Annotated in this window: 42 protein-coding genes (2 of these 42 cut by a window edge); 30 read left to right on the top strand and 12 right to left on the bottom strand. The window is 70.0% G+C overall.

The window, feature by feature from the left end; genetic code table 11:
• The 6 genes from H504_RS0109740 to H504_RS34210 all read left to right on the top strand — a co-directional run.
• On the top strand, positions 1-2,773 hold the 3' portion of the coding sequence (locus tag H504_RS0109740; RefSeq protein WP_026422627.1) for an AAA family ATPase. It extends 218 nt beyond the left edge of the window; 2,773 of the gene's 2,991 nt are visible here — the last part of the coding sequence; its start codon lies beyond the left edge, outside the window; its stop codon occupies positions 2,771-2,773.
• Positions 2,774-2,969: 196 nt separating this feature from the next.
• A complete protein-coding gene (locus H504_RS34195; RefSeq protein WP_051385675.1) occupies positions 2,970-4,058 on the top strand; it encodes a tryptophan dimethylallyltransferase family protein in 1,089 nt (362 codons plus the stop codon).
• Entirely contained in the window at positions 4,055-4,471 is a 417-nt protein-coding gene (locus H504_RS0109750; protein WP_051385676.1) for a cupin domain-containing protein, read from the top strand. The genes H504_RS34195 and H504_RS0109750 overlap by 4 nt, the downstream gene beginning before the upstream one ends.
• 10 nt (positions 4,472-4,481) lie before the next feature.
• Positions 4,482-5,966 carry an aldehyde dehydrogenase family protein gene (locus H504_RS34200; protein ID WP_245614157.1) on the top strand — a complete coding sequence of 495 codons (1,485 nt, stop codon included), beginning with the start codon at positions 4,482-4,484 and terminating at the stop codon, positions 5,964-5,966.
• A 7-nt stretch (positions 5,967-5,973) separates the two neighbouring features.
• Complete coding sequence (idi, locus tag H504_RS34205; RefSeq protein WP_051385678.1) at positions 5,974-6,534, top strand: isopentenyl-diphosphate Delta-isomerase; 561 nt, start codon at positions 5,974-5,976, stop codon at positions 6,532-6,534.
• Between the two features lie 56 nt (positions 6,535-6,590).
• On the top strand, positions 6,591-7,679 hold the full coding sequence (locus H504_RS34210) for a hypothetical protein (RefSeq protein WP_157440314.1): 1,089 nt from the start codon (positions 6,591-6,593) through the stop codon (positions 7,677-7,679).
• Here the strand turns inward: H504_RS34210 and H504_RS34215 are convergent.
• From H504_RS34215 to H504_RS0109780, 3 genes are all read right to left on the bottom strand, one after another.
• Positions 7,676-8,128 carry a GyrI-like domain-containing protein gene (locus tag H504_RS34215; protein ID WP_157440315.1) on the bottom strand — a complete coding sequence of 151 codons (453 nt, stop codon included), beginning with the start codon at positions 8,126-8,128 and terminating at the stop codon, positions 7,676-7,678. The two genes, H504_RS34210 and H504_RS34215, sit on opposite strands and share 4 nt — an antisense overlap.
• 102 nt (positions 8,129-8,230) lie before the next feature.
• Positions 8,231-9,007, bottom strand: a complete 777-nt coding sequence (locus H504_RS34220; protein ID WP_035303843.1) for a hypothetical protein — start codon at positions 9,005-9,007, stop codon at positions 8,231-8,233.
• 26 nt (positions 9,008-9,033) lie between these two features.
• Positions 9,034-10,098: a PA2928 family protein gene (locus H504_RS0109780; protein WP_026422629.1), complete on the bottom strand. Its 1,065-nt coding sequence runs from the start codon at positions 10,096-10,098 to the stop codon at positions 9,034-9,036.
• A gap of 247 nt (positions 10,099-10,345) precedes the next feature.
• Here H504_RS0109780 and H504_RS0109785 point away from each other — a divergent pair, with 247 nt between their 5' ends.
• The 6 genes from H504_RS0109785 (at position 10,346) to H504_RS0109810 (ending at position 15,828) form a co-directional block, all read left to right on the top strand.
• Complete coding sequence (locus H504_RS0109785) at positions 10,346-11,602, top strand: hypothetical protein (RefSeq protein WP_157440316.1); 1,257 nt, start codon at positions 10,346-10,348, stop codon at positions 11,600-11,602.
• 137 nt (positions 11,603-11,739) lie between these two features.
• Complete coding sequence (locus H504_RS0109790; RefSeq protein ID WP_157440317.1) at positions 11,740-12,588, top strand: hypothetical protein; 849 nt, start codon at positions 11,740-11,742, stop codon at positions 12,586-12,588.
• Between the two features lie 122 nt (positions 12,589-12,710).
• On the top strand, positions 12,711-12,905 hold the full coding sequence (locus H504_RS0109795) for a hypothetical protein (protein ID WP_026422632.1): 195 nt from the start codon (positions 12,711-12,713) through the stop codon (positions 12,903-12,905).
• A gap of 191 nt (positions 12,906-13,096) precedes the next feature.
• Positions 13,097-14,050 carry a hypothetical protein gene (locus H504_RS41910; protein ID WP_169735364.1) on the top strand — a complete coding sequence of 318 codons (954 nt, stop codon included), beginning with the start codon at positions 13,097-13,099 and terminating at the stop codon, positions 14,048-14,050.
• Positions 14,047-15,246, top strand: coding sequence for a CHAT domain-containing protein (locus tag H504_RS0109805; protein WP_026422634.1), 1,200 nt, complete (start codon positions 14,047-14,049; stop codon positions 15,244-15,246). Before H504_RS41910 ends, H504_RS0109805 begins: the two co-directional genes overlap by 4 nt.
• Positions 15,247-15,255: 9 nt before the next feature.
• A complete protein-coding gene (locus H504_RS0109810; RefSeq protein ID WP_211239293.1) occupies positions 15,256-15,828 on the top strand; it encodes a cadmium resistance transporter in 573 nt (190 codons plus the stop codon).
• A 799-nt stretch (positions 15,829-16,627) separates the two neighbouring features.
• Here H504_RS0109810 and H504_RS0109815 read toward each other — a convergent pair.
• A complete protein-coding gene (locus H504_RS0109815; RefSeq protein WP_157440318.1) occupies positions 16,628-17,098 on the bottom strand; it encodes a hypothetical protein in 471 nt (156 codons plus the stop codon).
• A gap of 152 nt (positions 17,099-17,250) precedes the next feature.
• On the opposite strand from H504_RS0109815, the gene H504_RS42380 reads away from it, so the two are divergent.
• A complete protein-coding gene (locus tag H504_RS42380; protein WP_035303844.1) occupies positions 17,251-19,464 on the top strand; it encodes a hypothetical protein in 2,214 nt (737 codons plus the stop codon).
• Between the two features lie 182 nt (positions 19,465-19,646).
• Entirely contained in the window at positions 19,647-21,194 is a 1,548-nt protein-coding gene (locus H504_RS0109825; RefSeq protein ID WP_169735365.1) for an FAD-dependent oxidoreductase, read from the top strand.
• A 703-nt stretch (positions 21,195-21,897) separates the two neighbouring features.
• On the opposite strand, the gene H504_RS0109830 is transcribed toward H504_RS0109825, so the two are convergent.
• Complete coding sequence (locus H504_RS0109830) at positions 21,898-25,251, bottom strand: ATP-binding protein (protein WP_026422638.1); 3,354 nt, start codon at positions 25,249-25,251, stop codon at positions 21,898-21,900.
• Positions 25,252-25,416: 165 nt separating this feature from the next.
• On the opposite strand from H504_RS0109830, the gene H504_RS34230 reads away from it, so the two are divergent.
• Both H504_RS34230 and H504_RS0109840 read left to right on the top strand, forming a co-directional pair.
• Entirely contained in the window at positions 25,417-26,136 is a 720-nt protein-coding gene (locus H504_RS34230) for a hypothetical protein (protein WP_051385683.1), read from the top strand.
• 58 nt (positions 26,137-26,194) lie between these two features.
• Positions 26,195-26,977, top strand: coding sequence for an endonuclease/exonuclease/phosphatase family protein (locus H504_RS0109840; RefSeq protein ID WP_026422639.1), 783 nt, complete (start codon positions 26,195-26,197; stop codon positions 26,975-26,977).
• Here H504_RS0109840 and H504_RS0109845 read toward each other — a convergent pair.
• The gene (locus tag H504_RS0109845; protein ID WP_026422640.1) at positions 26,974-28,143 is read right to left on the bottom strand and encodes an FAD-dependent oxidoreductase; all 1,170 of its coding nucleotides are present in this window, start codon (positions 28,141-28,143) and stop codon (positions 26,974-26,976) included. The genes H504_RS0109840 and H504_RS0109845 overlap by 4 nt on opposite strands.
• Before the next feature lie 109 nt (positions 28,144-28,252).
• On the opposite strand from H504_RS0109845, the gene H504_RS0109850 reads away from it, so the two are divergent.
• On the top strand, positions 28,253-28,840 hold the full coding sequence (locus H504_RS0109850) for a TetR/AcrR family transcriptional regulator (RefSeq protein ID WP_026422641.1): 588 nt from the start codon (positions 28,253-28,255) through the stop codon (positions 28,838-28,840).
• A 228-nt stretch (positions 28,841-29,068) separates the two neighbouring features.
• Positions 29,069-29,440: a DUF6188 family protein gene (locus tag H504_RS0109855; RefSeq protein WP_026422642.1), complete on the top strand. Its 372-nt coding sequence runs from the start codon at positions 29,069-29,071 to the stop codon at positions 29,438-29,440.
• A 251-nt stretch (positions 29,441-29,691) separates the two neighbouring features.
• Here H504_RS0109855 and H504_RS0109860 read toward each other — a convergent pair whose 3' ends face one another.
• Positions 29,692-32,406: an ATP-binding protein gene (locus H504_RS0109860; RefSeq protein ID WP_245614158.1), complete on the bottom strand. Its 2,715-nt coding sequence runs from the start codon at positions 32,404-32,406 to the stop codon at positions 29,692-29,694.
• A gap of 223 nt (positions 32,407-32,629) precedes the next feature.
• Here H504_RS0109860 and H504_RS0109865 point away from each other — a divergent pair, with 223 nt between their 5' ends.
• The gene (locus H504_RS0109865; protein ID WP_051385684.1) at positions 32,630-34,180 is read left to right on the top strand and encodes a S8 family peptidase; all 1,551 of its coding nucleotides are present in this window, start codon (positions 32,630-32,632) and stop codon (positions 34,178-34,180) included.
• A 35-nt stretch (positions 34,181-34,215) separates the two neighbouring features.
• Positions 34,216-35,682, top strand: a complete 1,467-nt coding sequence (locus H504_RS0109870; protein ID WP_026422645.1) for a trypsin-like serine protease — start codon at positions 34,216-34,218, stop codon at positions 35,680-35,682.
• A gap of 174 nt (positions 35,683-35,856) precedes the next feature.
• Here H504_RS0109870 and H504_RS0109875 read toward each other — a convergent pair whose 3' ends face one another.
• Positions 35,857-37,026: a S8 family peptidase gene (locus H504_RS0109875; protein WP_026422646.1), complete on the bottom strand. Its 1,170-nt coding sequence runs from the start codon at positions 37,024-37,026 to the stop codon at positions 35,857-35,859.
• Between the two features lie 383 nt (positions 37,027-37,409).
• Here H504_RS0109875 and H504_RS0109880 point away from each other — a divergent pair, with 383 nt between their 5' ends.
• From H504_RS0109880 to H504_RS0109920, 9 genes are all read left to right on the top strand, one after another.
• Entirely contained in the window at positions 37,410-38,516 is a 1,107-nt protein-coding gene (locus H504_RS0109880; protein ID WP_026422647.1) for an inorganic phosphate transporter, read from the top strand.
• 10 nt (positions 38,517-38,526) lie between these two features.
• A complete protein-coding gene (locus H504_RS0109885) occupies positions 38,527-38,751 on the top strand; it encodes a hypothetical protein (RefSeq protein ID WP_026422648.1) in 225 nt (74 codons plus the stop codon).
• Positions 38,752-39,075: 324 nt separating this feature from the next.
• Positions 39,076-39,483, top strand: a complete 408-nt coding sequence (locus H504_RS0109890) for a hypothetical protein (protein ID WP_026422649.1) — start codon at positions 39,076-39,078, stop codon at positions 39,481-39,483.
• Positions 39,484-39,592: 109 nt separating this feature from the next.
• Positions 39,593-41,641: an AAA family ATPase gene (locus H504_RS0109895; protein ID WP_157440319.1), complete on the top strand. Its 2,049-nt coding sequence runs from the start codon at positions 39,593-39,595 to the stop codon at positions 41,639-41,641.
• Between the two features lie 241 nt (positions 41,642-41,882).
• On the top strand, positions 41,883-44,468 hold the full coding sequence (gene lanKC, locus H504_RS34235) for a class III lanthionine synthetase LanKC (RefSeq protein ID WP_051385685.1): 2,586 nt from the start codon (positions 41,883-41,885) through the stop codon (positions 44,466-44,468).
• 338 nt (positions 44,469-44,806) lie between these two features.
• Positions 44,807-46,846 (top strand): M6 family metalloprotease domain-containing protein, encoded by a 2,040-nt coding sequence (locus H504_RS0109905; protein ID WP_425394045.1) that lies wholly within the window; start codon positions 44,807-44,809, stop codon positions 46,844-46,846.
• A gap of 154 nt (positions 46,847-47,000) precedes the next feature.
• Positions 47,001-51,155 (top strand): caspase, EACC1-associated type, encoded by a 4,155-nt coding sequence (locus H504_RS0109910; RefSeq protein ID WP_157440320.1) that lies wholly within the window; start codon positions 47,001-47,003, stop codon positions 51,153-51,155.
• A 14-nt stretch (positions 51,156-51,169) separates the two neighbouring features.
• Positions 51,170-52,096, top strand: a complete 927-nt coding sequence (locus tag H504_RS0109915) for a phosphate/phosphite/phosphonate ABC transporter substrate-binding protein (protein ID WP_051385686.1) — start codon at positions 51,170-51,172, stop codon at positions 52,094-52,096.
• A gap of 114 nt (positions 52,097-52,210) precedes the next feature.
• Positions 52,211-53,485 (top strand): amidohydrolase family protein, encoded by a 1,275-nt coding sequence (locus H504_RS0109920; protein WP_026422654.1) that lies wholly within the window; start codon positions 52,211-52,213, stop codon positions 53,483-53,485.
• An 821-nt stretch (positions 53,486-54,306) separates the two neighbouring features.
• Here the strand turns inward: H504_RS0109920 and H504_RS0109925 are convergent.
• From H504_RS0109925 to H504_RS0109940, 4 genes are read right to left on the bottom strand one after another with little or no spacing between them, the layout of a single operon-like run.
• Positions 54,307-54,639 carry a hypothetical protein gene (locus tag H504_RS0109925; RefSeq protein WP_026422655.1) on the bottom strand — a complete coding sequence of 111 codons (333 nt, stop codon included), beginning with the start codon at positions 54,637-54,639 and terminating at the stop codon, positions 54,307-54,309.
• 20 nt (positions 54,640-54,659) lie between these two features.
• Positions 54,660-55,265 (bottom strand): SRPBCC family protein, encoded by a 606-nt coding sequence (locus H504_RS0109930; RefSeq protein ID WP_026422656.1) that lies wholly within the window; start codon positions 55,263-55,265, stop codon positions 54,660-54,662.
• 10 nt (positions 55,266-55,275) lie between these two features.
• On the bottom strand, positions 55,276-55,908 hold the full coding sequence (locus H504_RS34240; RefSeq protein ID WP_051385687.1) for a DUF2306 domain-containing protein: 633 nt from the start codon (positions 55,906-55,908) through the stop codon (positions 55,276-55,278).
• The gene (locus H504_RS0109940) at positions 55,905-56,339 is read right to left on the bottom strand and encodes an ester cyclase (protein ID WP_026422657.1); all 435 of its coding nucleotides are present in this window, start codon (positions 56,337-56,339) and stop codon (positions 55,905-55,907) included. Before H504_RS0109940 ends, H504_RS34240 begins: the two co-directional genes overlap by 4 nt.
• 66 nt (positions 56,340-56,405) lie before the next feature.
• Between H504_RS0109940 and H504_RS0109945 the strand changes: the two genes are divergently transcribed.
• Positions 56,406-57,671: the start of an ATP-binding protein gene (locus H504_RS0109945; protein WP_026422658.1), read on the top strand. Its footprint extends 1,338 nt past the window's final position; 1,266 of the gene's 2,604 nt are visible here — the first part of the coding sequence; the start codon lies at positions 56,406-56,408; its stop codon lies beyond the right edge, outside the window.

Genomic DNA, 57,671 nt, shown 5'->3' on the forward strand with positions numbered 1-57,671 from the left:
CCCGGCGCTGCGGTTGACCGCGGAACAGGCGGCGGTGTCCGGGATCGTGCTGGCCCACCGCGAGGGGGAGGCGGCGGTGGACCTGCGGGTGGGCACGCTGCGCCTGGACGAGTGCACCGTGGCGGCCGAGTCCGGGGTGGCGGTCGCCGTGCGCGGCGGGACCGCGCTGACCACCCGCGAGTGCGCCGTGACCAACCCGGGTGGCGCCGGGGTGCTGGTGTTCGACGGCGGCGCGGCGGAACTGCGACTGACCACCCTGCGCGGCATCGCGACGACCGCGGTGGTGAGCCGCACCGGCGGCACGCCACGGCTGGTCGACTGCGAGATCGGCGACTCCGGCGGCGCGGTGCTGGCCGCCGACGGCGGGCGCGGGGCGCTGCGGGACTGCTGGATCCACGCGATCAGCGGGCCGGGGATCGTGGTGGAGGAGCAGAGCGAGCTCACCGTCACCGGCAGCACACTGTCTGATGTGGAGGGTGCGGCGCTGCTCGTCGGCGCGGGCTCGCACCCGGTGGTCACCGACTGCGTGATCGAGCGCGCGGGGACCCAGGCCATCGCGGTGGTGCGGGGCGGCGGCCTGGTGCTGGAGCGGACCACGGTGCGCGCCAGCCGCGGCCCCGGCCTGCACGTGCTCGACGACTCCACCGCCGAACTGATCGACTGCGGGTTCGCCGACGGCGGCCAGGACGCGGTGCTCGTCCGCGGCTCGGCGTCGGTGCGGGCCACCCGGCTGCGCGTCACCGGCGGCGCGGGCACGGCCGTGACCGCCGAGGACTCCGCCGACGTCGTGCTCACCGAACCGCACATCGAGGGGACCCGCGGCACCGCCCTGTCCGCGTCGGGCACCGCGCGGCTGCGGGTCGACGGCGGCGCCATCCGCGACTGCGCGGCGGGGGCGATGTGGACGGGTGACGCGGCGGGCGAACTGCTCGACTGCCTGGTGGAGGGCAACCACGGCGACGGCGTCGTGCTGCGCACCAATGAACCGGTCGAGGTCCGCGGCAGCCGGGTCCAGCGCAACCAGGGCCGCGACCTCCACGACGAATCGGGAGTCGCCGTGCTCGACACCCCACCGGCCGCCACCCGGACACCGCCCACCGCCGGGGCCGACGACGTGGCCGCCCTGCTGGAGGAACTGGGCGCGCTGGTGGGCCTGGACGGGGTGAAACGCGAGGTGGAGACGCTGGTCCGGCTGCACCAGATGGCCGAGCGGCGGGCCGCGGCGGGGCTGCCCGCGCCGCCGGTCGGGCGGCACCTGGTCTTCACCGGCTCCCCCGGCACCGGCAAGACCACCATCGCCCGGCTGTACGGGCGAATCCTGGCCGGTCTCGGTGTGCTGCGCACCGGTCAACTGGTCGAGGTGGCTCGGGCCGACCTGGTCGCCGCGGTGGTCGGCGGGACCGCGATCAAGACCGCGGAGCGGTTCGCCGAGGCGCTGGGCGGGGTGCTGTTCGTCGACGAGGCGTACACGCTGTCCGCCGCGACCGGCGGGACCGGGCCGGACTTCGGCCGGGAGGCGATCGACACCCTGGTCAAGCTGATGGAGGACCACCGCGACGACGTGGTGGTGATCGTCGCGGGCTACACCAACGACATGCGCGCGTTCCTCGCCGCGAACCCCGGCCTGTCCTCCCGGTTCACCAGGACCATCGAGTTCGCCGACTACTCGGCGCCGGAGCTGGTGACCATTGTGGAGGGTCTGTGCCGGGCCCACCACTACAGCCTGGAGTTCGAGACGCGAGCGGCGGTGCACGCGTACTTCACCAAGCTGCCCAGGGACGCGGCGTTCGGCAACGGCCGCACCGCGCGCAAGGTCTTCGAGGAGATGGTCGGCCGCCAGGCGTACCGGCTGGCCGAGGACGTCGAGGCGCCCGCGGTCGCGTTGACCCGGCTGCTGCCCGCGGACCTGGGTCCGTTGCCGGGCAGCGGGATCGGCGCGGGCGCGGGCCGGGTCGACGACGAACAGGTGGAGCGGCTGCTCGACGAGTTGCGCGGCCTGGTCGGGCTGGAGGAGGTCAAGCGGGAGGTGGCCAGCATGGTCGACCTGCTCGCCTCGGCCAGGCAGCGCCGCGAGGCGAACCTCCCGGTGCCCTCGCTGAGCAGGCACCTGGTGTTCGCGGGCCCGCCCGGCACCGGCAAGACCACGGTCGCCCGCCTCTACGGGTCGGTGCTCGCCGCGATGGGCGTGTTGGCGCAGGGGCAGGTCGTCGAGGTCAGCCGGGCCGACCTGGTCGGCGAGTACGTCGGCCACACCGCCCGGCGCACCACCGAGTGCTTCGACCGCGCCCGCGGCGGCGTGCTGTTCGTCGACGAGGCGTACACGCTCTCCGGCGGTGACGGCCGGGACTTCGGCCGGGAGGCGATCGACACCCTGGTGAAGCTGATGGAGGACCACCGCGACGAGGTCGTCGTCATCGCCGCGGGCTACGCCGACGAGATGGCCGGTTTCCTCGACGCCAACCCCGGCATGGCGTCCCGCTTCTCCCACCACGTCAACTTCGCCGACTACACCGCCGACGAACTGGTCACCATCGTTGACCAGCACGCGACGACCATCGGCTACGAGTGCACGGCGCCCGCCGTGACCGCGCTGCGTGCCCACTTCCTCACCGCGCCGCGCGGCACCTCCTTCGGCAACGGCCGCTACGCCCGGCGCGTCCTGGACGAGGCGGTCACCCGGCACGCCCGCCGGATGCGTTCCATCCCGAACCCCACCATCACCGATCTCTGCCTGCTGCTGCCAGAGGACATCCCCAGGCACGGCGGCAAGTAGTCCTCATCGGACACAAAGTAATCCTTTGTGGACAAACGATTTCCGGTCCGATTCGCAGGCGGGAACTTATTGGGCCACATAGTGGAACCGCTATCCCCCGTCAGGCCGAGATGTTAACCTGAAGTCCATTGACGACTGTCTTTTATGGACGCAGGATTCAAACGTCCCCATCGGTCCGACAGGCGGGTAGCCCCTGATGACACAGTGCACGGATTTCGCCGTCTCGTACACCCGCGTCGGGTGCGGCAAACTGGGCCGGGCCCTGACCGCGCTCGCGTTCGACCCGGCCAAGCGGGCCACCATGGTCGAGGAGCTGCGCACGCTGCTGTCCCCCTGGGACGGTGGTCCGGTCACCGACCCTACCCGCCACTGGTCGTACGCGTCCAGTGACGGCGCCCCGTTGGAACTCTCGGTGGCGTGGTCGCGGCGCGGGATCGAGGTCCGGGTCTACTTCGAACCACTGGGCAACCCACCCACCCCGGAGGCCTGCCGGGACGCGGGCGCCGCCGCGACCAGGGACCTGGCCCGGTACGGCGATGTCGCGCTGGCCGACTACCTCGCCGTCGAGGACCTGTTCCTGGTGCCGCGGCCACGACCGCCGTTCAGCGTGCTCGACGCCGTGATGTGGGGGCAGGACGGCAAACCGTGGTTCAAGGCCTACCTCAACCCGCTGGCCCAGGGCGCCGAGCGCGCCGGGGACGTGCTGACCGAGGCCATGGGTCGGCTCGGCATGGGTCCCGCGTGGACGGTGGCCGCCGACCGGTACGCCGAGGACCACGCCGACCAGGCGCCCACCCTGTTCGCCCTCGACCTGATGCGCGGCGCGCGGACCAAGGTCTACTTCCCGCACCACGGCGTCGACGCGGCGCGGATCGAGCGGTTCGCGTCCTGCGCCCGCGACCACGAGCCCGGTAGCGCTGCCTGGTTGTGCCAGGAGATCGCCGGAACCGACCAACCGGGCAAACCGCCGATCACGTCGCTGGTCTTCCACCGGGGCGACCCCGTTCCCGTGTCGACGGTGTCCTACGTCCCGTTGTGCCCCAACGTGGACAACGACGGCATCGCCGCCGCCCGGGTCGCGGACCTGATGCGGGCGGTCGACCTCAACCCGGAGCCGTACCTCGCCACGCTGGACGCGCTCGCCGTCGGCCCGCTCGCCACGTCGCGGGTGCAGACCTACGTCGGCTACCGGGGCGGCGCGGACCCCCGGGTCTCGGTGTACTTCGCGACCGGCGCGTTCGGACCGGTCACCGATCTCCCAGCAGCGGAAGGGAAAACAGCATGACAACCTCTGAACAGTCTGAGCAGAACGAGCTCGTGGTGGTGCACACCGGGCAGACCTACGACGGCAAGCAGGGGCACGCGTTCTTCGCGGGCATCTCCCAGGAGACCGCCGGGTCGCGCGGCCTGTGCATGCACCTGGTGCGCATTCCACCGGGCGCCCGGGACAACCCGCACCGGCACGACGAGCACGAGTCGGCGATCTACGTCATCTCCGGCAACGCCGAGGGCCGCTACGGCGCGGACCTCGCCAAGCGGATCACCGCCGGGCCGGGCGACTTCATCTACATCCCGGCCGGTGTGCCGCACCAGGCCATCAACCCCAGCGCGACCGAGCACCTGGTCGCCATCATCGCCCGCACCGACCCCCACGAGCAGGAGAGCACCGTGCTGCTCGCCGACCCCGACCATGTCTGAGGAGCCGACCGTGTCGAACGACCCGCTGACCAGGAACCACCTGTGGATCGACGGCGAGTGGCGTGAGCCAGCCGGAGCCGACCGGTTCGAGGTGATCGACCCCAGCACCGAGCAAGTCGTCGGGTCCGTGCCCGCGGGCACGGACGCCGACGTCGACCGGGCCGTCGCCGCGGCGTCGGCGGCGTTCCCGATCTGGTCGGCCACCCCGCTGCCCCGGCGGATCGACGCCCTGCAGAAGCTGCTCGACGGCCTGCAGGAGCGGGCGGGCCTGTTCACCGACACGCTGTCGCTGGAGGTCGGTGCGCCGCTGACGGTCGCCCGGTTCCTGCAGTTCGGGTTCGCCGTGGACACCGTGCGCTCGTACCTCGACGTGCTGCCGGAGTACCGCTTCGAGGAGCGGCTCGGCTCGTCGCTCGTGCTGCGCGAGCCGACCGGCGTGGTCGCCTGCATCACCCCGTGGAACCTGCCGCTGGCCCTGATCCTGCAGAAGGTCGTGCCCGCGCTGGCCGCCGGGTGCACGGTGATCCTCAAGCCCAGCGAGATCACCCCGCTCAACGCGTTCCTGCTCGCCGACGTGCTCGCCGAGTGCGACCTGCCGCCCGGTGTGTTCAACCTGGTCAGCGGGGACGGCCCGACGGTCGGCGAGGCGCTGGCCGCGCACCCGGGGGTGGACATGGTCACCATCACCGGGTCGACCAGGGCCGGGCGCCGGGTCGCCGAGCTCGCCGCGCACTCGGTCAAGCGGGTGCACCTCGAACTGGGCGGCAAGAGCGCCAACATCATCCTCGACGACGCCGACCTCGAGGAGTGCGTGCGGATCGGGGTCGACCAACTGTGCCTCAACTCCGGGCAGACCTGCCTGGCGTGGAGCCGGATGCTCGTCCACCGCGACCGGCACGACGAGGCCGCCGAGCTGGCCGCGAAGTTCGCCGACGCCTACCGGGTCGGCGACCCGCGCGACCCGGCGACCGCCGTCGGCCCGCTCGTGTCCGCCGCCGCGCTCGCCCGGGTGCGGCACTACATCGAACTGGGCAGCGCCGAGGGCGCCACCCTGGTCGCGGGTGGTCCGGACCGCCCGAGCGACCTGGACCAGGGCTACTACGTCCGGCCGACCGTGTTCGCCAACGTGCGCAACGACATGACCATCGCCCAGGAGGAGATCTTCGGCCCGGTCCTGTCGATCATCGCCTACGAGGACGACGCCGACGCCGTGCGGCTGGCCAACGAGTCCAACTACGGCCTGCAAGGCGCCGTCTGGTCGGAGAGCAACGCTCGGGCGCTGTCGGTGGCCCGGCAGGTGCGCACCGGGCAGGTCGACGTCAACGGCGCCCCGCTGAACTTCGCCGCCCCGTTCGGCGGGTTCAAGCAGTCCGGGTACGGCCGCCAGTGCGGCCCGCACGGCCTCGACGAGTACCTGGAGCTCAAGTCCATCCAGTTGCCCGCCGACGTGGAGACCAACGAGATCAAGAGCGCCATCCGACTCACCGAGCACTGAGGTCCCCATGAGTCACCCGGAACTGGTGGTCCTGCTCGACGACCACCTCACCCCGATCGGCACCGCCGCCAAGGCGACCGTGCACACCGCGAACACCCCGCTGCACCTGGCGTTCTCGTGCTACGTGTTCGACCGGCACGGCCGCGTCCTGCTCACCCGCCGCGCGCTGGACAAGAAGACCTGGCCCGGCGTGTGGACCAACTCCTTCTGCGGTCACCCCGCCCCCGGCGAACCAGCCGAGGACGCGGTGCACCGGCGGGGCGAGCAGGAGCTCGGCATCACCGTCACCGGCCCCCGACTGTCCATCCCGGACTTCCGGTACACGGCGGTGGACGCGAGCGGGATCGTCGAGAACGAGTTCTGTCCGGTGTGGACGGCCCTCGCCGACACGGACCCGGTTCCCGAACCGACCGAGGTCTGCGAATGGCGCTGGGCCGACTGGTCGGACGTGGTGGCCGCGGTCAACCACACCCCGTTCCTGTTCAGCCCCTGGGCCCAACTGCAGATCCCCCGGCTGCACCAACCCCTGATCGACCACGTCATGGTGCCCCTCGCCCCCAGCGTGTAACCCCGGCCCGTATGACCAACCGAGTCGGGGTGACAAAGCAGAGGGGTGCGACTGTCATGTCAAGGTTGGTCATGGGGGCCGGGCGGCTGGCGTTCGTCGGGGCGGTGGTGTTGTCGGTCACCGGCGGTGGCCTGGCGGTCGTGCCGCCCGCGCACGCCGCCACGCCCCGCTACACGTTGTCGGTCGGACCCGACGCGGTGCAGCGGTACCTGGGGGTCAACGGCAACGGTGACATCATCGGGACCGGGCAGCAAGTCGGGGCGCAGAACGGGGAAGGGTTCGTCATCAAGGCGGGCACGAACACCCCGGTGTTCCTGTCCACCGCGGGCGATCCCGGCAACACCGCGCAGTTCACCACACCGCATTCGATCAGCGACGACGGTGTGGTCGTCGGGGACATCTTCCCCTTCAACACGTCGATCCACCGTGCCGCGAGGTGGTCCGTGGCGGGCGCGACCGGCGTCGACCTGGGCGTGGACCCGAGTCAGCCGTTCTTCGACGTCGAGGCCACCGCGGTCAACGGCGGGGGCCTGGTCGCGGGCCGGACGGTGGACCCGGCGAGCAAGGTCACCGCGTGGACGGTGACCGGCACGACGATCACCAAGCTGCCCTTCCTGCCGGGCGGCGCGCAGGGCCGGGCACTCGCGGTCAACGGCACGGGCCTGGCGGTCGGCTCATCGGCGATCTCGACGACTGTGGTGTCGGCGGCCGCGTGGCAGAACGGCCAGGTCCGGGACCTGGGCCTGCTGCCCGGCGGCGACTTCGCCGAGGCCGACGCCGTCAACTCCGCGGGCGTGGCGGTGGGCGTGTCCAACACCGCGCCGGGCGGGGACGGCGCCGGGCTGCACGCGGTCAAGTTCTCCGGCGGCACGGTGACCGACCTGAACATCCCCGGCACCACCGCCCTGGCCAACGCGACCGCGACCGGCATCAACGACAGCGGTGTGATCATCGGCTCGCTGCCCAACGGCGGCGCGTACGTCTACCGGGACGGCGTGGCGACCGACCTGAACACGCTGATCCCGCCCAACTCCGGATTCCACATCACCAAGGCGACCGGCATCAACAACAACGGCGTCATCGTCGGCATCGCCCAGAAGGGCTTCGGCGGCCGCACCTTCGGCGTCGTGTTGACGCCCGCCTAGGCCAACGCCCAGAACACGTCCACGTCGAAGTGACCGGTCGTGCGGTCGGGATCGCCGTAGACCTCCCACCTGACCCCGGTCAGCCGGTGACCGTTGGCATTGCTCCAGTCGCGGACCGCGTCGTGCGTCTCACCGATCTCTCCGATCGGACCGACGTGCGTCGCGGTCGCGACCGGCCCACCGGGAAGCACTGACGGCACGACAAGACCCACGGGGGCGAACGGCCCGTTCACCTGCACGCCAATCTCCACGTTCGGCACGTCGTCCTTGTAGAACATGACGTTGTGCCCGTCCTTGTACAGGCCGTCCGGGGCGCCGCCGCGGAGGAAGGCCCAGACCTGGTCCAGCATCGGCCCCCACACCGTTGGGAAGTCCGCCCAGGACGTCGCCGCCGCCACAACAGCGGTCGGCACCGGTTCCACGGTTCGCACGGTCACATGGACAGTCATCGCACCACCCTTCCGACGTGTGTGCGCAGAGTCTAGTGGCGTGTCACGTTCACTTCGCCCAAACCAAGATCCACCACCAGGCCGACCTGCCGAGCAGCACCACTAGTGGCTCAGGGCGGTGACGATGGCGACCTCGCTCTCGTCGTGTGGCAGGTACTTCACCCGGACCACCGAGCCCGGCTGCACCTGCGGGACCGCGCTGGGCGGGAGCGCCTTCTGCTGGGTCACGTCGAACATGGTTCGGTCGGCCCGGGTGACGCGCAGGGTCACGGTGGCCACGGACCGGCCGTCGCGGATTTCGCCGGTGGGGGCCATGGCGAGGACGACGGCTGAGGCGTCGAGGCCGTGTTCGGCGATCTGGAGCTGCTTGGGCGTGATGTGTCCCTTGGCGAGCTGCACCCGGTTGAGCACGGCCTGCAACTCCTCCCGCGCGGCATCGGTGGCCAGGGCGACGCTCCCGTCGGGCAGGTAGCGCACGGGCAGCATCGCGCCCGGCTGGACGGCACCGAGGTCGGTCAGGTCGACGATCTGGCGGGCAGTCCCCGCGAACGACCGGCCGTCAGCGGTGTCGACGCGCAGGTGGATGGCCAACTGCGGTTGGTCGTTGACGCTGAGCCCGGTCCGGGCCACCGACATCACCGTCCCCATGCCGATCGGCGCGCCTTCAAAGGCCTTGGGCACGGCACCGCGCAGCGCGGCGAACCCGTCGCCGAGCTTGCCCGCCACGGAGAACAACGTGGGGGCGGCGAACAGCAGCACGATCGGTCCCGCCATCCAGCCGTTCACCCAGGGGACCTCACCGCCCTGCAGACCGGTGACGACGTACATGGCGGTGCAGGCGACGCCGATGAGCAGCACGACCCAGGCGATGGTCTTCACAGTGGAACTCCTTGATGTTTTCGCGGTCAGGACGAGGAGCCGAAGAAGTCGGTGGCGCCGACGGTGAGCGCGGTGAGGTGGCCGTCCGCGGTGAGCACGGCCACCTGGTGGTCGGTGGTGATCGCGACGGTGCCGTCCGGGCCGGTCGCGGCGCTGTCGGGGCTGGAGCCGATCGGGAGCGTGCTGGTGGTCGTGCCGTTGTCGAGCGCGACCGCGGTGAGGACGGTGGCGTTGTCGTTGACCGAGCGGTCGTGGCGGACGAGCACGTGCCCGGACCCGACCGCGCGAGCGGCACCATCGGTGACCAGGGCCGCGTCGAAGTACACCGTGTCGCCGACCGGAGTGACCTCGCCGTCGGCACCCACGCGGACGAGGACCTTGCCGGGCGCACCCCGGTCGCGCAGTTCGAGCCGTCCCGTGTCGATCGTGGCCTTGGTGGCGGTGGCCTGCGGCTTGGACTTGGTGTGGCCGTCAACGGTGAGTTCCGCCGCCCACGTGGTCGCGGTCGCGGGGTCGACCGGCGCGGCGACCGGGTTGTCCAGCGGGATCGCGAGCACGGCCCCGGTGGCGGTCATCGCCATGACCCGGTGGTTGGCCGCGTCGTAGCCGTACGCGGACGGCGCGGCGACGTAAGCGGACCCGAGTCCGGCGATGTCGGGGCCCCGGGCGGTGATCTCGCCGGTGTGGGTGTCGAAGACGAGCAGGCCCGCGTCGGTGGTCACGTAGGCGACCTTGTCCCCCGCCGCCAGCACGGTCGCGTGCCAGATCAGCTCGTCGGACACCTGGGTGTCCCACAACACCTCCCCGGTCGCGACGTCGAGAGCGGCGACCCGCGCCTGGAACATGTCCCGGGTCATGAGTTGGAACATGCCCCGCGCGCCGCTGCGGCCGTAGGGCACGAGCACGACCTCCCGCCCGTCGACCCGCGCCAAGCCGATACCCGGCTCGACGTCGATGTCCGGTTCGGGCGTGACCAGGTAGGACAGTCCGAAGAACAGCAGCGCGAACGCCACCAGCGGCGCCAACAACAAGACGGGCAGCAGGCCGCGACGCGCTAACGCGCGAATCGGCGATCGCGGTGTGTGGTTCATCGGACGCTCCTGGTGACGGCGTGTCGGTATGGCACAAGGCTGCCGCCGCGACCGGCCCTACCGATCACAGAAAACCCCCGGCGGCACAGCGGCCAGTGGTTCGTTGGGTATCGGCCTTTCCACGGCGTTCCTGGCAAGGCGCCGGAACGGCCTCGTACTGGACGGTCGTTCGGCAACTAAGCCGGGGATGTCGTGGGCAGGCCGAGACCCGGGCAACCCTCTGGGTCGAGCCACTAGGCTCGGTCGGGTGAGCAGCCTCCACACGCGAATGGTCGCCGACGCGGTCGGGGCCACGTTGCCGAGGGGGCTGTTGATCGCCGAGGCGTGGTCGCGGTTGGACGCGGTCGCGCCGCTGGCCAACGCGTCCGGGCGCCCGCTGGCGCGCACGGTCAAGCTCATCCTCGATCCCCTGGTGCTGCGCCCGGTGCTCAACCCCCGGTTCGCGGCCGGGGCGGTGGACGTCGCGCACGCCGAGGAGTTGCGCGACCGGATCATCGCGGCCGGTCCGGTCTTGGCCGCCACGGCGGCGTGGTTCCTGCTGGTGAAGAAGCGACGGCGGCGGGCGGGCATCACCGAGGGGAACCCGCAGGACCTGTACTTCCAGCGCTGCTTCGAGCTCGCGACCGCACACGGCGCCCCGGACTCGGACCCGGCCAGCGCGGTCACCGCCGACGACCTGCTGGCCGAGGTCCACGTCCGGTCCGGGCCGACGGTGGCGGGCCTGCGCGACTACGTGAGCGACCCGGTCACCATCCGCGAGTTGCTACGCCTGCTCGACGTGGCCTGGACCACTGTGTCCGATGTCCCTCCCGACGACGGCTCCGAGCTGCCCGACCGGTTCCTGGCGACCTGCGTGACCAACCCGAACACCGCGCTGTTCGCCGACCTGATCACCGACCGCACCGGATCACGGGACGGCGCGAACCTGCGCCTGCCGGGCGTCGCGCACGCGGAGGGACTGACCGATCGGGAAGTCCCCGGCCCGCCGGAACTGGGCGCGGCCGCGTCGAAGAACGCGCTGCCCAAACCATTCGACCGATCCATCGTGCAACGCCTGTTCGTCCCGCTCACCGACACCCGCCGCGCCGAACTGGCCGACGTCGCAGACCTCGTGCACCGGGAGATCACCCGCTCGGCCGGACCATGGCAGCTCGCCGACGAAACCAGCCGGGTCACCATGACACTGGGCCGCACGGCCGCCGCAGGACTCGTGGCCACGCCCGCACCCGGCGCCGCTGCCCAACTGCGGGCCCGCTGGGAACGGGAGGCATTCGTGCACCGCGCCCGCAGGCTGCCCACCGAGGGAGTCCACGCCGATGTACACGGAGTGCGGACGGCATACCTGCGTCGACTGTGGGTTCGGCTGCACGGCCGGGAACTGACGGGCGGCACCGTTGCCGCGATCGAGGTGTGGGACTTGCTCGACGGAGTGCTCCGCTCAGTAATCCTCGACCAACGCGACCGACTGCGCACCGCACTGGAACGGCTGGGCCAATGCGGGTAACCAGAACCGATTCACACGTAGCCCTCGGCGAGTGGCCGCACCCCGAACAGGCGGCGTTGCTGGAGGGCGCAGGCGCACTGTTGGCATGGGATGTCCTTGCCGCATCGGCATTCCCGGCCGCGCAAGTGTATGACCCCGTGCGCGCGAGCCAATGGCTGTGGGAAATCTACGGCCCCGACGCCGCCACGGAGCTGCTCAGCGGAGCCGAATCCGTGAACCCGCCGCTGAACTCCTCGCCGGTCCGCGACGCCTGCAGGCGCCTCGCCCAGTTGACCTGGATCGAGGCATGGTGGCCCGCCTCCACAGTCGCCGCCGTGCCCGCGATCGATCCCGTTGTGCTGAAAGCAGAACTCGCTCTCGCCACCGCCGCCATCGACCACCTCCTCGACGACGAGAACGCCACCACACGCGCCCTCACCCTGGCCACCCGTCTCCCTGACGCCAACACCCTCGCCGCCCAACTCAACGAACTAGCCGACACCCACGGCGTCACACTGCCAGAACCGGTAACCGCGCCAAGCCAGTCGAACTTCGCCCTCGCAGCAGCAGGCCCCAGCCAACGCTCCGGCCTGACAATCCTCAGTGGAGCATCCCCCATCGACTGGTCCGCAGTACCAGCAGGCGCCGTGGACGCAGCAGCAACCGCCGAATGGCTCATCACCCGACGCGACGGCAGCACCTTCCTGGAAGTCACGGTTCTCCCAGGCCCCACACCAACCCACCTCCTAGCCCGCTTCGATGACGTCGACCTAGCCCTAGACCGAGTCGACAACCTCGGCCGGCTCACCGGCCAGACACCCATCCCAGCGACTCTCCTACTTTCCACCCACCGCACACTCACCATCCACGCACCAGGTTTCGCTCCCCCAACACCCCAGCCCGACCCAGACCGCCCAACCCGCCAAGCCGCCCTCATCGCCTACGCCAAGGCAAGAACCCAAGCCACCAACGCGACCACCACCGAACGCCAAGCAGGCACGCAATGACCCCACCCCGACGGACACGCGACGCCGAAATATCCGTAACACCCGCGTCCCCAGACGAGACCACAGCCGCACTCGCCATCCACGCAACCCTACTCACCACAAGTGGCCAGTTCGCCGAGGCAGTGACGGCGGCGGAAGCCGCGCTGGAGACGGCCTACACCACCGCACTCGCCGCCCGCACCACCCTGCTCACCGCGACTGCCCAATTCACCGACGCGGCAACGACGGCGGAAACCGCGTTCGAGACGACCTACACCACCGCACCCGGCATAGCTGCGAACGTGACGATCACCGAACTCCAAGTGGGCACACCATGACTCCGCCCCAATGGGCGAGCGACGCCGAAATATCCGTGACACCCGCATCTCCAGACGACACTACGGCCGCACTCGCCGTCCGCGCGGCTCTGCTCACCGCGAGTGGCCAGTTCGCTGAGGCGGTTAAGGTAGCGGAAGCCGCGTTGGGGTCGGCTTACGCGACCGCGCCCGGTCTGGCTGCGTCTGTCCACTTGACACTCGCTGAGATCGCGGGCACCACCGGCGACCCGGTGGGCAGTGCCGAGCACCTTGGGCTCGCCCGAGAACTGGCCGCCGCGACCGGCGACCCGGCCACGGAAACCGCCGCGGTGCTCAGCCTGGCCCGCCTTGCCTATCTCGACTCCGACAATGACCTCGCCGAGTCGCACTACGACAGTGCCGAACGGCTGATCGAGGCCACTGGTGATCTCCGCAGCCGCACCGTGGCGCTGCATGGTCGAGCCGCTGTCGCGATCAGTCGGGGTAGACCAGGGGAAGCCTTGCAGGCGTTGGACCGAGTTCTTGCCGCGCTTGGCGACAACGCGACACCGGTCGAGCTGGTGGCGACCTACCAGGTGCAGGGCGGGGCGTGGGATGCGCTGGGTGAGTTCGCCCGCGCCGACGAGCGCTACGCCGCCGCTACCGAAGTCGCGACCGAGGCCGGGTTGTGGCACGTCGTCCTGGGCGTGGCGTGGTGGCAGGCCGAGGGGCTGATGCGCTGGGCGGCGTCCACTGTGGATGAATATCGGCGCGAACTGTGCCTGCGGGCACTGGATTTGGCCCTGCCCGCAGCGCTCGCCGCAGAGGCGGCCCGCCGGTACTTCCCGCACGGCCCGCTCCGCGAACGCTGGGTGGCCCTCGCGTCCGCGCCCGCCATCCGCGCCGCGTTTCTCGCGATGCGCGGTCTCGGCGATGTCGAACTGGTCTCCGCCTACATCGACCACCTCGCCGCGACGGTGTCGTTGCAGCCCGTGGACCTCCGTCTCCCACGGGAAGACCTGCTCTCGTTGCCGATCCCCACGGCCGATTCCGTAGACGGCTTCACGCTGCCGCCCCGGGTTCGGATCGACCCCGCCACACCATCTGCATTGGACTCGTGGATCGACGAGGCGCAGCGCCGCTACGGGTTCCCGGTCCGGGCGGACACAGCGGTGGCGTCGTGGTGACAGACCGTCCGACCGTGCAGCTCACCCTGGTCGACGCGGGCGACCTGTACCTGTCGTGGCGCTGGGAACACGCACTCGACCAGCCCAGGGCACTGGTCCTACCACGCGACCTCGTCCAAAGTGTACTGGACGAACTTGCCGCAGCCACCCCGTCCCCACTGCCCGGCGAGACCGCGGACCAGGCACTGACCAGGGCACTCACCCACGGGCCGCTCGTCGACCGCGACCGCGAGATCGCCCTCACCGAACTGCTCGCCAGGACCCTGCTGCCACACGCGCTCGCCACCGAACTCAACACCGTGATCACCCAGGGCGCCCGGCCACACCTGCGGATCCGACCATCCCCGTCCACCGCCCTCGTCCCCTGGGAAGCACTGCGCGTCGACGACGGCGAACGGACCGTGCACTGCGCTGACGTCTCGGTACTTCCCCCGGCGACCGTCCGCAACGCCACCACCCGCCGGGTGTCGCCGTACCATCCACAAGGGACAGTCGTCGGCGTGCTCGACCCCCGCGTCCCCGGCTTCGCCGACGCCTCCCCACTCGGGTCGGTACTCGGGACCCCCGATTCCGCGCTCACACACCTCGCCGCGACCTACTCCCCCGGTGGCATACGCCGCGACGACATCGACCGCGACTTCCTCGAACCCGCGCTGGCAGACGCCGCACGATTCCTCTACGTCGGCCACGTCACCACCGGCGACCACGGCCTCGGCGCCTGCCTACACCTGTGCTGCCCCGCCTCCGCCACTGGCCGAGCCGACCCGATCGGCGCCCACCGTCCACTCGCTACCGCCGACATCGTCCTCGGCCACCGCCCCAACCACCCCTGGCGAGTCCCCAACCGAGTCGCCCTCGTCGCCTGCGAAAGCGGCGGCGACAACCGTTTCACCGAACCCACCGGTCTCGTCGCCGCTTTTGTCCACAGTGGAGCCGAATACGTCGTGTCGACCCGCTGGACCCTCCCCGCCGACGCGGGCCTCACCCGCCTGCTCCCCAACCCCCCAACCACCCCCGTCCTCCCCACCGCCGTCATCGCGGTCGACACAGCCACCGCCGCCCCCGACCCGATCACCGCCATGGGCGAGTGGCAACGCACCCAGGCCACACGCTGGGAAACAACCGGCGACCCCGCCTACTCCCCCGTCCTGTGGGCCGCTTTCACCACCGCGTGGGCACCGGCACCGGTCAGGTAGGTTCCATTGGTGGACTGGGAACTGGTAGGTCCCGCCGCAGGCATGTTCACGGCGACCAACATCGACGACCTGCTGGTACTGGCCTTGTTCTTCGGCCAGGCCTCGGGCGACCGAACTGCCGCGTTACGTGTAGCCATCGGCCAGTACCTCGGCTTCGGTGCGATCCTCGTCGTGTCCGTCGTCGGCGCCCTGGGAGCCGGGTTGCTCCCCGCGCCCGCCCTGCCATACCTGGGCCTCTTGCCCATCGCACTGGGCATACGAGCTGCCTGGACCGCGTACCGCTCGGACGACGACGAACCTGCCACCACCGGAACACTCCAGGTCGCAGCAGTGACATTCGCCAACGGCGGCGACAACATCGGCGTCTACGTCCCCGTGTTCGCGACCACAGGCGTGGGCGGCATGATCGGCTACACCGTCGTCTTCCTGGCGGGTGTGGCCCTGTGGTGCGTGATCGGTTGGTACCTGGCCTGCCGACCGGCCGTCGCGGCGGTGTTGTCGCGGTGGGGGCACGTGATCCTGCCGGTGGTCCTGATCGGAATCGGCCTCACCATCCTCATCACCGGCGCCTTCAGCCACTGATCCCCACCTTCACCACCCGATCTCAGTGTTGACCACGCCCTCTCCACCACGTGCACCGCCTCGCACCGCCCACCACCCCGAACCTCCTCGTCGCCGCCACAACATCCAAGGCGTTCACACTCCGCCCCGTTTGCCCACTCACGCTCCACCCCGTTTGTCGCCCACACTCCGCCCCGTCGCCCACCCACGTTCCGCCCTGTCTGTCGCCCACACTCCACCCGATCAACGCCGACACGGCCACGGCCAGCCGCCGCCGGATCGGGGCTTTGAAGCCAGCTTCACCTGACCCCGCTCCACAGCGCCCCGCGCCTAGTTGTCCATCCACCCCGCCTAGCTGTCCACCCACACTCCACCCGGTTGCCCACCCACTCCACGCAGTTGTCCACCCATGCTCCGCCCGCCCGGTTACCACCCACATCCCGCCCCGTTGTCTATCCACATCCCGCCGAGTTGCGCACAGCCCACAGCGCCACCCCCTGTCGATCTTGCCAACCGGTAGACTGGCCTCGGGGACGCCCCCCGGGAAGGGTGGGGGCCGCCCGGGGTTGGGTTGGTGCCTGCGGGTTTGCGGTTGGGCTGGTGGGGTGGGGGTTGAGTGGGCGTAGTGGTCGGGTGGTGTCTCGGGCCGTGGGGTTGCGCCGGGTGACTGGGGTGTGGTGCCGGTGCTTGGTCGGGAGTGGACTTCGCGGTGGGTGGTGTCGCGGACCCGGCGGCCGGTTCTTGATGTGCAGTCCCTGCGCGGCAGCCGGGGGGTGTGCGATCAGGTCGGTGATGCATGGGTGCCGTGACGGGTGGGAAGTCAGGAGTGGGCGCGGTACCACTCGGTGAAAGCGGCGGGGACTTGGTGTAGCCGCCAGTCTGGGGGTTTCAGGAAAAGGTCGCGCAATTCGGCCACGGGGAGTACGGCCGGGCGGTAGTCCTCATCTTCGTACCGGTCAGAGTCGGATTCGGCGGGGTCGTCGGGAATGGCCACAGCGGGGCCGTCCGGGTCGGTGTCCGCAGCGGGGTTCACCTTCCACACCGCTCCCGCGCGAACACAGACCTCACCCAGATACCAGGCAGGAACCGTCAACGACGTAGCGTCGCGAGCAGCCCAAGCCGCGTCCCAGTCGGCGAAGTCGGCGCGGACGGCGGATTCCAGTGCGTCCAGTGAGGCCGGGGTGAAGTCCCAGTTGCCCGGGTGGGTCGCCGTCCAGGTTGGGAAGGAGGATTCCTGCCGCTGGAGCCACGACCGGAGCCTCGGGTGGTCGGTCCACGACTGCTCGCCCATGGCGCCGATCATACCTGGGAACGCGAGTGGGAACGGGCAATTCGGCAGAACGGGGAATTTCGGCCCGCGCCCACAACGGCCGTGCGAGTATGCGACCGCAGTGCTGGGAGAAGGGGGAAATGCACGTGAATCATTTGGGGGTAAAGCGGGTCGTGGTCGCTGTGGTGGCCGCGTGCCTTGCTGTCGGCGGCTTACCGCTGTTGGCGGGGACGGCTGTGGCGGCCGGGCAGCGCTGTGACGAGATGTTCAACCTGACCGGCACTCCCGCGCTCCCCGAGGAACTGCCGTGGGCGAACGGGGACGCGGCCCGCGCCGAGGCTGACTGGGACAGCTACCAGTACCCGAACCAGCGCGTGGCCATGGACGGCCTCGAACTGCCGGACGACCCCGCCGAGCGGCAGAAGATCCTCGGTCCGCTCGACCAGGACTACCGCAAGTACGCGGAGGGCACGCCGAACCGGGTTTACGCCACGTACAAGAACTACCTGGCGCGCAATGCCGGGTCGGACAAGTACGGCAGCTTCCGGAACTGGCTCAACGAGGCCTACATCGAGGTCTACGGGCGCAACCCGCGCGGTACGGCGTTCCACGCGAAGGTGGTCAAGGACCTGCGGCTGCTCGGGCCGGACTGGTTGTGCGAGGAGACGATCACGGTCACCGACCCGGACACCGGCAAGTCCTACGAACGGCGCTACGACGCGTTCAACCGCAGGACCAAGGAGGCCGTCGAGATCAAGTCCGGTGGCAACCACGACACCGAGCAGGCCCCGAAGGACCGCGCGTTCCTGAAGGACCCGAAGTACCAGGACTACAAGCTGCGGATGGCTTTCGGCCAGCCGCAGTCGGAGGCCACCGGCAGGTTCACGGCGGGGCTCAAGCAGCTCGCGCCGGGTCGGACGGCCTCGTACGTGCACAACTCCACGCCGGTCCCGGACTTCACGTCGGGCAAGTACACCGCGCAGGACACCGCCAAGACCCTGGGCCGTGGCTCCGATGTGATCCGCCAGTCGCCGCCGACGCCGGCCGACATGAAGCGGCAACTGGACCGGATCCGCGCCGAAGACCCGACCGGCCTGCGCGTGCGCGGTCCCGGCGGCGTCGACTTCACCACCCTGGACCTGCGTTACGTCGGCAAGCCCGTCAAGGGGAAGGGCCTGGACTACTCGTTCTCGGCGGACATGGTCGACGAGGACGCGGGCAAGGGCTGGGGTGGTCAGCAGCGCGCCGAGCTGATCTCGGACAGCTTCTTCACCTGGCTGGCGCTGACCCCGGACAAGTTCTGGGTCAACCTCAACCCGGACGAGCCGGACCGGATCATGGATCCCGCGTTCGGCAGCACCGACGCCGGCCGCGTGCTGCTGCAGGCCGACCTGGAGATGAAGCACGACTACGCGAAGAACATGGACCCCAGGACCGGCATCGGCAAGCGGCTGTTCGACACGCTGGGCGCCGAGGGGATCCCCTGCACGCACGGCGTGCGGAACTGGATCGTCCCCGAGCCAGCCGAGGTTCGCGAACAGGACGGCGGCCTCTACATCCTCGGCGCCCCGCTGAAGGTCAACTCGGTGCCGCAGGACTTCAGCACCCCGAGCCCGAACGGGCAGTGCACCCTCACCGAGGCGCAGCACAAGCGGGTCCAAGACCTGCTGGACACGCTGGTCGTGCCGGAGATCCGGAAACTGGTGAACACCGACGCCCGCTACGCCGACCTGCGCACCGTCTACAAGGCGCGCGTGGCCGCCGAGTGGATCCGCCAGCGCGACGCCGAGTCCGCCACGGACTACCACCAGACCATCAACAGCGACAAGGTCGACGACTGGCCACTGCGCGGCGACAACAAGTCCTGGACGCCGCAACAGACCTACCGCGACTACGTGAAGTCCTTCACCGAAGGCGACTACACCTACCCGTGCGAGAAAGAGGGCAAAGACGGCATCTGCGTCGCCGGTGGCGTGGACTTCTCCAAGGCACCGAAGGAGAACGTCACCCGGGCGAAGTTCGAGACCGAGCACAAGAACCTCCCCCGCACCACGACGATCTCCGTCCAGGCGATGACCGACGACGCGGAGAAGGCCACCCTGCTCGCCCTCGGCGGAAACACAGCCGCCCACGACGACACTCCGCCGACGACAACACCGACCACCCCACCAACGACCCCACCCGGCGGGTCGACCACCGCCGAGCCGTCTCCAACCACCACGCCACCGGCGCAGACCCCGCAACCGCGGGCAGACGGCCGTCACGACCCGGGACTGGCGTCCACCGGCGCCTCCGTGCTGGGCATCGCGGGCGCCGCGCTCACCCTCCTGCTGGTGGGTGGCGCGCTCATCTGGTGGACCCGCCGCCGCAAGACCAGCGGCGAGTAGATCTCGCGTGGGCCACGTTTCCTCGACGTGGCCCACGCGGGGCAAGACACAGTGCGCGACGAACCGCACAGCCAGGTGAATCCCGCGACCCCGCCCGGGTGATTTCGGCCGACCGACCGATCGGGATGCCGCCGCTGCGCCGGTCGCGCCGCGAGAATCGAGCAATGGCGAAGGTGTGTGTGGTGGGTGGCGGAGCGACCGGGGCAGCGGTGTTGTGGGCGCTGTCCCAGGATCCGAACGTGTGCGGGGACTGGCAGGCGACGCTGATCCACGACCAGCCGGACCTGGGTGGACACTCGTTGACGGTCCCGGTCGACCACAACGGGGCCACCATCCAGGTCGACGTCGGGGTGCAGTTGATCTCGCGGCTGCTGTACCCGAACGTGGCGGCGATGTTGGGGTCCCCCGCGTTCGAGTCCGTGCGGCTCACCGACGTGGACGACCTGCGGGTGGCGTGCGCGTTCCCCGGGCCGCCCGCGATCGAGGAACCGTTGAACTGGGGGAACTTCCCCGAGTACCAGCAGGGGCCGTCGTTCGGCCTGTACAGCCAGGAGATGCAGGCCGACGCGACCACGTTCCAGGACTTCATCGAGATGTCGGTCGCGGTGGGGTGGGGTGAGCTGACCGTCGGAGACTTCTTCCGGAAGCTGCCGGTGCCGCTCAACGACCCGGACCGGTTCCGGGAGTACTTCGTCGCGCCGTACCTGAGCATCATGAACGGGTACGGGAGCGCGGACATGGACCAGGTCACGTTCGGCGACCTGGCGCCCTTGTTCGACCGCATCCCATGGGCGAAGAGTCCACTGGGCGCGTTCACCCACCCCGGCACGGGATGGTCGCGGTTCACCAACGGCAGCTCGACGTGGGTGCGCGCGATGGCCGCGGTGGCGGGGCAGACGTTGACGTCAACGGTCATCACCGACTCCACGGTGACGGCGGTGTGGACAGACACCCACACCGAGGGCAACCCGGTGCACGTGCGGTGGACGACCAACGGCGAGACGTACGAGGACGTGTTCGACAAGGTCGTGTTGACCACGGACATGTGGACGAGCGGTCAACTGCTGGACAACCCCGAGAACCACACCCTGTGGAAATCGGTGTACCAGCCGAGGATCGCGAAGTCCGAGTGGGCGCTACTGCCCGGCGAGTGCTACATCCACACCGACGAGTCGATCCTCGCGCCGTTCCTGCGCGAGCGCCAGGAGATCCTGCAGTTCACCGCGGCCTACGCCCGGACCACGACCTGGCCGTACTACGACATCAGCAAGACGTTCACCACGTTCCTGCTCGACAACCTCCTCGCCGACCCCCGCGCCGAGGGCCTCTACCTCACGATGTACGGCGACACGTCCACCCACATCCGCAAACCCGCGTCCGGCACGGTGAAGTTCCGCAAACACTGGACCCACGGCATGTGGGCGGCCTCATTCCTCGGCGGCCCCAAACGCATCCTGCACGAGGCCCAGGGCCGAGGCTGGTTCTCCGGCCCCGACCAGCCAGACACCAACGTCTACTTCGCGGGCAACAACACCACCACCGACTCGGAGGAAGGGGCACTGGACTCAGCCATGGGCATCGTGAACTACGCCTTCCGCAGCCCCTACCCAATCCGCCCAGTGGAACCAACGGCCGTAGCCATGTTCCTCCTGTTCTACCTGGACGTCATGTTCCCCATGACCGGCCACGCCCGCCGCGAGGCGATCATCCGATCACTGACCCCGCACTAGCCTCCGCCCAGGCCCGCGTGGCCACCTCGAACCGGTCCAGCCAGCACGGCAACGCCACGGCGACGCCCATCGCAACGGCTGCCGTGAGGTTCCGGGCGACCCCCTGGCCCCGGACAGGCGGGACCAAGCCGAGTTGGTCGTCGGACCGCTGAGGCGCATTGACCCTCGACCAAGCTCGCACCGGAGCGACGGACTCCAAGACGGGGGCGGGACCAGCCGGTACCGCAGCGGTACTCATCGCAACGGCCAGAGACGTCAGATCGCAGTGACCTGGTCGCCCGCATAGGCGGCGGCCAAGTCGAATCGATCATCCCGTTGCTGAGACCGCACGGGCCCTCGACTTGGCCCGAGTGGACACTGCGGACTTCACCGGATGCCAGAGCAGCGCGGCGACCGGTTCAGCCAATACGGCACGGGGCGGCGATACCCATCGCAAACAGCCGCGGTGAAGATGTTTGGATCGCGGCGGTGATCCGGTCGTGCGCGCAGACAGCAGCCAGGCCGAATCGATCATCCGGTCACTGACGCCGCACTCACCCTCGGCTGGACCGCACCGACGCCACAGACTCCACGGACCTGAAGGCGGCGCGGGACCGGCCCAACCAGTACGACCAACGGCTCGGTACTCGTCGCAACGGCTACCGTGAGACGTCGGAACGCGGTGACCTGGTCGCCCATGCAAGTGGCGGCCAAGCCGAGTTGGTCATCCGATCACTGACCCCACACTGACCCCCGCCCGGCTCCCAGCGGCCACCAAAGCAGCCTCAGACCGCTCAAGCCAATAAGGCAGCGGCACGGCGGCGCTCACCGCGACGGCTGCGGTCAGGTGTCGGACTGCGGCGTCCCGGTCGCCCGCGCACGCGGAGGCCAGGCCGAGTTGGTGGTCGATGGGGCCGTAGCGCACCACCTGGTTGAGCTGGAGCAGTCCGGTGCAGGGCAGCAGTCGGTCGTAGACGCGTTGCGCGGCGGTGGGGTCTCCGGTGCCGTGGGCGACTTCGGCCAATTGGCACAGGAGTTGCACGCGTAGTTGGGAGTCCGGGGACGGTAGGTCGTCGAACAGGTCGCCGACTTCCGTGCGGGCCTCGTTCAGCTCACCTGCGTCGACGAGGATCAGGGCGGTCGCTGGGCGGAGGTCGTAGTCGCCCATGCCGTCGAGGCCGCGCAGTACCGGCAGCAGTTCGGCGCCTCGGCCCTGTTGGCGGCGGAGTTGCATGACCTGCGCGCCGTATGCCAAGGCCGCGTCTGGTTCACCTGCGTCGTTTCCCATCCGAAAAGCGGCTTCGCAGGCCGCCTCGGCCTCGGTGAGCCCGCCCGCCGCCAGTGTCCGTCCGGCGTGGGAGAGGGCCGCGACCCAGCGCAGGTAGGGTTCGCCGATGTCGTCGGCGATGCGGATCTCCTCGGCGAGCGCGGCGTCGGATTCGGCGATCAACCCGGCTTCCCAGCAGGCGATGGACCGCAGTCGGGCGGCCAGCAACTTCAGCCGCCGGTCCGGGGCGGTCGCGGCGATGGTGAGCAGTTCGGCGGTGTCGGTCAGCCTGCGCGGCTGGGTCGACGGCGCCCAAGTCGCCTCGAACCGCAGGGCCAGCACCCGGCCCAGCACCAGTGGGTCGCCCAGTGCGCGGGCGCGGTCGACGGCGTCGTCGGCCAGTCGGGCGCGACGATCAGCCTGGTCGGCGGCGAGGAGTTCGACGGCGAGGGTGGCGCCGAGCAGCGGCCGCTGCGGGTGTGGGTCGTCCCCGATGGCGGCGATGGCCGACTCCAGCAGGGCGATCCGGTCCGCGTCGAGCCTGCCGCTGTTGGAGACCGAGCCGCGGTTGTTGGCGACGGCGGCGCGCACCAGTCGGGTTGTGTCATCGGCGGCCTCGGCGAGTCGACCGGCGGCCAGCAGGGTCTGCCGGTAGTCCTGTTCGCCGGTGCCGCGCTGCGCCGTGCCCAGGCCGATGAGCGCGTCGACGCGCAGCGGGTCGTCCGCGTCGAGCAGCGGCAACGCGTCGGTGAACCAGCGCAGCGCCTGGTCGGGGGCGAGGTCGGTCAACGCCCGGTCGCCTGCCCGGCACGCGCGGTCGGCCGCGACCCGCGCCTCGTCCGGGCGGTGACCGAGCAGCCAGTGCCGGGCCAACTCGCCGACGCGGTCGGAGTCGGTGGCCTCCAACGCGAGGGCGACCCGCCGGTGCATCCGCCGTCGCCGCGCGGCGCCGACCCGCTCGCAGAGGGTGCGCTGGACGAGGGCGTGTCCGAAGGCGAACCGGTCGGCGGGCAGCTCGGTGACCAGTCCGGCGGCGACGGCGCGGTCGAGGTGGTCGAGCATGGCGTCCTCGGTGCACTCGACCGCGGCGGCCAGCACCGGCAGGTCGAACTCCGCGCCCGCGACGGCGGCCTGGGTCAGCACGGCCGCGGTGGCCGGGCCGAGCCGGTCGACGCGGTGGCCCACCACGTCGCGGACCGTCTCAGTCAGCGCGATCCGCGCCGGGTCCGTCGTCGCCCACCCGGTCTCGGCGAGGTTGCGTAGCAGCTCACGGGCGAAGAACGGGTTGCCGCCGCACTCACGGCCGATCGCGTGCGCCCAGGCCGCCGCGTCCATCCCGAGCGGCCGCCCGGCGACCGCCTCGACCAGCGGGACCAGGTCGTCGTCGGCGAGCCCGGACAGCGTGATCCGGCAAGCCGCCGGTCCGCGCAGCAGTTCACGCAGCGCGCCATCGGCGTCGTCGGTGAGATCACCCGGCCTACATGTGACGACCAGGCTCAACAGGCCGGGTCCGGCCGAGTCAGCCAGATGGCGCAACAGCAGCAGGGTGGGTTTGTCCGCCCAGTGCAGGTCGTCGACGACCAGGACCACCGGCCGGTCGGCGGCGGCGCGGGTGAGCAGGGCGGCGACCGACCGGAACAACAGGTGCCGCTCGGTGCGCGGATCAGTGCCGGGCTCCGCCTGCCCTTGGCGCAGCTCGGGGACCAGGCGCGGCAGCGACGAACCGTAGCGGGCGGTGTGGTCGACGAGGACGGCGTCGGGCAGGTGCGCGGCGAGCTGGGCGAGGCATTCGACTACCGGTCGGTACGCCAACGTCACCTGCTCGTCGCAGCGGCCATAGAGGACCAGTGCGTCGGTACCGGTAAGAGCGTGCGCGACGAGCGCGGTCTTACCAACCCCCGCCTCGCCCGCGATCGCGACGACGGCGACCGGGGCCGGTTCGCGCACCACAGCGGTCTCCTGGACCAGTTGGACCTCGCGCACCCGGCCGACCAGCAGTCCGGCCGCCTCCGCCCGCAACCGGGCGGGCAACTCCGGACGATCCGGCGGTCGGGCCGCGCCCGCGAGCAGGCTCAGGAACACCGCCTCGGTCGCCGCGGCCGGGTCGGTGCCCAGCTCGTCCGCCAGCAGGGTGCGGCACCGCTCGTAGGCGACCAGGGCCTGCGCCCGATCGCCGCCCGCGGCGAGGGCGGACATCAACAACCGGTGCCCGGACTCGCCGAACGGATCAAGGTCGATGGCGGTCCGAGCGGCCACGACGGCACCCGCGTGATCGCCCCCGGCGGTGCGCGCCGTCGACACCGCGGCCAGCGCTCGCACGCGCAGGCCGCGCAGCCGGGTCCGCCAGCCGACGGCCCAGGCCCCGTCGACCCCGGGCAGGAACGGCGCGCCGGTCACCGCCTCGGCCTCGGTTAGCCGGTCGGCGGCGCGGGCCTCGGCGATGTCGGCCTCAGCCCGTTCCACGTCGACCACCACGTCCGGCGGCAGGGTCACCCGGTAGCCGCCCGCCTCGGACCGCAGCACGTCGCGCCCGCTCAACCCGGCCTCGGCCAATGCCGCGCGGACCCGGGTGACCGCCGTGCGCAGCACCGACTCCCAGGACGCGGGCCGCTCCCCCGGCCAGATCAGCTCGGCCACCTCGTCCCGCCCCACCGGGCGGGCGCGTTCAAGCACCAGCAGCGCCAGCACCAACCGGGCCTGCCGGGACCGCAGGTGGGCGCGGCCGATCCCGACGCCGTCGCGCTCCAGGGCGACGTCACCGGTCAACCGCACGACAAGGGGCTCCGTGATCGCCTCCTCCCCCAGGTCCACCCACCCATTCTCGACCGGGGCGGCGGTGCGGCGCGATCGCGAGATCGGGGCATCTGCACGGGGTCTGCACGGGGTCTGCGGTCCGTCTGCGGTCGGTTCCTAGCGTCGGTTCCAGCGGGTGGCACCACCCGCGGTCACCAGAGCCGACACCTGTGGAGGAACGCCATGACCGGCTTCCAGATCGAGATCGACATGACCCAGGACACCGTCACCTCGCTGGCCGACGGCGGCTACAGCCTGCTCGGGTTCAAGGCCGTGCAGAGCAACAACGCGGGCGGGGCGCCGCTGGCGTGGTTCAACTCCGCCGACTACGCCACCGAGACGGTGCTGTCCTGGCAGGACAAGTACGAGGCGTTCACCACCAACAGCCAGATCGTGCCCGGCGGCGTCATCCGGGCCACCAACCACTACCCGATCGACCGGGGGCAGACGCTGCAGGTCGACGGGAACAAGGGCACCGGGTACGTGACGCAGGACGGCGTCCCGCTGGCGGTGTCCATCCACAACACCACCACCGTCCCGTTCACCTGCGGCGTGTCCCAGTCCCAGCCGGACGGCTCGATGGACCCGCTGTGCGCGTTCCCGCTCTACGGGCAGCACCTGGACGTGATCGTGCCGCTGGAGCGGGTGCTGCTGCTGTTCACCACCGCCCAGGTCAAGACCAGCTCGGTGATCTACAAGGCGTACAGCCAGGGCCTGCTGATCGACCTCACCGCCGCGCCCGTCCGGCGGGTGCGCTTCGACATCAACAAGGGCTGGGCCTGGGACGGCGGGGTGTGGGCGCAGATCGTGCCGCCCAACGCCGACCTGGCGCCGCTGCTCGTCGAGGGCTCGTCCCTGCAGAGCACCACGCCCGCGCCGCACCGCGCGACCGTCGCCGCCTGATCACCCCGGCCGCCCGTGCCCCGGCGCGGGCGGCCCCCTTCTCATCCGGGAGCACCCCATGGCCATCTTCCTGACCTGGAACGTCTACCACGGCACGTTCCAGAACGGCCCGTACCCGAGCCCGTCGGACCGGATCGCGCGGATCGTCGCCCTCGGCATGCAGCAGTTCGTGGACGTGATCTGCCTGCAAGAGGTCCCGCGGTCCATCCTCGACCCGGCCGTCCCCCTCGGCACACCGGGCGCGCTGACCCCGATCGTGCAGTCGCTGGACGCGACCGTGGCGGGCTGGTCGACCTTCTACAACGCGGTCCAGGTGTACTCGGAGAACAATCCCAACGGGAACAACTGGGTGACCACCACCGACGGCTACCTGGTCCTCCACCGCCCGGCGACGTTCCCGAACATCGCCAACCTCGGCTACACGCAGCCCGGCGCGTTCGTCGACCTCATCGGCAACTCGCTGCGGCCACCCGTCCAACTGGACCTGTCCACAATGGCCGGAACGGTGGTGACCGTCCTGGACTGGCACGCCGACACCGGCGGCCCGCAGGTGGCGATCGCGCTCAGCGCCCTCGACCACGTGCTGGGGCAGGCGAACGGGCGCCCCAACCGCACCATCGTGCTCGGCGACCTCAACTATCCCGGGCCGGTGGAGAACTCGGTCCCGAACCACCCGTTCCCCGGCTGGGAAGACCTGAGCGTCCGCATCGACCGCCGCGTCAACGGCGTCGACCACGTCCTGTCCAGCGAAACCACCACCATCGCGCTCACGGGCAAGCTCAACTTCAAGAGCGACGCCAACCACTACCCGATAGCGGTGAACATGGCCGTAGCCCCTTAGCGACTCACGCGCCGGTATTCCGCCGCCCTGGCCTGGTAGTCCTTGTGTTCCTGGGCGTGGTCGGGGGGAAGGTGCGGGGCGTCCGGGGAGGTCGTGGCGAAGAACCGGGTGAGCCCGGTGTTCGCGCTCGCGGCAAGCTCCCCGGATCGCGCGAACATCGCGGTCTCGTAGCGGGTGACCGCGTCGTCGAGGTTGCTTTCCGCCTTGATGGCGTGCGCGAGCTCCGCGCCGTCGAGCAACGCGAGGTTCGTGCCGTGGCCACCGAACGGCGCCATGAGGTGCGCGGCGTCGCCGATCAGGGTGGCGCCGGGGACGTGGTCCCAGGTAAGCGGGGCGGGGAGGGCCCAGAAGCTGCGCTGCACGTAGTCGCTGTCGTTGTCGGTGATCAGTGGGAGCATGTCCGGGCACCACTCGCCGAACTCCTTCACCAGGTGGGAGCGCATGGACTCCCGGTCGGCGATATCAACGCCCGCCGCAACGTGCCAGTCCAACTCGGCCCTGAACGCAACGTAGCCGCGGACCACACCGTTGCTGTTGCGCTGGACGATCACCCCGCGACCGGCACCATCGGCGGCGAACATGTGACCGTCACCGACGATCGCGGCGACCTCGGGGTGGCGGGTGTCGACATCGTCGAACCGGGCGTCGAGGAAGGAGACCCCGAGGTAGGTCGGGGTCGCGTCGGTGAGCAGGGGTCGGACCTTCGACCAGGCGCCGTCGGCCCCGATGACGAGGTCGGCTTCCACGGTGACGCCGTTGGCGAACTCCAAGCGGTGCGGGGTCGCGCGCGCGAGTTTGTGTCCCCAGTGGACGGTCCCGGGCTGGAGGTGTTCGTAGAGCATGGTCCGCAGTTGACCCCGGTCGATCTCGGGCGCGGCGGCATCGCCCTCGGCGGGGGTGAACGCGGTCAGGACGGTGCCGTGGTGGTCCCGGCGGCTCTTGGCCTGGCCCTCCAGCCGGGCCAACGCCAGGAAGGCGCCCATCAGCCCGGCGTCGTCCAGGGCGATCTGACCGGAGTCGGCGTGCAGGTCGAGCGTCCCTCCCGGGTCGCGGGAGTCCACGGCGGCGTCGGCGTCGTACACCGTGGTCTCGATGCCGTGCAGTTGCAGGACACGGGCGCACATCAGTCCCGCGGGTCCGCCACCGATGATCGCGATGGTTGTCATGGTTGAGCCCCTTCTCTTCGGTCGGCCACCTCCACCGTAGGCGTACTCGTGCCAAAAGTGCAACCGTTCAATCTTTTGACCTGCTCCACCATTGGCGTAGGCTGGGTGGGTGACCGAGCCCGGACGCCGCGAGCGCAAGAAAGCCGCCACCCGCCAAGCCCTGGCCGACGCCGCCCTGCGCCTGTTCCTGGCCCGCGGCTACGACGCCGTCGGCGTCCGCGAAATCGCCGACGCCGCCGACGTGTCGGTCACCACCCTGTTCAAACACTTCCCCGACGGCAAAGAAGCCCTCGTCTTCGACCAGGACGCCGACCGCGAAGCCGCCCTCGTCGCCGCCATCCACGACCGCCCGCCCACCCAGTCCATCCCCCAAGCCCTCCACGCCCTCCTCCACACCGAACGCTCCCGCCAGGTCCACACCAACCCCACCCTCCCCGACTTCCTCCGCCTGATCGACTCCACCCCCGCCCTCCGCGAACACGCCCGCCGCATGTGGCTCCGCCACGAACAAGCCCTCACCACCGCCATCGCCACCGACACCAACCTCCCCACCGACGACCCCGCCTGCCAGGCCATGGCCCACTTCGCCCTCGAAGCCGCCACCCTCGCCCACACCCACCCCGACCCCGAAGCCGCCCTCACCCGCATCTTCACCCTCCTCGACACCGGCTGGACCGCCACGGTGACCCACACCTGACCCACGACCGGGATACCCCAGTGAGAAGCGATTACCTGATAGACAGCCCCGAAGCCGCCGCTTCCTTCACCGAAGCCGAACACACGGAGTTGGCATCATGCGTGTCAACGCGCCCTCGACCACTGCCAGTGCTGGACTCGATCATCGCGTGGCGCCTACCGGCCCGCTCCGCGAAGAACTGATGACACAACAGTGACCACGCACTCCCACAAAGCTGGTGATCGCGACATGGCGCTCGGATTCGTAGGTGCCGCCGTGGCGGCGATGGAGTTCGACTACGCGGTCGTGCTGAGGTTCTCGGACGGTTCAGAGGTTCGTGTCGAGACCGAGTTCACGCTCCAGTCGGGCTCGGGACAACCGGAGCACGTAGTCCCGGGCGACGACTCCGCCCGACTGCGAACCAGCAGGCTGAGAGGCACCCGCGTGAACGAGGCGACCGTCGAAAGCTCGGGCAGGCTCCGACTCCTGTTCAACGACGGCACGCTGCTGCAGGTACCGCCTGACGAGGAGTACGAGGCGTGGACCTCCACCGGCCCCCACGGCGAGTTGGTCGTGTGCGGCCCCGGCGGACTCGTCTCGGATTGGGGTGCCCGGTCCTGAGTCCCTGCCGGTGGAGCGGCGGCGCCGCAGACCGGACCTCCAGCACGGATCGAATGAGGTCCGAAGATCCTCGGAGAGCGACTGGTCTGCGACACAACAACAAGACGAGGTCTCTGCTCGACAAGGTCAATCTCACCAACATCGGGCAGGACAGCCTCCCTCCGGACTGGATGACCGACGCACCCCGCGCAGATTGGACGCTGGAACTGGGCGGCTCACCCGCGCCGCCTGAGCGTGCATCTGCAGCTCGGTCAGAGGTGGATGTCGTGGCGGGAGGGGGCGTTGAGTTTGCGGCGGACTTTGACGACGTATTCCTCGACTGTGCGGCGGGAGAGGAAGAGGGCTTGGGCGATTTCGCGGTTGGTGTGGCCGCTGGAGAGGAGGCGGGCGACGTCTTGTTCTCGGGGGGAGAGTTGGTCTCCGTAGCCTCGGCGGCCGCGGGGGGAGGGGGTGGGGGTGCCGGTGGTGCGGAGGTGGTGGCGGCAGCGGGCGGCGTCGACGGTGGCGCCGAGGGTGTTGTAGGACTGGATGAGGGTGTTGAGGGGGGCGGTGTTGGCTTGTTCGGCGAGTTGGGCGGCGCGGTAGGGCAGGCCGAGGGCCTGGTGGAGGGCGATTGCCTCGCGGTAGAGGTCAGGGGCGATGGCTGCGCGGGCGGCGGTGAGGGCGGCGTGGGCGAGGGGGGCGTCGACGCCGTGGAGGCCGGATTGGGTTTGGGCGATCAGCTCGTGTGCGGCGTCGGGGCGGTCGGCGGCCAGGTAGCAGGTGACGGCTTGGGGGAGGATGTCGCCGGACCACACCCAGGCGCCTTTTTGGCGCAGCATCGCCACACCGCGGTCGACGTGCTGCAACGCCGCGGTGGTCTCGCCGCGGCTCAGGAGCATGCCTGCCATGCCGCCGGCCGCTGAGATGGCGACCGGGTAGGAACCCGATGCGGCGACGAAGGCTTCCTCGGCGCAGGTCCAGTCGCCGCGGGCGGCAGCCAGCCAACCGCGAGTTAGGTGGAGGTCGGTGGTGAGCAGGAGGTTGGCGTAGGTGGCGATCAGGCGGTCGATGCGTTGGTCCAGGCCAGTCCACCGGCCCGCCAGCCAGTCGAGGCGGACGGCGGTGGCTTCCGCAGTGCCCAGCACGTAGGTGGCGGCGACCCGCTCGGCCAGGCTGATGCCGACGCGCAGGAACTCCCGGGCGCGGGAGTAGTGCCCGATCCACGAGCAGGCATCCGCCAGGTTGCAGTACGCGCGGGCGAGGTGGTGGACCTCGTCGGGGTCGTGCACCTCGGCCACCGACGGCAGTTGGGCGATGCGCGCCCAAACACTCGGGTCGCCGACGATGAGGCGCCCGCCCAGGGTCGTGGCTCGCAGGGCGGTGCGCAGGGCGACGGTGGGCAGGTGGTCGGTGATCCGTTCCACCCGGTCGAGCGAGGCCTGGAACTCGGCGATGGACGCGGTCCCCAGGTATGGCCCGGCCATGGCGGCTATCCCGCGCACGGTGCGTTCTGGCTGGTCACCGAGCGCGTCGATGGCCAGGGCGATTTCCTCGGCGCCCCGGTCGACTTCACCGGTTTCGCGCTGCAGCAACAGTCCGAACCACAGCCGCACTTCCCCCCGGACATCGGGCGCCAGTCGCGGGTCCGCCAGCAGGCCCTCAACCCGCGCGGTCACCTCACCGCCGGGCAGTCCCGACAGGGCGTAACCGCACAGCTCGGTGGCCAAACGATTCGTGTCTTCGACACTGATCCCCGGATCGGCCAACACCGCGGACAACAGGTGGACGGCGGCGATCGGGTCCGCGGTCTCGGCGGCGAGCTCGCTGTACCGCAACCATTCCGCGGTCATACCAGCCGCCTTGGCGTGCACGCACAATCGTTCAACAGGGCAAACATCCAAAGTGGACAGTATGGTCACCGCACGCTCGTGCAGTTCCCGCCGCCGCGGACCGGGCAGAGCGGCGTGCACCGCGCGTCGAGCGATGTGCTGCCGGAACCCGTACCTGTTCGCTTCCTCCACGAACACGCCGGAGTCGACCAGCAAGCCCAGGTACTCCCCCGCCTCCTCCCCCGCCACAGCGCTCAACACTTCAGCCGTCTCCGGCGCACCCAGCACCGCAGCAGCCTCCACAATGGACAGAGCTGCTGCGGGCAAGGCCCCCATCCGCTCCCTGACCGCGTCGGCGACCAAGACCGGCACGTCAACCAGGTCCAGAACATCACCACGCACGTCCCGCAGTGCCCGCACCACTTCCTCGACCACGAAAGGGATTCCCGCCGTCTCACGCACGAGGGATTCGGCGAACCGAACCGAGGTCACCGCGGTTCCGACGAGAGCGTCCACCATGGCGCGCACATCCGCCACACCAAACGGCCGCAGCACCACATTGACCCCAGACGGGACATGGAAAGCACGGCCGAGTACGCCTCCAGAAGGCAGGTCCTCACGGCGATAAGTCGCCACAACCGATAGGTGCGGCGGCAGGTTCCCCAACACGAACCGCAGCACGCGGCGGGTTTCGTCGTCCGCCCAGTGCAGGTCTTCCAGCACGAGCACCGTCGGCCCCAGCGCGCGGACCAGCTCACGCACGGCGCGGAAGATCCGATGCCGTTCGGCGGCCGGGTCGCCCAGCAGGCCCGGCGCGGGCGGCAGGCGGTCGGCGAGTTCGGGCAGGTGCTCGCGCAGCGCGCCGGTCACCGGGCCGGGGTCGACGAGCTGGTCACCGCACCGACTGAGGCAGTCGAGCAACACCCCGTACGGGAACGGCTCCGGCAGCGGCTGGCACGAGCCCACGACCACGCGCGTGTCGCAGGCCGCGGCGAACTCGGTGACCAGCCTGGTCTTGCCCACCCCGGCCTGCCCCTCGACGAACACGGCCGACGGCGGGTGCCGCACCGCGTCGAGCAGGGCGGCCAGCTCTGCGTCCCGGCCGACCATCGGCACCGAGCCGGAGCGGATGGTCGGCGGACTCGGGCAACCCATGCTCGCTCCTGTCGGTGATCAACCCACGGCGGAATGCCCGACAGGATAAGTCGGCGGACGCGGCAGGCGTAACCCCGCGAAATCCGCCGCCGCGGCGCGCGGACGATCCCGTACCCATACGGGTCGTGACCACGCTTGTTCGGCAAACGCCCAGGCCGAAGGGTGATTCCAGTGCGGCCCGATGTCCCAACTCCCTGTCCGCGGCCGCCCGACGGAGGAAGCGATGCAAGCCAGAACGCGATGGATATCAGGTCTTTTCACAGTTACATTGGCTGCCGCGGCGGCGGCGACAACGGCGGGCGTGGCCGGGGCGCAGCAGGCCGAGGGTGTTGTCGTCCAAGCGCACCAGCACCACTCCGGACAGTACATCGTTGTGCTCAACAGCGGCGCCCACGCGGCCGCTACCGGCGAGGCCGCGTCGCTCACCCAGCGCTACGGCGGCGACGTGACCGACACGTACTCGGTCACGCTGAACGGCTTCTCGGTGCGCAACCTGTCCGAGCAGCAGGCGCGGCGGCTGGCCGCGGACCCGTCGGTCAAGGCGGTGTACCAGGACGGCACGGCCCACGCGACGAGCGACCAGCTCAACCCGCCGTCGTGGGGTCTGGACCAAATCGACCAGAAAACCACCACCCTGGACAAGAAGTACACTTACCCGAACCAGGGCGAGGGTGTGACCGTCTACACCATCGACTCCGGCGTGTATGCCGCGCACACGGAGTTCGAGGGCCGGGCGAGCTACGGGTACGACTTCCTGGACAACGACACCGACGCGAGCGACTGCTACTTCCACGGCACGCACGTGGCCGGGACGATCGCAGGCAAAACCGTTGGCGTGGCGAAGAAAGCCAAGGTCGTGGCCGTGCGGTCGTTGGACTGCAAGGGATCTGGCCCGGACTCGGCCACGGTCAGCGCCATGGAGTGGGTGGCCAAGAACGCGGTGAAGCCCGCCGTGGTCAACATGAGCCTGGGCATGGACACCCTCGGCGTCGGCGACGACCAGGTCAAAGCCATGGTGGCCAAGGGAATCGTGGTCGTGCTCTCCGCGGGCAACGCAGGCCAGGACGCGTGTGGCGTCAGCCCGGCGCGGGTCCCCGAGGCGATCACGGTCGGCTGGTTCAACCAGGACCGGACCCGCGGCGGCAACTACGGCCGCTGCATCGACCTGTTCGCGCCGGGCGGTAACATCTACTCCAGCGACAACACCGGGAAGTACCGCAACTCCAGCGGCACCTCGATGGCCGCACCGCACGTCACGGGCGCGGCTGCGCTGTACCTGGCCGCGAACCCCAGTGCGACCCCCGCGCAGGTCAGCGACGCGCTGGTGCGCAGCGCCACCCCGAACCTGGTCAGCAACCCGGGAACGGACTCGCCCAACAAGCTGCTCTACGTCGGCGACATCGGTGGCGGTACCCCACCGTCCACATGCGCCGCCAAGGGCAACGACGACGACGTGGCGATCCCCGACGCGGGCACCGCGGTGGGCACGTCGGTGACCCAGGACTCCTGTGACGGCAAGGCATCCGCCACGCTCGGGGTCCGAGTGGACATCGACCACACCTACACCGGAGACCTCGCGATCGACCTGGTCGGGCCGAGTGGGAAGTCCTACCCGCTCAAGCCTTCCGGTGGTGTCGGCGAGTCCGGCGGCGTGCACCAGAGCTTCACCGTCGACGCCTCGGCCGAGACCGCGAACGGCACCTGGAAGCTCTCGGTGCGCGACGTGTACCAGTTCGACGTCGGCACCCTCACCGGCTGGTCGATCACGTTCTGAAAGTCCCCGAGTATCCCTGCCATTGAAGGAGAACGATGAAGGCACCACGCCTTGTCGCTGCGGCCACCCTGGTGGTGGCGGCGGCGACCCTGGTGATCACGACCAGCGCCGGAGCCGCGCCGACCGACAAGATCAGCATCGCGGCGACCCCGACCGACCAACTGCACCCGACGAACATGCCCGCCGGGATCGTCAACGGCGAGCGCACCACGGTCAAGGAGAACCCGTTCATCATCGCGGGCATGCGGGTCGGGGGCGGCGGTCCGCAGGGGCAGTCCTGCACCGCGTCCGTGGTCGGCAAGCGCAAGATCATCACCGCCGCGCACTGCATGATCGACGCCGTGGGCGACAAGAGCTACATCTACGGTGACGACGACCTGAACACCCCCGGCGACGAGACGTTCCGCACGGCCGTCGCCTCGTACAAGACCCACCCGAACTACACCGGCGTCGGCGGCTGGAAGACCGGCTGGGACGTCGCTGTGGTGACCACTGTGGACGACATCCCGGTGCCGGAGAGCCAGTGGGCCAAGGTGGCCGGGTCCGGCGACACCGCGTTGACCCAGCCCGGCAAGTCCGGCCTGTCCCTCGGCTACGGCAAGACGTCGTCGAGCGGCGGTTCCGGCGAACTGCGCAAGACCACGCTGCCGGTCAACGACCCGAGCGGCTGCAACGTGTTCGACATCAAGGTCAACGGCGACCTGATGGTCTGCACCGGCTACAACGACGGCCACACCGCGAACTGCCAGGGTGACAGCGGCGGACCGTTCATCGTGGACGGTGTGATCGTCGGCCTCTCGTCGTGGGGCTCCAGCAACTGCGACCGCTACAGCATCTTCTCCCGGCTGACCAACTCGATGGGCGACTGGGCCCGCGCCGAGATCGGCGGAACCCAGCCCCCCGGCAACGGCACCTTCTCGGTCGCGGTGTCGCCGACCTCCGGCAAGGTGGACCCCGGCAAGTACATCTCCGCCAGTGTCACCACCAAGGCGGGCGACAAGGGCCCGGAGAAGCTCGACCTGAGCGCGTCCGGCCTGCCCGCCGGGACCACGGCCACCTTCCAACCGTCGTCGGTCAACTCCGGTGACGTGGCCAAGCTGACCCTGCAGACCTCCGCGACCACCCCCGCGGGCGCCTACAAGGTCACCGTCACCGCCAAGGGCACCGCGGACTCCAAGACCGCCGACTTCACCCTCACCGTCGGCGGCACCACTACCCCCGGCGGCCTGAAGCTCACCGCGTCCCCGAACACCGCCTCCGTCCCCCCGGGCGGCTACGCCAACTCGACGATCACCGTCACCGGCGGCACCGGCCCCATCAAGCTCAGCGGCAGCGGTCTGCCCTCGACGCCGATGTTCACGCCCCAGACCATCAACCCCGGCGGCACCACCCGCATGACGGTCATGGGCCCGTACCAGCGCGGCACCTACAAGGTGACCGTCACTGCGACGGACAGCACCGGCAAGACCGGAACAGCGGACTACACCCTCACCGTCCGCTGATCGCCGGACCGGCGGGTCCCGTAGCTTCCGGTACCGCCCGCCGCTGAAACCCGTGGGGCCCGTGACCGCCTGAGGCGACCACGGGTCCCACGGCCGTTCAAGCGATGCGTGGGCGGTTGCCGTACTGGTGCCCGTCCCGGTTGACCACCGGGACGGGCACCGTGCGGGGAGTGGTCAGGGACCGGTGTAGACGAGGTTGTTGGGGCTGCGCGGGTCGGTGATCTTGTTTTTGGTTGCGGCGGCGACCAGGGCGTCGCGGACCTGGGCGGGGGTGGCGGTGTGGCTGGTCAGGTAGAGCGCGGCGGCGCCGGTGACGTGCGGGGTGGCCTGGGAGGTGCCGCTCACGGTCTGGGTGGCGGTGTCCGAGGTGCGCCAGGCCGAGGTGATGGAGACACCCGGGCCGAACAGGTCGACGAGGTTGCCGTAGTTCGAGAAGGACGCGCGGTGGTCGGTGTTGTCGGAGGCGGCGACGGTGATCGCCTCGGGGACGCGGGCGGGCGATGTGGTGGAGGTGTCGGCGTTGGAGTTGCCCGCGGCGACCACGAAGGTCACGCCCGCACGGATCGCGTTCTGCACAGCGGTGTCCACAGTGGAGTTGGTACCGCCACCAAGGCTAAGGTTGGCGACCGCCTTCTTGCCCGCCGCGTCCTTCGCGACCCAGTCGATGCCCGCGACGACACCGGAGATGCTGCCGCTGCCGTCATTGCCCAGCACCCGCACCGCGACGATGTTGACCTGCTTGGCCACGCCGTAGGTGCGGCCACCGATGAGGCCCGCGACGTGCGTCCCGTGACCGTGGCCGTCTTGGGCGACGTTGTCGTTGTCGACCGCGTCGTAGCCGTCGCGGGCGCGGCCGCCGAACTCGCTGTGGCTGATCCGCACACCGGTGTCCACCACGTACGCGGTCACGCCGCTGCCGCCGTTGTCCGGGTAGTTGTAGGTGCGGTTGAGCGGCAGATCGTGCTGGTCGATCCGGTCGAGACCCCACGGCGCGCTCGACTGGGCGCCCTCCGCGGAAACAACCTCGTCCTGGGCGACATAAGCGACCGCGGGGTCCGCCGCGATCCGCCGGGCCGCCCGCTCCGACAGCTTCGCGGAATACCCGGACAACACCGAGGAATACGTGTGGCTGACCGCGCCGCCGTACTGCCGCACCTGATCGGCGGCCGAGGCGTGCACGACACCGTTCTTGAACACGACGACGTACGACCCGCTCACCGCCACCCCGGAAGCGGCCCTGACCTGCCCTTCCGCAGCCTCGGCAGGCGAACTGAGCGCCACGGTGACCACTGTGGCCGCCGTAGCCGCCACGAAGGCGATTGTTGCTCGGATACGCGTGGACATCCGGTGTCCCTCCCGTCGTGCCCCGCCGTCGCGGGGCCTCCGGAAAATCGTGACAGGAATACCGAAACCGCTCCCAGCGTCCGATTTTACCATTCCCAGAACGCAATGAAAGAAACTTGCCCGCCCTGCGGTTATGACTCGAACATTGCCCGCAGACAACCAATGTGACAGCTCTGTGAATCCGGGCAGTGAGATCACCCGATCGGACTCCGCGTCAGGTGCTAGTGCTGCCGCAAGGGGTCCACGGAGCTTTGGACGCTCTACTGTGGCCTCCACCCGCTGGTTCGCCGAATGCGCCTGGTGTTCACCACGTGTTCCTCCCCAGGTTGGTGCGGGCGGGTATTCGCCTGGTGGACGGTGGTGGCGACCCGAGGGGACGTGCGATGGACGTTTCGCTGATCGTTGTGGTGGTTGTGGTCACCGCTCTGGCGTTCGACTTCACGAACGGGTTCCACGACACGGCGAACGCGATGGCGACGTCGATCGCCACGGGTGCGCTGCGACCGAGGGTGGCGGTGGGGATCGCCGCGGTGCTCAACCTGGTGGGCGCGTTCCTGTCGATCGAGGTCGCGAAGACGATCAGCAGCGGGATCGTGGACGAGGCGCGGATCGGCCCGGCGGTGATCTTCGGCGGGCTGGTCGGGGCGATCGTGTGGAACCTGGTGACCTGGCTGGTCGGGTTGCCGTCGAGTTCGTCGCACGCGATGTTCGGCGGGTTGATCGGGGCGGTCTGGGTGGCGTCCGGGGCGAGCGCGGTGCGGTTCACGACGGTGTTGGAGAAGGTCGTGGTCCCCGCCATCGCGTCGCCGGTGATCGCCGGGGTGGTGGCGATGATCGCGACCTACCTGGTGTACCGGATCACGAACCGGACAACCGAGGACACCCGGCGGCGCGGATTCCGGGTGGGCCAGGTCGTGACCGCGTCGCTGGTCGCGCTGGCACACGGCACCAACGACGCGCAGAAGACGATGGGTATCATCACGCTCACCCTCATCACCGCCGGTTCGCTGCCCGCAGGCGCGAGCCCGCCACTGTGGGTGATCATCGCCGCGGGCTCCGCGATCGCGCTGGGCACCTACATCGGCGGTTGGCGGATCATCCGGACGATGGGCCGCGGCATCACCGACATCCAGGCGCCCCAGGGCTTCGCCGCCGAGGCCAGCGCGGCCGCCGTGATCCTGACCTCGTCGCACGTCGGTTTCGCACTGTCCACCACCCACGTCGTGTCCGGCGGCGTCGTCGGCTCCGGCGTCGGGCGGCGACTGGCCGAGGTCCGCTGGTCCACCGCCGGTCGGATGGTCATCGCCTGGGTGCTGACCCTGCCCTCGGCCGCCCTGGTGGGCGCGCTGGCGGGCTGGGTCTCCGGCACCGGCACCGCGGGCACCGTGATCGTCGCCATCGCCGCGGCCGCCATCTGCGGCGGCATCTACTGGCTGTCGCGCCGCAACCCCATCAGCGCCAACAACGTCAACGACGCCGCGACTGTCTGAGGAGCCCGACATGCACATCAACTGGACGGCCCTCGGCGAAGTCTTCCTCGTCGCCCTCGGTGCCGGTGTCGCCCTCGTGGTGCTGGCCGCCCTCGGCGTCAACGCCCTGGACCACCGGGTACGGGCCCAGGAACGCGGCACCTCCAGCACCGTCGCCACCGGCACTTTCGTGCTGTGCGTGGTCGCCTGCGTCGCGCTGATCGGCTATGGGATCTTCCTGACCATCAGCAAGTGAGCAGCCGCCGCCCCGCAACCCGACGGACTTTTGTCGCATTTGGGTGATGTCGCGGTACATCCGGGCTGGTCGAGCGCCCGCGGTGAACTGGTCTGAACCTTGTTGAGCCAGGACAACTATTGCTCCAGCGCAACGAATTCACGGCGCATACGCCACAAAAGGCCATCGGGTTGTCTTGTATGGTCTGACTGACAACGGCCGTCCACTGTGAACCGGACGCGTCTTCCGCCCGTGTCAGGGGGTGCGGGGTCAGTGCGAGCGCTGCCCGTCACCGCAGGCACACCGCCGCATGACCGGACGAACCGACCCTGACCGAGGAGGACCGTGGACAACCCACAAGTCGCGGACGGCGTACCGGTGCGGAGCCCGCAGGGCGAGACGGCGATGTTGCGGGCGATCACCGGTGTCATCACGCTGACCCACAACGTCCGCACCGGCCGGGTCGTCCTCGACCCGCGAGCAGGCGCCCACTTGCTGTCCACCCTGCGCGAACAGCGCGACGAGGCCGCGGACTGGCTCACCAGGGCCAAGGCGTTGACCAGTGACAGCCCGTTGGGCGTGAACGACCTCGGGATGACGACGGCCCACCGGTTCCGAGGCCACCCGGAAAGCGACGACACCTCGTTCATGACCGTGTTGCGCGGCTACGTGGACACGTTGAGCGACGCTGTCGACGCGGTGTCGACCGCCATGGCCGCTCACCAGGAACACCGGCGAACCGTGGACATCTGACAATCGCCCTGTTGCCGAATGGGGACGGCCCAGGCCGATCGAGGTTGATCGCGAATCACCAACCGTGCCCCCGGCACTGGGCGGCGGTGTGTCCGGCATCATAGTGGGAATGCGAAGACGGATGCCGTGGATCGTCGCCCTGTCCGTGCTGGTCGCGTTGGTCGCGGTCGTGGTTGTCGTGCTGGTGCGGTTTGACGCCGCAGGAGCGGAACAGGCGGCGAAGCGGCTCGGGTTGCTGGCGATACCGCTGGCGATCTTGACCGGCATTGTCGTGCCGCTGGTCAAGTGGGCGCGGAAACGGGCATCGGCGCGGCCGGTGCCGCCCGCGACCCCGACCCAGGTGACGACCGCCGTGCGGATGCTCGCGGCCGACGTGCGGAACCTGGTGACGACCACGATCGGCGACTGGCAACTCGACCAGCCGAAACTCGCGACCCGATGGCAGTGGAACAGCAAGCGCTGGGTCTCGGGGAGCACCAAGGCCGAGCACGCACTGGCCGAGCTGTTCACCGAACTGTCGCCACGACGGTTGCTCATCTGCGGCGACGCGGGCACCGGCAAGACCAGCATCGCCCTCCTGCTGATGCGGCAGCTCCTGCGCGACCGCGCCGACCCGGACCCCGTTCCCGTGCTGCTGTCCGTATCCGACTGGACAGCCGAGCGGGAAACCTTGCGGGAGTGGATGATTCGGCGCCTGACCGAGGACCTGCCCACCCTGCGCGCGGAGGACTGCGGACAGGACGCACCGACCGCGCTCGTCGAACAACGACTTGTCCTGCCGGTGTTGGACGGACTCGACGAGCTGCCCACCAGCCGCCGTGACGCCGTGCTCGACCGACTCGGGCAAACCGCCGACGACGACTCGTTCATCCTCACCTGCCGCACGGGACTCCCCGAACGGCACCTCAAACAGCTCGCGGTGACCGCCACCCTCACCCCGAAACCGATCACCCCGGACACCGCGCTCGCCTACCTCATCGACCTCGGCGGCGACGCCGACGGCTGGCGGCCGCTGCTCGCCGACGGCACACCGCTCGCCAAGGTCCTTGGCCGCCCGCTCGGACTCTGGCTCATCCGGGTCATCTACCTCGAGTCCAATCGGGATCCAGCTCCACTGCGGGAATTCCGCAAGACCGCCGACGTGTGGTCGCACCTGCTCGAAGACCTGGTTCCCCAGCTCATCGCCAAACGCCACCCAGTCGAAAGTGGACACGACACCACTCCACACGACCACCACCGCCCCGAGCACCGTTGGGAGGCCGAACAAGCACGACATTGGCTCACCAACCTCGCCATCCATCTCCGCGACCGCGGCACCACGAACTTCGCGTGGTGGCGGTTCACCATGTCATTCGGCGCCCTACCACTCGCAGGCGCGGCGTTCTACCCCGTCGCGATCGGCTATAGCGTGCCGTACTGCATCGCCTACACCGTTCTGGCGGGATGGTCCGGCCTGTTCCAAGGGCTGTCGCAAGGGATTTCGTGCGCCGCCATGTGTGTGGTGGCCCTCACGCCGACGATCATCGTGCAGCGCGCCGGATCACGACGCGGCGAACCCGCCCGGCGAAGTCTGCGACTCCGCGGACGGGGAGGTGAACTCGGCAAAGCGCTGCTGCTCGGCGTGATCCTCGGCCCGGTGTTCGGCGGGTTGCTCTACTTGGGACTGGATCTTGAACTCGATTTCCACCTGGACTGGCGGGTCTGGCTGCCGGTGACCGTGGTCGGCGGCCCACTGCTCACCGCGTTGGCCTGGGGCCAGTCCGCCACCGTCCCCGACGAGGCGGCCAGCCCCCGCTCCCTGCTCCGCGACGACCGCGCCATCGCCTGGCGCGACGCCGCCATCGTCACCGCCCTGGCGGGCGCGACCACCGCGGCCCTCTGGCTGGCGGGCGTCGGCATCGGCCCCGCCCTGGGCACCGGTCTCTTCGGCATCGGCCCCAGCCTCGTGCTCGCGTTCGGGCTCGGCCGCCGCCCGTCCACCCACTTCCTCCTCGCCCGCCTGCACTGCGCCCGCCGCCGCGTCCTCCCCTGGCGCCTGATGGACTTCCTGCACGACATGCACGCCATCGGCATCCTCCGCCAACTCGGCGGCGTGTACCAGTTCCGCCACGTCGAACTGCTCCACCACCTCGCCCCCACACCCCGCCCGAAAGCTTGACCGGCGGGCGGTCCACCGCGCTCACGCGTGCTCCTGCCGAGAACGGCGCCCTTCGGGTGGACACGGGTTCCACCATTCCGCCCAAGCGGATTCGACCAATGGGTCTCCATTTCCGACGGGTTGCCAATTCACATCTTGACGGGGTGTGGTGTGTTCTGCCTCACTGAGGACGCGTTCCAGTTCGGGCGTTCCCCCTGCGGACTCGGGTTCGGTGTCGCGGGTTGACGGAAGGCGTTGCCGGATGGCTGTGGACATGTCGTTCCTGCTCGCGGACGTGGAGTTCTACCAGCCGTGGGACGGTGTCGATCCGGGGAAGCGGTATGTGGCCGGGCCGCTGCCGGACGGGTGGCGACGACAGGTACGCGGACCGTGGACCCATTGGGGGCCAACCGGTTTGGCGTTGCCCGAGCAAGGCTGGAAGGTGCACGTATCCAGCTCGTCGGCGAACGCGCAGGTAGTGCTGGGCGTGGTCGCCGCGGTGTGCGGAGAGCTCGGGGTACCGTTCAAACACCTTGCCGGGGAACGGGTTTTTCTCCTGGTGCACGACAAACACGCGGCCCGGGTGCAAAGTGGGAAGTTCTGCACACTCTACCCACCGACCGAGGAATGCGCCCGTCGGACACTGCGCCGATTGGCCGCGAACCTGGCAGGTGTGAGTGGTCCGTTTGTCCTCACTGACCGCCGATTTGAGAAGAGTGAGTGCGTTTCTTACCGGTATGGGGCATTCCTCGGCCGAACCCGCGTCGACGCCGAGGGCAGGCACGTCGACACGATGCTCGCGCCGGACGGCACAGAGGTCGACGACGAGCGGACGCCGGTGTTCCGGCTGCCACCCGGCGTGGCGGATCCGTTTCGGGAGCCGGAAACCGCCAAGAAGGCCGCGGGGCCCGTGACGGTGAACGGCTACCGGTTCGACGCGGTCATCCAGCACAGCAACGCCGGAGGCGCGTACCGGTTCCGCACCGATGCGGACGAGCCGGTGTTCCTCAAGGAAGCCAAGTCCCACAACGGATACACCGGCGACGGGGCTGACGCGAAGTCCAGGTTGGACGCCGAATACCTGGTGCTGCGCGCGATCCACGCGCACGAGCCCGGCCTGTGCCCGAAGCCGGTCGAGCTGTTCCACCACTGGGAGCACAGCTACCTCGTGACCGAACTGGTCCCCGGCATGCCTCTCTACCGGTGGATGGTGACGAACAACCCAGCCGTGCGAGTCAATCCAACTGAGGCCGAGTTTGCCGACTACCACCGTCGCTGCCTGGCCGTGTTGGACAGGCTCGACAAACAATTGCGGCGGTTGCACGACCTGGGTTACGTCTTCATCGATCTCAGTCCGACCAACGTGCTCGTCGATGACGACGACGGTGTGCGGCTGGTCGACTTCGAGGCCGTCCAACGGATCGATGGTGTGCACCGCATCTTGGGTACGCCCGGCTACCTCCACCCAGACCCCAAATCGGTTGAAGACCCGCGCGAGCTCGACCAGTTCGGCCTGTCCGCGTTGGCGTTGCTGCTGTTGTTCCCCATGCACGAGGCGGCAGAGCACCATTCCGGCATCCTGGACCACGTCCGAGCCGACCTGGCCGAGCTCACCCCGATTCCCGAACGACTGTGGGAGATGGGCACCCGGCAGTACCCGGCCGAGGAACTACTTCTGCCGTCGCCCGAGGCCGTGCGCGCGGACACCGTCAATTCCCTGAGGTGGCTGGCGGACCGCACCGCGGATGCCTTGGCAGCGATGGCCGATCCGGATCACCCGGACCGCGTGTATCCGACGATTCCGCTGGGCTACCAGACCGACACCCGGGCGCTGGCCGCCGGAACAGCCGGTGTGTTGCTTGCTCTCCACCGCGCGGGCCGGGGTTGCGCTCCTGTGATCGTGCGGAGATTGCGTGACGAGTCGCTGGCAGCCGCCCCGACCAGCGCGCCGGGCTTCTTGTACGGCACGGCGGGAATCGCCTCCGTGCTGGCAGAACTGGGTGAGATCGAGGCAGCAGGGAAGCTGCTGACCATCGCCGCCGATCACCCGTTGAACACCACTTCATCGACTTGGGGCGGTGGTGCGGCCGGTACCGTCATGGGTTTGCTGGCCCACTACCGCGTCACCGGTGAGGAGCACTGGCTGGATCGAGCCTGTCACCTGCTCGACGGCGAACCGCAGCTCAGCGCGACCCATCAGTCCGGACTGGTCGGTGGCCGGACCGGGGTCGCACTCGCCCTGCACCACCTGCACGTCGCAACCGGCGACGCCGCGTACTTCGAGCGGGGAATGTGTCTACTCGAAGAAGAACTGACCTACGCCGAACCGCTTCCAGTCGACGCGTTGGGATTCAAGACGTCCACAAAGGACCGCCGCGTCTACCCTTATCTGTTCGCCGGCAGCGCCGGTTACGCCGCCGTGTTGTCGCGGTACCTCGCCCTGCGGCCGGACGCGGGCTTCGCCAATGCCCGTGATGTCCTGGAGCAGTGCCTACGGGCGTGCACGATTCGATTCGCCGTGTTCCCCGGCCTGTTCCCCGGCCTCGCCGGAATGGCGTGGGCCCTCGCCGACATCGGCCGTCGCCTGAACCGCCCGGACCTCGTCGACACCGCCCTCACCAGCGCCCGCGGCCTCTTCCGACACGCGATCCCGCACCCCACCGGCATCCGCTGGCTCGGCGAACCCGGCCAACGGTTCTCCGCCGACCTGTGGTCCGGCTCCGCGGGCGTGCTGCTCGCCCTCCACGCCATCACCGACCCCTTGACCAGCGGCTCCACCGCCCTGGACGCACCACCGAGCCCGGAGAGGAGTGATCACCATGGAAGAGGTCCTGCAGTTGCAGGCTGAGGAGTCCCCCCAGGAGGAAATGGCCTGCAACGTCCTCACCACCAGCAGCCGCGGCAGCATCTGCGCCTGACCACCCGAGCCTGCCGGGCGCCAACCCGCCCGGCAGGCTCGCTCAACACCGCCGCCACCAGCCTTGGCCTTCGCGCCCCCGATAGGCTGTTTGCCTCCGGTCAACCTGCGGTCGCGGTACGGCGGAATGGGCGACTTCCGTTAAATGGCAACGGGTTTGTGTCGGGAATCGGCCGTTAGCATGGGCGGATCGACACCTCGGAGGCGGCATGTACCTCGCTCGGACTCGTCGAAGGCGCCCGTTGGTCTTGTTCGCCGTGTTGTTATCGGTGGCGGCCTTGGGTGCGGGCAACGCGGGCGCGCAGGCGGCGGCGCCTGGTGAGCCGGAGAACCAGTGGCAGTACGACAATTGGCCGCAGCAGCAGCCGTGGCAGCAGGCGCGGGAAGGTGCGCGGGTGATGGCGCACGGCGGGTTCCCGGGGCCGATCGACCCGCAGAACTGGGTGAACCCGGACCAGATGACCTGGGAGCGGGACTACAAGAAGATCCCCGGGACCAAGTGGGCCGACCCGTCGGTCAAGGGGTCGAAGAAAACCTTCAAGGGCGCGTTGGTCCTCGTGGACTATCCTAACCAGCCGTTCGTCGTGACCCAACCGCCGCATTCGACGGTGTTCGGGAACCCGGGCACGGCCGCGCACGACATCCCGCGGGACAAGGTCGGGCAGTATTACCAGGACTTCCTCAACAAACCCGAGCCGCTCAACCACGGTCACACCGTCAACGAGTACTGGATGGAGAACTCGGGCGGGCGTTACGGCGTCGAACTGCAGGCGTTCGGGCCGTACCAGATGCCGGGCAAGGACCACGAGTACGGCATGGAGTTCCAGGCGGGCACCGCGTGTCCGACCGGGGACAAGTGCGACCGGGACCTGCGCACCGACGGCCGCGCCGCCTGGGTGGGTGATGTGGGCAGCCAGGTCCCGGCCGGGTTCGACTTCGTCTACTTCCTGTCCGCGGGCCAGGACGAGACCAGCACCTGGCAGGAATTCGGGCCGATCAAGTTCCCGACCAAGGAAGCCGTGACCGACGACTTCGGACCGCCGGACGACACCCTGCCGAACTGGGCGCGCACCCGCTACGTGGACTGGACCTCGTGGGCGTCGGCGTCCACCATCTGGCCGAACGCGGGAGACGGTTCGTCGCTGCAGGCGGAGAGTTCCGGCCAAGGCGTGTACGCGCACGAGCTGACCCATCTGCTCGGCATCGGCGACAACTACGGAAACCCGTTCGGCAACCCACAGCGCCGCGACTACTCCGGTATCTGGGACATGCTTTCCCGGGGCGCTTTCAACGGACCCGGTGGACCGCATTCCCGCTGGGTCATCCCGGCGACCGGTGGCGCGTCAATGGGCTCGCAGCACACGCTGCGCAACAAGCTGAAGCTCGGATTCCTCGACGAGAACAACGTGCTGCGGCTGTCCCGCGACGCCTTGGCCGACTCGGGTGTCGTCATCGCCCAGGTCACCGCGCGGGAAGCACAGACAAAGGGACTCTCCGGCGTCAACATCGCATTCGACACCGGCGACCACACCCCCACCTGCGACATCAAAACCAACCCGTTCTGCGACGGCGGCAGCTACCAGAACTACACCGTCGAGGTCGTCGACCGAATGGGCTCCGACTCGTTCACCCCGGACGCGGGCGTGCTGCTCGCCAAAACCAAGGACGAGGACGACGCCCCGTTCACCTGGGTCATCGACGCCAACCCGCAGGACATCGGCATGACCGACTACGTCCTCCCCGACGGCCGCAAGGTCCCCATCACCCTCGGCGACTACCGCCAACTGTCGGACGCCCTTTTCCACGCTGGCACCAATTCCGGCAGTCAGTACGAATACGTCGACCAGGCCAACCGCCTGCACTTCTACATCCTCAACCTGCGCCGCGACAACAAGGGCATCCTCTCCTACACCGTCGCCATCAGCTCCCTCGACGGCGCGGGCCCACAACAACGCGGCGTCCGGGTCTCCCCCACCTCCGCCCACACCGGGAACGACGGCGTGGCCACTTGCCGCTTCCCCCTCGTCAACACCGGCCACAACGCCAGCCCCACCGGAAAACAACACCCCGAAGACGTCACCCCCTACACCGACGGCGACGTCTACCGCATCACCGCCACCACCGACCACGGCTGGACAGTCAACATCCCCAACGCCCTGACCACAGCCAAGTTCGGCCAACAAATCCACATCCCCATCTACACCAAACGCGACAACGGCCCCCACTCGGCAAAAGTGACCCTGACCGCCACTTCCGAGAGCAACCCCAAGGCGACCACGACCGCCACCTGCTCGGTACAGGACCGCTGACCAACGACCACAGCGGGGCGCGGGCGACCCGAGCCCGCGCCCCGCTGTGGTCGTGGTGCACACCTCAAGGTGGAAACCCTTCCCCGGCATCCCGCGATATCACCGGTGATCAGTCCGGTCGCCCGTCTCAGGGGGATCGCGGTGAGGGGGATGGGTGAGCGCGCTGAGTGCTCGGGGGACCCGGGTCGTGTTGATGGGGACCGGGACCCACGGGGAGGGCTCTGACCTGCCGGACATCGAGGCTGTGGGGGCCACGGTGCGGGGGTTGGGGCAGGTCTTGGTCGACCGGTGCGGGTTGGCCGAGGGGAACCTGCGGGTCGCGGTCGACCAGGCGACGCCGGAGCGGTTGGGGGTGGCGTTGGCGGAGCAGGCCGAGCAGGCGGAGGACCTGCTCCTGGTCTACTTCGTCGGGCACGGGTTGGTGAGCCTGAGCGGGGAGTTGCACCTGGCGACGGGGGTGACCGATCGGCGGCCGAGTCGGTTGGGGATCACGGCGTTGCCGTACTCGCAGGTGCGCAACTGCGTGTTGGAGAGCCGGGCGCGGGCTTCGGTGGTGATCCTGGACTGCTGTTTCTCCGGACGTGCGGTGGGAGCGCTCGGGGACCCGATGGCGGACGTCACGGCGATGGCGCACATCAGCGGGACCTATGTGCTGACCTCGGCGGGGCGGGACCAGGTCGCGCTGGCGCCGCCGGGGGCGACCTACACGGCGTTCACCGGTGAGCTGATCAACCTGCTCACCAACGGGGCGCCGAAGGAGCCGCGTGAGTTGACGCTGCGGGACGTGTCCCGGTACCTGCGGCGGGTGCTCCCCGCGAAGGGCCTGCCGAAGCCCCGCTACGAGGCCCGCGAGGGCGCGGAAGACCTCGTGCTGGCGGTGAACCCGGCGCACCAGGGGGCGGCGCCGCCGGTGGTGGCGCCGGCGAGAAGCGGTGACGGCGGGTGTCCGTACCCGGGTCTCGCGTCGTTCCAGGAAGACCAGGCGCGGTGGTTCTTCGGGCGGGAGCGGGCGACCAGGGAACTGGTGGGGCGCCTGGTCGAGCGGATGGACGGGGTCGGGCCGCTGGTCGTGGCGGGCCCGTCGGGCGCGGGGAAGTCGTCGTTGCTGCGGGCGGGGTTGTTGCCCGCGTTCCGGCAGGGGAAGTTCCCGGTGCCGGGGTCGCGCGGTTGGCCGCGGCTGCTGCTCACCCCGACCGCGCTGCCCGACCAGAAGCTCGCCGACCTGGTCGCGGGCCGGATCGGGGACGAGCCGGGCCGGGTGATCGAGGGGTTGCGGTCGAGGCCGGAGAGCCTGGCCGACATGCTGCACGCGGCCTTGGCGGAGGAGTCGCCGGGTGACGTGGCGCGGATGCTGATCGTCGTCGACCAGTTCGAGGAGGTCTTCACCCTGTGCGACGACGAGCACCGGCGGCAGACGTTCGTCAACGCCCTGTGCGCGGCGTCGACCAGCACTGATGACCGCCAAGCGCCCGCGCTGGTCGTGCTGGGGATGCGCGCGGACCTGCTCGGCAACTGCGCCAGGTACCCGGAGTTGGTCAACGCCCTGCGGTACGGGCAGGTGATGCTCGGCGCGATGACCACGGCCGAACTGCGCGAGGTCGTCGAGAAGCCCGGTCACGCGGCCGGTCTGACCATCGAACCGGGCCTGACCGACCGGATCGTCGACGAGTTCGACGACGACGAGAGCCGCGTCGGTGAGGCGGCGTACAACCCGGCGCGGCTGCCGCTGCTGGCCCACGCGCTGCACACGACCTGGGAGCAGCGCCGCGACGGCACGCTGACCATCACGGGCTACGCGGAGACCGGCGGGATCAACGGCGCCATCCGCACCACCGCCGACACCACCTACCGCGACCTCAGCCCCGTCGAGCAGGACGTTGCCCGCGACCTGCTGCTGCACCTGGTCAACATCGGCGAGGACGGTGACCCGCCGACCCGCGGGCGTGCCGCGGTGGACCGCCTGGTCGCCGAGTCCGGCCACCCCGAGGCCGCGACGGCGGTGCTGACCGCCCTGGAACGGGCCCGGCTGGTGACCGCCGACAAGAGCACCGTCGAGATCACCCACGAGGCGCTGCTGCGGGAGTGGCCGCTGCTGCGCGACTGGATCGAGGCCGACCGGGCGGGGCTGCTCATCCGGCAGCGCCTCACCGCCGCGACCCAGCGCTGGGCCGACAGCGGCCGCGACGCCGACCTGCTGTACCCGGCGGGCAGGCTGGCCGAGGTCACCTCGTGGGAGCTGGAACACCGGTCGGACATCGCCACTCATCCGACCGAGCAGGACTTCATCCGGTTCAGCCGGGCCAAACGCGGACGGGAGCGGCTTCGACGTCGACTCGGTGTCGCCGCGCTCGCGGTGTTCGCGGTGGTGGCCGTGACGGCAAGCGTCATCGCGGTCGGTCAGTACGTCACCGCCGCCGACCAGCGCGACAGCGCGAGCGCGCGCGGGCTTGTCGCGTTGACCGAGAGCGTCCGCGACTCGTCGCCGCAGTTGGCGCTGCGGCTGAGCGTGGCCGCGTACCGCCTCTACCCCGGCGTGGAGACCAACGCCAACCTGGTCACGACGCTGCTCACCACCCGCTACGCGGGCGCGATCACCGAAGCGGGCGGCGTGTCCGCGGTGGCGTACTCCCCGCACGGGAACGTCGTGGCCGTCGGCATCAACAACGGGACGACGGGCCTGTGGGACGTCTCCGAACCCGACCGCCCCCGGCTCGTCGGCACACCCGTGGACGACCGCACCAACAGCACCGTGGTGTCGATCGCCTTCTCCCCCGACGGCAACACCATGGCGGTCGGGAGTTCCGCGGGCACCGCGACCCTGTGGGACGTCACCGTCGCCGACCGGCCCCGGCTCATCGGCAAGCCGGTCAACGACCAAGTGCCGGACGCGGTGACGTCGGTGGCCTTCGCCCCCGACGGGAAGACGTTGGCAGTAGGCAGTTCCGGGGCCGTCACCACGCTGTGGCGGATCTCCGGCGGAACCGTCGAGCAGATCGGCGGACCGCTGCGCGGGCACAGCAGCCGGGTGTCCTCGGTGGCGTTCGCGACGGTCGGGACCACCCTGGTCACCGGAAGCGACGACAGCACCACCCTGCTCTGGGACGTCAGCGTGCCCGATCACCCCGTCCGGATCGGACAACCCCTGCGCGCCGACCCCGTCTCGGTGACCTCGGTGGCGGTCAGCCCCGACGGTCACACGCTCGCGACCGGGAGTTCGGCCGGGGTGACAACGCTGTGGGACATCACCAAACCGGGTTCCCCCAGGCAGTACGCGAAACAGTTGAGCGCCCACGACGACGTCGTCTCGTCCCTGGCGTTCGCCCCGGACGGCAACACCCTGGTGTCGGGCAGCCACGACGGGACCGCGGTCCTCTGGGACGTCACCCACCCGGCGAACCCGACGCAGATCCCGGACCCGCTCGTCGGTCACCGCGACGAGATCTCGTCGGTCGCGTTCGCGCCGGGCGGGACCACGGTGGTCACCGGCGGCGACGACGGGACCGCGATCATCTGGGACGTCACCAACCGACCGCGGCGGCTCGGACAACCGCTGCCGGGACACCGCAACCCGGTGATCTCGGTCCGGTTCGACGGCGACACCCTGGTCAGCACGAGCCTGCACGACCGGACGATCCGGTGGGACCTCACCGATCCGACCACACCACGACAGGCCGCCAACGGACCATCCACAGGGGACAGTGCGCTGATGTCGCTGGCCACCACCGCCGACGGTCGCACCGACGCCACCGCGGGACCGGACAACTCGGTGATCCTCTGGGACATCACCGACCGGACCCGGCCACGCCAACTCGGCCCCACACTGACCGGGCAGGGCAACCTCGTCTCCTCGGCCGCGTTCACCGCCGATGGGAAACTGCTCGCGACCGGCGGCGCGGACGGCTCGGTGCTGCTCTGGGACGTGGCGAACCCGACCCAGCCGCGTCGACTCGGGCAGCCGCTGACCGGACACCGCAAGCCGGTCAGCTCACTCGGTTTCTCCCGGGACGGCCACACCCTCGCGGCGGGCAGCAGCGAGGGCAAGGTCATCCTCTGGGACGTCCGCGAACCCGCCCGGCCGTACCGGCTCGGTCAGCCGCTGGCCGGTCAGGACAAGTCGGTGCTGTCGCTGGCCTTCTCCCCGGACGGCAAGATCCTGGCCACGGGCGGCGACGACAACGCGGTCACCCTGTGGGACCTCACCGACCTGGACAACGCGCTCGACCGGGCCTGCGCCGTCGCGGGCGGCGGCCTGACCGCCGAGGAATGGGCCCGGCACATCACCGAACTGCCGTACCGCCAGACCTGCTGACCGGGGAGCGACTCGTGAACTGGACCACCCGCCGCGCCGCGGTCATCGTGCTGTCGGTCGTCCTGTCGGTCCTGCCCGCGGCCTGCACCGCCGCCCCGGTCCCGCCACCGGCGGTCGACCGGCCCGAGCCGCTGGTGTTCAGCGAGACGCCGAGCGGGTTCTCCGACGTGCCGCTGTCGGCCACGTACCCGGTGCTCCGGATGCTGGGCAAGGAGACCGGCCGGACGATCCGGGTCCAGGTCGGCACCGACTACGACGCGATCATCGAGGGGATGCGCTCCGGCGCCATCGACATCGGGGTGCTCTCCCCGTTCTCCTACGTGCGGGCGAAGAAGGAGAACCCGGCCCTGATCCCGGTCGCCGCGCAGACGTCGGAGAAGGGCGGCGAGCCGGGGTACCACTCGTACGGGATCGTGCGCGCCGGGTCGCCGATCAAGAGCCTCGCCGACTTCCGCGGTCACCGGATCTGCTTCGTGGACCAGCACTCCACGTCGGGCTACGTGTACCCGGAGGCCGCCCTGCGCGACGCGGGCATCGGGCAGCAGGACATCGTGCCCCTGCTCAAGGGCAACCACCAGGCGGTTGTCGAAGCGGTCGTGGACGGGCAGTGCGACGCGGGCTTCGCCTACGACACGATGGTCGACCGGCAGTTGATCGAACGCGGGAAGCTGCAGCCGGGGCAGGTCACCGTCGTGTGGCGGTCCGTGCTCATCCCCGGCGCCCTCTACGTGCTGTCCGACCGGTTGCCCGCCGACCTGAGGGACCGGCTGCTGTCGTCGATCCGGACCAACGCCAACTCCGACTACCTGCGGGCCAACGGGTTCTGCCAGGGCGAGTGCCCGCTGGGGGACGCGAACGCCTACTCGTACACCGCCGTCGACGACGCCTTCTACGACCAGGTGCGCGACTTCTGCCGCCGCGGTGGCGAAGAGTCGTGCTGAGACTGTCCTACCGGGAATGACGCGCCGCGTAATCCGGGGTGTCCGGCCCACCGGGCGAGTGGAGTGGCGTCGAGTCCGGCTGAGTAGACTTCCGGCGCGGAGGGGGTGGTGGGCATGTCCACCGGCGCGACAACGATTGTGAACGCGAGAGTGTTCGACGGGGCGAGGTCGACGGACTGGACTTCGGTTCGGTTCGCCGGTGGGCTGATCACCGAGTGCTCGGCCGGTTCGGTTGCCCGAGAAGGCGACGAGGTGGTCGACGCCGGTGGCGGGACGGTGTTCCCCGGGCTGATCGACGCGCACGTGCATCTCGTTCCGGGGGCCATCGCGCAGTCGTTGACCTTCGGGGTCACCACCGTCCTCGACATGTTCAGCAAGCCCGATCAGGTGGCCGAGGCGAAGGAGCAGGCGGGTTCCCGACCGGACGTGGCCGACGTGCGTTCCTCGGGTATCGGTGCCACCGCGCCCGACGGCCACCCGTCGATGATCTACGCACCGTTCCCCACGCTGACCGCGCCCGACCAAGCCGACCAGTTCGTCGCGGACCGGGTCGCGGCGGGCTCGGACTACCTGAAGATCATCTCCGGGGTCGGCGGCCGGTGGCCGTCACTGGACCGCGCGACCATCGGGGCACTGGTCACCGCCGCGCACGAACGTGGTCTTGTGGTCGTGGCGCATGTGAGTTCGACGGCCGGAGTCGAGGAGGTCGTGTCCGCCGGGGTTGACGTGGTGGCCCATGTGCCGGTGAACGGCGAGCTGGGTGAGGCCTTGGTTGAACGGATGGCCGAAGCCGGGATCGCGGTCGGTCCGACGCTGGCAACAATGGAGAACACCCTCGGTGAACCAGGTGGCGCGGCCGTCGCCGGGGACCCGCGGCTGGCTACGCTGCTCGGGGACGCCTGGGTGCGCCGGTTGACCGCAGGCCCCCAGGGATCGCCCAGCCGGAGGACACCGCCCTACTCCCGAGCCGAGGCCAACGTCCGAAAACTGGCCGCCGCGGGCGTCACCCTGCTGGCAGGCACCGACGCCCCGACCCCGGGCACCGCATTCGGCGCCAGCCTGCACCGCGAACTGGAACTCCTCGTCCGCTGCGGCCTCACCCCAACCCGCGCCCTCGCCGCCGCCACCACCGAACCAGCACGGATCTTCGGCCTCACCGACCGAGGACAAATCGCGGCCGGCCAACGCGCAGACCTGATCCTCACCTCCGGCGACCCACTGACCGACATCACCGACACCCGAGCGATCAAACGAATCTGGCGCACAGGCACCCCCTGCGACCGACACCCCCTCACCGCGAGCGCCGCCGAAACCGCCCAACTCAACGCGTTCGACGCCCAAGTCGCCAAAGCCATAGCAGCCGTCCGCCACCGCACCCGACCCACCTAGAGCCCGCTCATCCCCACCCGGGCCAGCCTGACAAACCTCCCCACGCACCCCACACCCACCCTCACCCGGACCGCCGCACCGCTCCACGACCACCGCCATCCAGAACCCGACCACACCAGATCCGCGACATCACCTACGGCGAAGACCACACCCAAGCACGCACCGGCCCCGCGGCCCCTCCACAATCCCCACCACCCAGGCCCTCCGCACCATGGCCCGCGACACCACCACACCCACCCGAATCCCATCCCAACCAGCACAAACCCACCTCGACGAAACCCCCGCCACCCCCGGCCAGCCCCCACCCTCCCGGGGGGCGTCCCCGGTCCCAGTCTACCGGCTCTGGCGGCGGGAGGACGAGGAGCGCGGGAACGGTGGATGGCTGGGCGGAGTGTGGACAACTCGCGATCTTGGGCGCGACTTCGCGGGTCGACTTCAGGCGACCGCTTGCGGCTGGGCTGTCGGCGGACGGCTGCTGGTGGGTGGCGTTGATCGAAGCCGCCGCCTGCGGCACGGGTGCACCAGGGCCGGGCGGGAGCCGCACTTCCGCCGAACCACGGTGGCAACCAGGCCCTCCGTCACGCCGACGGTCAAGCGGGCACCACTTCCGCCTAGCCACGGTGGCAACCAGGCCTTACTGCCGCCACGCGACCGTGTCAGCCAGGCCCCACTTTCCGCCACGCCACCGTGGCAACCAGGCCCTAACTTCCGTCACGCCGACAGTGTCAATCAGACCTGGCAGGTGGATCCCGGACACCGGCCCGCGCCGCCCCGCGGTGGACGCCATCGAGGGCGACGACGGAGGCGGGCGCGGGAGGAATTCAGTGTGACGCCAGGGTTTTCCGGCGGCCGAGGACGTGACAAGCGATGGCGGTGGCGAATCCGGTGGCCACGACGACGCCAGCCAGTACTGGGCTCATGTCCCTGGACAGGCTCGGGGCGCGGTCGGGGCCAATTGCCCATAGGGCCAAGGGAATCGCGTAACTGGCAGCGAGGGCGGCGGCCCAGGGGCGCAGGGGACGGAGGCGCGGAGTGCGCAGGACGGTGGTCAGCACGACCGCGACCGGGACGATGGCGACCATGGCGAACTGACCGAGGACAAGGACCGGGACCGCCCAGGCGGAGACAGCGACCGGGAGTGAGCGCGTGTACACAGTGGACTCCTCGAAAACGGTCAGTGGCAGCGGGATTCGGCGGTGGTCTTGAGGTTGGTGAGCCAGGCTTCCAGTCCGCCTGCGAGGAAGGTGGTCGCCAGGGGCACGTTCGACTCGATCTGGTTGCCGGTTTGGGTTTCCTCGGTGCGGACGAGGACGCCGTCGCGGACCGGGGTGAAGGTCCAGACGTGGACGCCGCGGTCGATGCGGAGGCCGGTGCCGATGGCGGGGCCGGTCCAGCGGATGCACTGGTACGGGCGGATTTGCTGCACCGTCGAGGTGATCACGAGCGTGGTGGCCGGGCTGACGGGGGTCTGCGGCACGGGTGTGGTCCAGCGGAACCTGGAGCCGGGGCGCAGCGGGCCGGGGTCGAGGCGCTTCATGCCGGTGACCGGCTCCTGCCAGGACGGCCAGCCCTCGACCGCGGTGTGCAGGTGCCAGACCACCGGCAGCGGCGCCTTGATCAGGGTCTCGGTGCGGTAGTGGACCTTGGCCGCCGGGTCGACACCCTGGCCCTGGCAGGTCAGGGCCGTGGGGTGGGCTGGGGTGGCGTCGGCGGGGGTCGTGCCGAGGACACCGGCGGCGGCGATCGGCAGGGCGATCAGGGCGGCGCGGACGTTGACCATCGTGTTTCTCCTATGCGGCAATGGATCGGGGGCGGATGAGGAAGTACTCGGACACGACCACCGAGATCAGGATTGATGCCCAGGTGCCGGCCGTGTAGATGTCGTTGAAGGTCAGGTTGAGTGGAGACCGGACGGCCAGGCCGAGTCCCAAGAGGACACGGAGTACGACGGCGGCGAAACTGAGCGCGTAGTTGCGGATCATCCAGACGCGGTGCGCCGGGACCTGTCCGCGACGGATGGCGCTGAACCCCCGGTACGCGGTGTAGAGCCAGCCGGCGGAGAGCAGGTAGAACGCGACCCGTACCGGGAAGCCGTCGATCGAGAAGGTGGCCGCCGCGAGAGCCGAGACGGCGGCGATGAGCATGCTGACCAGGTAAATCCGCCCCGCCACCCGATGCAGCGCGGGACGACGGGCGCGCAGCCGGGCGGCGAACTGGAACGGTCCGATGAACAGCAGCAGCGACGCGGGCACGGCGTGCGACACGATCGACAGGTAGTGCGGCGCCAGGGCCGGGTTGATCGGGATCCGGCTCAGCGACCGGTCACCGGTGAGGTACGCGGGGATCGAGTAGGCCGCGATCCCGACCGCCGAGACCGCGACGGCGGCCCAGGCGATCCGGCGCCGCCGGACGGGCGTGGTCACGGCTGTGGCGCGAGGAAGCCGAGCTGGGCGAGCAGCACGTGCACATCCGAGTTGAGCCAGTATTCGGCGAATTGGCCGTCCTCGACCCGCAGGATGTCGGTGCCGGTGAAATGGATCGGCGTGCCCGCGGCGGCGGTCGCGCCGGGGAAGCCGCCGGCGTAGGCGCCGGTGGCGACCCAGCGGAGCGCGACGTGCCGGTCGGCGGTGATCGGGCCGACCTCGATGGTGAACACCAGGTCGGTGCATACCGCGCGCAACTGCGCGACCCACTCCACGAGCGCGTCGGGGCCGTGCAGGGCGCTGCCGTCGCCGCCGTCCAGCATCGCGGCGTGCACGGAAAAATCGGCAGAAATGACGCGCTGGGCCGGGGAGTATTCGCCGTTCCAGATGGCCAGCCATTCGTTGACCAGGTGCTGCGTGGTGTTTTCCATGACCATGACGATGCCGCCGGGTGAACACCGCTCGCGTCGGTGGTTCTCGCCTATGCTTCGGTACGTATGAGCGATCTGCTGGGGCGGTTGGCCGAGACCTCGCGCCTTCGGGCGCTGCTGGACGACGCCCGGCGGTCCCGCGGCGGCGCGGTGCTGGTGCGCGGCGAGCCGGGCATCGGCAAGAGCGCGTTACTCACCGACGTCGCCGGGGCCGCGACCGGATTCCGGGTCATCCGGGCGTCCGGCGCCGAGTTCGAGACCGACCTGGCGTACTCGGCGCTGCACCAGTTGTGCGGACCGGTCCTGGCGCACCTCGACGTCCTGCCCGCCCCGCACCGCACGGCCCTGCGGATCGCGTTCGGTGTGGAGACCGGCTCGGCGGACCCGTTCCTGGTGGGGGCGGCGACGCTGGGGCTGCTGACCGAGCACGACGGTCCGCTGCTGTGCCTGATCGATGACGCCCAGTGGTTGGACGACGCGTCGGCGCGGGTGTTGGCCTTCGTGTCCCGGCGGGTCAGCGCGGAGCGGGTGGCGCTGGTGTTCGCCGCGCGCGAGGACCGCGCCGTGCTCGCCCACCTGCCCACGGTCGACGTCCGGCCCCTTACCGAGCCGGAAGCGCGCGCGTTGCTGGCCCGGGAGATCCCCGCGCCCTTGGACGAACGGGTCCGCGACCGCGTCCTGGCCGAGGCGCGCGGTAACCCCCTCGCGCTGCTGGAGCTGACCAGGACCGCGGGCCTGACCGGTCTGGCGGGCGGCTTCGGCCTGCCGGCCCCCGCCGCTGCCGAACGGAGCTTCCGCGCGCGACTTGAGGGGCTGTCACCGCAGGTCAGGCTGCTGTTGACGGTCGCGGCGGCGGAGCCGGTCGGCGATCCTGACCTGCTGTGGCGGGCGGCGGCGCTGCTGGGCATCGACAAGTCCGCCGCGCAGGACGCGCCGCTGGTCGAATTCGATACTCGGGTCCGGTTCGTCCACCCGCTGGCCCGGTCGGCGGTGTACCAGGCGGCGACCGACGAGCAGCGGCGGCAGGCGCACGGGGCGCTGGCCAGGGTCAGCGATCCGCTGCACGACCCCGACCGCGTCGCCTGGCACCGCGCCCGTGCCTGCGTCGGCCCGGACGAGGAGGTGGCCGACGCGCTCGCCGAGTCCGCGTCGCGTGCCCAGGCCCGTGGCGGGGTAGCCGCCGCGGCGGCGTTCTTGGAGCGCTCGGCCGCGCTGACCGTCGACCCGGGGTTGCGCGCGGAGCGGGCGCTGGCGGCGGTGGAGGCCAAGCTGTCCGCCGGGGACTTCGACGTGGCCGCCGAGTTGCTGTCCACCCTGCACCCGGACGATCCC

This window comes from Actinokineospora inagensis DSM 44258 (assembly GCF_000482865.1).
GTDB lineage: Bacteria > Actinomycetota > Actinomycetes > Mycobacteriales > Pseudonocardiaceae > Actinokineospora > Actinokineospora inagensis.

Excerpts from the sequence above, each read along its gene's own strand:
- H504_RS34195 (WP_051385675.1), top strand. The coding sequence starts at position 2,970 with ATGACACAGTGCACGGATTTCGCCGTCTCGTACACCCGCGTCGGGTGC.
- H504_RS0109750 (WP_051385676.1), top strand. The coding sequence starts at position 4,055 with ATGACAACCTCTGAACAGTCTGAGCAGAACGAGCTCGTGGTGGTGCAC.
- idi (WP_051385678.1), top strand. The coding sequence starts at position 5,974 with ATGAGTCACCCGGAACTGGTGGTCCTGCTCGACGACCACCTCACCCCG.
- H504_RS34210 (WP_157440314.1), top strand. The coding sequence starts at position 6,591 with ATGTCAAGGTTGGTCATGGGGGCCGGGCGGCTGGCGTTCGTCGGGGCG.
- H504_RS34215 (WP_157440315.1), bottom strand. The coding sequence starts at position 8,128 with ATGACTGTCCATGTGACCGTGCGAACCGTGGAACCGGTGCCGACCGCT.
- H504_RS0109780 (WP_026422629.1), bottom strand. The coding sequence starts at position 10,098 with ATGAACCACACACCGCGATCGCCGATTCGCGCGTTAGCGCGTCGCGGC.
- H504_RS0109815 (WP_157440318.1), bottom strand. The coding sequence starts at position 17,098 with ATGGGCGAGCAGTCGTGGACCGACCACCCGAGGCTCCGGTCGTGGCTC.
- H504_RS34230 (WP_051385683.1), top strand. The coding sequence starts at position 25,417 with ATGACCGGCTTCCAGATCGAGATCGACATGACCCAGGACACCGTCACC.
- H504_RS0109840 (WP_026422639.1), top strand. The coding sequence starts at position 26,195 with ATGGCCATCTTCCTGACCTGGAACGTCTACCACGGCACGTTCCAGAAC.
- H504_RS0109845 (WP_026422640.1), bottom strand. The coding sequence starts at position 28,143 with ATGACAACCATCGCGATCATCGGTGGCGGACCCGCGGGACTGATGTGC.
- H504_RS0109855 (WP_026422642.1), top strand. The coding sequence starts at position 29,069 with ATGGCGCTCGGATTCGTAGGTGCCGCCGTGGCGGCGATGGAGTTCGAC.
- H504_RS0109860 (WP_245614158.1), bottom strand. The coding sequence starts at position 32,406 with ATGGGTTGCCCGAGTCCGCCGACCATCCGCTCCGGCTCGGTGCCGATG.
- H504_RS0109865 (WP_051385684.1), top strand. The coding sequence starts at position 32,630 with ATGCAAGCCAGAACGCGATGGATATCAGGTCTTTTCACAGTTACATTG.
- H504_RS0109870 (WP_026422645.1), top strand. The coding sequence starts at position 34,216 with ATGAAGGCACCACGCCTTGTCGCTGCGGCCACCCTGGTGGTGGCGGCG.
- H504_RS0109875 (WP_026422646.1), bottom strand. The coding sequence starts at position 37,026 with ATGTCCACGCGTATCCGAGCAACAATCGCCTTCGTGGCGGCTACGGCG.
- H504_RS0109880 (WP_026422647.1), top strand. The coding sequence starts at position 37,410 with ATGGACGTTTCGCTGATCGTTGTGGTGGTTGTGGTCACCGCTCTGGCG.
- H504_RS0109885 (WP_026422648.1), top strand. The coding sequence starts at position 38,527 with ATGCACATCAACTGGACGGCCCTCGGCGAAGTCTTCCTCGTCGCCCTC.
- H504_RS0109895 (WP_157440319.1), top strand. The coding sequence starts at position 39,593 with ATGCGAAGACGGATGCCGTGGATCGTCGCCCTGTCCGTGCTGGTCGCG.
- lanKC (WP_051385685.1), top strand. The coding sequence starts at position 41,883 with ATGGCTGTGGACATGTCGTTCCTGCTCGCGGACGTGGAGTTCTACCAG.
- H504_RS0109920 (WP_026422654.1), top strand. The coding sequence starts at position 52,211 with ATGTCCACCGGCGCGACAACGATTGTGAACGCGAGAGTGTTCGACGGG.
- H504_RS0109930 (WP_026422656.1), bottom strand. The coding sequence starts at position 55,265 with ATGGTCAACGTCCGCGCCGCCCTGATCGCCCTGCCGATCGCCGCCGCC.
- H504_RS0109940 (WP_026422657.1), bottom strand. The coding sequence starts at position 56,339 with ATGGAAAACACCACGCAGCACCTGGTCAACGAATGGCTGGCCATCTGG.